This is a genomic window from Pontibacter sp. CAU 1760, assembly GCF_054482735.1.
In genome coordinates this window covers 115,344-173,014 of the sequence record NZ_JBTLRL010000006.1, presented here as the reverse complement: position 1 = coordinate 173,014, position 57,671 = coordinate 115,344, and the positions used below count along the sequence as shown (strand labels likewise).

The following is a 57,671-nucleotide window of genomic DNA, read 5'->3' as shown; positions in this document are numbered from 1 at the left end:
GGCATAAAACTCCACATCCTCCACGAAGCTTTTGGCAAGGGTAACGGCTGCCACGGCACGCTCCAGCACTTTGTCCTGGGTGCTGCGCAACTTAAAGTTGATGTGCGAATCGGAGGTGCCGATACCGGTATGGATGCGCGGGTGTTTGGCTGAAGTCAGCGCCTGGGCCGCCACACGGATATCCTCTTCTACTGCCCGTGAAAGCCCACAGACGGTAATTTCTCTTGTCTGGCTGGCGATAGCTTTTACGGCCTCAAAATCACCTGGGCTCGAAACAGGGAAACCAGCCTCAATCACGTCCACCCCCAGTAGTTCGAGCTGCTTTGCAATTACCAGTTTCTCCTCCATGTTTAATTTGCAACCGGGTACTTGCTCGCCATCCCTTAAGGTGGTGTCGAAGATTTGTATTTTTTGAGCCGACATAGTTAATTTGATCTTTATTACAGAAATATATTCAGTACTTAGGGAGCAAATAACAGGTAAATTAGCAGCTACAAAAACTATTTTCAGAAAGCACTGTTATTTCTAATCATCCACAAAACATTCATAACTCACTGTTTAACAGTTAGTTAACCTAAATCAAATTACAATGTCTACCGAAAGCACCGATCCTGTATTTCTACTGGTAAAATCACTAACGAAATCAGAGAAGCGGCATTTCAGGCTTTTCGCCAAGCGGCAGGGCTCTACAGAAGGACTAAAGTTCCTTCAGCTTTTCGACGCCATGGACGGCCAGGCATTGTACGATGATGAAAAAGTGCTTGAAAGCGCCCCGGCCGTAAAGAAAACGCAGCTGGCCAACATGAAGGCGAACCTGTACCGTCAGCTGCTCTCCAGCCTGCGCCTGTATCATGCAGGCCAGAACATCGACATTCAGCTACACGAGCAACTGGATTATGCCCGGGTGCTTTATAACAAGGGGTTTTACCAGCAGAGCCTGAAGATGCTGGAGAAGGTAAAGCTCGGTGCCTACCAGGCTGAGATGCAGCACATCGCTCTGATGGCCATTGATTTTGAGAAGCTGATCGAGTCTCAGTATATCACACGCAGCCTCGAGGGCCGTGCAGAAACCCTCGCGGCTGAGGCCATCAGCACCGCTCAGCACGTCACTCAGATCCATGTGCTCTCCAACGCTGCGCTGCGCATGTATGGCTTATACATAAAAGTGGGGCATTCCCGCAACGAAGAGGATTTTATACATTCCACAGCATTCTTCAAACAAAACATGCCGCAGGTAGACCTGGCAAAAGCCGGTTTCTTCGAGAAGCTTTACTATCACCAGGCGCATGTATGGTACTACTACATCAACCAGGACTTTAAGTCCTGTTATCGCCATGCCCAGAAATGGGTGGACCTGTTTGAGCAGAACGCCGAGATGAAATACAAGCAGGACACGCTCTACATCAAGGGGTTACACAACCTACTGCTCGCCCTCTATAACATGCTTTATTACAGCAAGTTTATTGAGACCTTGCATAAGCTGGAGAAATTTGCCGTTGACGAAAACAGACGTCCGACGCCTAACTCAGAGGTCCTGCTCTTCCTGTTTATCTATACCAACCGTATCAACAGCTACTTTCTCAAAGGGCATTTCACGGAGGGCCTTTCTATAGTGCCAGACCTGCTCGATCACCTGAACCGCTTCCGGTCGCAGATGGATCCGCACCGCATGCTGACTTTCTATTACAAAATAGCGAGTTTGTATTTTGGGAGTGGCGACAATTACAAGGCGATCGAATACCTGAACAAGATCATTCAGTACAAGGATATTAGCCTGCGCGAGGACCTGCAGTGCTTTGCCCGCATCCTGAACCTGATTGCCCACTACGAGGCCGGGGAAGACGAAGTGCTGGAATACCAGATCCGGTCGGTATACCGGTTTTTAGGCAAGATGAACGACCAGCAGCAAATGCAGGTAGAGATTTTCCGGTTCCTGCGCGGGTTAGGGGATGTGGCCCCGCACGAGTTGAAGGATGCCTTTATCAGCTTAAAAGACAAACTCCTGAAGATCTCGCAGGACCCTTATGAGAAACGCCCGTTTCTGTACCTCGATATTATCTCGTGGCTCGAAAGCAAAATCGAGAATGTGCCGGTGCAGGAGATTGTGCGCCGCAAGCACCTGCATATGAAGTAAACTACCCGAGCTTCCCGGTATCGCGTCTGTTCAGGTACGCCAGTACTTCATCTACCGAGGCCAAATCGCCCTGCGCGTGGTACTTTCGGATGCGCTGCATTTCGCCGGCTATCAGCCCGGCTCGGGTATCCTGCACCTCCCCCTGCGAATGGACAACCTGCTCCTTCCAGGGCAAGGCTTTGCCGGGCAGGCTATACAGGTATAAACCGGGGTAATGGAGTTGGGCAGCCGTAACCGCCGCCATGAAGGCGCGTGGCTGCTGGAACGGAGATGCCGTCACGATCAGCCGCCTATACCCTTTTTCCTTCGCATGCCATATCGCAGCCTCTGCCTCGATGCGGGTATGTAGCAGTTCCGGATCCGGGGGAACTGGCGCGACGGGTTCCATCAACTCCTCAGCTACGCCCTGCGCCGTTAGGGCTCTTTTCCAGTTGGCATACCCCGGGTAACCGCTGATCGGCTCGGTGTCCAGGAGCAAGACTTTCTTCAGACAATGCTGGCGGTGCAGGGTATGCACCGCTGCAAAAGCCGAGGCCTGGTTGTCTTCGGTTTGCCCAAACAGGAACAGCGCGTCTGCCGCCTCACCAGGCAATGTGTCGCAAAGGGTTCTAATGATCAGTTCTTCCAGCATAGCTCCCCCTATACGTCTGCCAATGCAAAAGAGGTAAGCCGGCAGGTATACCGCAGGGTGCTGTTCTGAGGGAGTGTGCTGCGTTGCCGCCGTGTTTCACAGCTTGCGTTACAGAATTATAAATACAGCAAATCGGCATATAAAATCTCATTTTCCCCGTATGATACCCTTGATATAACAGGGGCGGAGGCCTAACCAGACTAGTTTTATTTGAATCTGCCTTCCTAAATACATATCTTTAAAAAAAGCGCTTCAATTGGTTCTCCTATTACCTATCGTAGGCCCTTTTCGTAAAGTTTTGCCACTATACTATCGGATTGTTAACAAATCCTTTCTTATATTGCAATTACTTTAATATAACTACCAAATAAAGTTTAGCATTGCAAAAAACTACGCATCACATGGATGGTTCACCCAACAGCACCATACAGGCTTATAACAAGCAGGTAAGTCTCCGGTTTCAGTTATACAACAGTTTGTTCACCGCCCTTCCTTTCCATAGGGTTGAGAAGACCGGCGTTCTGCTGACTATTTTCCTGTTGCATTGCGAAGAAGGCTTCAGTAAAAACCAGAGCCCGGTGGAAATCATCTCTTCCTTTTTCAAGCAGCACACCTCCTACCAAACGGAGCAGGAAGTGATTGACCTGCTGTTCCGGTTTGTGCAATATACTGAGCGCCAGGTCGTGCTTTTTGATGCCTTGGAAGATGCCGCTTACCGCGACATACATGACATGCAGGGACAGGGAACCCTGAAGCACCTGCAAACAGAGGTGCAGCAGGGCAAGAAGTTTGCTGAGCTGGCTAAAAAGCTCGAAGACTTTTCTGTTCGGCTGGTACTGACTGCGCACCCGACACAGTTTTACCCAAGTGAAGTGCTGGGCATCATCAACGACCTCTCGAAGGCGATGATAAACGACAACACGGCACAAATAAACAGTTACCTGCGCCAGTTAGGCAAAACGCCTTTCTTCAAAAACGAGAAGCCTACGCCTTATGACGAGGCTATGAACCTAATCTGGTACCTGGAAAACGTGTTCTACCATGCCGGGGGCAATATCCTGTCGGCGCTAAAGAACCAGTTCCCAAAAGAGGTCAGCAACGACAACCCGATTATCCGCTTTGGTTTCTGGCCAGGCGGCGACCGTGACGGCAACCCTTTTGTGAATGCAGAGATCACCCTGAAAGTAGCTGAGGCCCTGCGCGGTGGCGCTTTGAAGTCTTACTACCTGGATGTGCGCCGGCTGAAGCGCCGCCTGACTTTCAAGGGCGTTTCTAACTTGGTGCTGGCACTGGAGCAGAAACTCTACAACAACCTGTTTGTGCCGAACCACGAACTGGACATCACTAAAGATGAGATCATCCATACCTTAGAGAATATCAGAACCATCCTGATTGAGCAGCATAACAGCCTTTTCCTGAATATGGTGGAAAGCCTGCTGCGAAAGGTCGAATTGTTTGGCCTTCACTTCGCCACACTCGATATCCGCCAGGACAGCTCCGTGCATACCGAGGTGCTGGAAGTGTTGGCCGAGCAGACAGATTTATTGCCTAAGGATTACGCCACCCGCTCTGAAGAGGAGAAGATAAAGTTAATGCTGGAAGTGAGCGGTCGGGCAAACCCGGCAGAGCTGGAAAACGAGTTGCACCGCGACGTGTTGGAGAGTATGGAGGCTATCAAAACCATCCAGCAAACCAACGGCGTGCACGGCTGCCACCGCTATATCATCAGCCATAGCACCAGTGCCCTCGACATCATGCAGGTCTACGGCCTGCACTTACTGAGCGGCTGGCAAAAAGAGTCGTTGAGCGTTGACATTGTGCCGCTCTTCGAAACGATTGACGACCTGAACAACGCAGCCGGTGTGATGGCCGCCCTGTACGAGAACGAGACTTACCGGCAGCACCTGCAGCGCCGCGGAAACGTGCAGACGATCATGCTCGGTTTCTCAGACGGTACCAAAGATGGTGGTTACCTGATGGCTAACTGGGGTATTTACAAAGCCAAAGAAGAGCTAAGCAACATCTCGAAAGAGTATGGTGTGGAAGTGGTGTTCTTCGATGGCCGCGGGGGCCCTCCGGCACGCGGCGGCGGCAGAACGCATCAGTTCTATGCCTCCATGGGGCCTAACATCTCTAACAAGGAAATACAGCTTACCATTCAGGGCCAGACCATCAGCTCTAATTTCGGAACGGTGGATGCTGCACAATATAACATTGAGCAACTGCTGCACGCAGGGGTATGGAACACAGTGTTTGCATCGCAGGAAACGCTGCTGCGCCCTGAAGAGGTAGCGCTGCTGCAGCGCCTGTCAAACGAAAGCTTCGATAAGTATAACCACCTCAAGAACCACCCGGACTTCCTGGAATACCTGATCTACGCCAGTCCGTTGCGTTACTATGGGGAGGCAAACATTGGCAGCCGCCCTTCCAAGCGCAAGCCCGGCAAGCTCAACCTCAACGACCTAAGGGCTGTGCCTTACGTGGGATCGTGGAGCCAACTGAAGCAAAACCTGCCAGGCTACTACGGCGTGGGCACTGCCTTGCAACGCCTGGAGGAAGCCGGGAAATGGGAGGAAATTCAGCAGCTCTACAACCGCTCGCTGTTCTTCAAAACGCTAATGGACAACTGCGAGATGGCCATGACGAAATGCTTCTTCCCGCTCACTGCCTTCCTGGCGAAGCACCCGAAATACGGTGAGCTCTGGAACATGATCTACGAGGAATTCCAGCTGACGAAGAGCTATATCCTGCGTTTGGCAGGCGGCACGGAGCTGATGGAAGACAAACCCGTCAATCTTTTGTCAATTCAGATGCGCCAGCGCATTGAGTTGCCGCTGCTGACCATCCAGCAGTACGCCCTGACCAAGATCCGGGAGATGGAAGAGCAGCAAAAAGAAGGAGACAACAAGAAAACCTACGAGAAAATGGTTATGCGCTGCTCCTTCGGCATAATCAACGCAGAGCGCAACTCTGCCTGATACACCTCAGAAACTTCAGCGGCTAGTCATTTATATATGGCTAGCCGCTTTTTTTTTTGATTTCAACTTTCATCACTCCCCGCAGCCAAAAGTTTATGCCCGTACCTCTCCCCCATCTAACAGATACCCTTTCGGCTAACTGGAGCGCCGTGGAAGTGGCCGTTGTGCGCGGAAAATCCCGTTTGGTGGGTTGCAGGAGTGCACAACCGCTCAAGGTGCTGAACCCTGCTTCGCACAGTCTTTGCTGCCATGTAGTGCTTTCGAACTTTGGGGGCGGCATGGTGGCGGGTGATCAGGTCAACCTGCGGGTCGTGTGTGGCCGCGGCTCCAGGACATTCCTGAGCTCTCAATCCAACTCCAAGATCTTTAAATCTACAGACGGACAGGAGGCGCGCCAAACCGTACTGGGTGTGCTGGAACGGGGAGCGCTGGCGGTTGTATTCCCCGACCCTGTGGTGCTACAGGCCGAAAGCCGCTACCGGCAAATACAGCATTGGGAGCTACAGGAACAGGCCACGCTGCTGGTAGTAGACTGGTTCCATTCTGGCAGGATGGACATGGGAGAGCAATTTGCCTTCAGCTCCTTTTTCTCGGAGGTGTGCGTATCCGCCGCAGGAAAACCTGTTCTGCTCGACCGCTTTGCGTATCGGCCTACGCAGCACATTGCCACTTCCCCCGCAAATTTCAGCCGTTACCAGACCATGTTCTCCGCCTATTTGGTGGGCACTCCCGGCGAGGAAAGGTTTGAACAACTGGGGCAGCGGCTGCTCCAACTCCGTATGCCCGAACGCCATACCCTGGGCCTAGATTTGCAGGCGCATGACGTGGTGCTTTCCGTGGTGCGGGCAAAACCGGCGGTATACCTGCTCCGTGCCATGGCCATGAGCCGCCCGGATTTGCAAGAACTTTCAGAGGCTCTGCTCACCACCTTATCTGATGAGCTGCACCTGGGGTATAACCCCGCTACCCGGAAGTATTAAACAAAGCTCAGGGCAAAGCCTTATCGCCTGTCCTCCCGAACGGAACCCAACGCTTTTTCCCTGGCCTGAAGGATGTACGCGACGATCGTATCCAGGCCATCTCCGTGAAGCGCCCGCGCAAAGACAAAGGGTCCCTCGCCGCGCATTTTCTTCGCATCGCGTTCCATCACGCCAAGGTCTGCCCGCACCAAATCCTTTAAGTCTGTCTTGTTGATCACCAGTAAATCAGACTGCGTGATGCCGGGTCCGCCCTTGCGAGGCACCTTGTCGCCCCCAGACACGTCGATCACATAGACAGAGTAGTCCACCAGTTCGCGGCTAAAGTGGGCAGCCAGGTTGTCGCCACCGCTTTCCACAAACAGGAGATCTATCTTGTAGTTAAACAGGGCCATTAGTTCTTCCAGGGCGTCCATGTTTAGCGATATGTCCTCCCGGATAGCGGCATGGGGGCAACCACCCGTTTCCACCCCTATAATCCGGTCTTCGCTCAGGGCACTGTTCCGGATCAGGAACTCAGCGTCTTCCCGGGTAAAAATATCGTTGGTTACCACCCCCAACTCATACGCATCCCGTAACCGTTCGCAGAGGGCCTTCAGCAAAGCCGTTTTACCGGTTCCCACAGGTCCTCCTATCCCTACCGTAAAAGCCCTTTTTCTAAAGTTCCGGTATACCGGCAGCTTGCGGGTTTCGCGAAGCGAAAAGTCGCCCGGCGACTCATAGGCTTCGTGTGAGTGCCCGTGCAGCAGCAGGGCGAGTTTATCTACAAAGGCCATAACTTTTTATTCAGGTTAAGTGGATTCTAATCGATGTATAAATTTCTGTTGAAGATGTATTCCCCGAGCGATGATCGCGCCCTTTTATAACTAAAAATCAACACCTTGCCCATGGCTGATAAACTAACAGTTTAGCTATGCGCTAGTTCTGAAACAGCTTCGAGTAAATATCCGCATGGAAAACCTGCGTCGTGTCCAGCAGAAAAGCGGAGCGCGTCGCCTCGGTATAAGGCGAGTTCAGGTAATCCGCTGTCAGCCCCTCAAAAACGGTATAGAAGTCGTGTTGCAGTTTATGTCCGCCCATCGGCCCGATAAAGCCCAACCGGATGGCGGCGCTCACCTGGTCGCGCAAGGTCATGTGCAGAAACATCAGTTGCACCTCCGCCAACCCAAAGCCCACGCGCTTCAGGCACAAGGCGTATACCAGCACGAAGTGAGGAGGAATGTTCGCCTCCCGGAACCAAGTCCGGATCTTCCCCACGTTAGCGTCCGGATAAAATGACTCCAAAAGAATAAGCCAGTTTTTGCCTTGTACTGCACTGGCTTTGTGCATCGTCGGCACCAACATCATTGCCTCATACTGCTCAGCCATGGACAGTAACTCAACGCCAAGCTCGGCCTCTGGCAAGTGGTAGCAGGAGTATATGAACGGAAATTCCAGGCTCGCCACCTGCTGCAGGTAGGCGTACAGGTAATTGCGCAAATCAAACTGGCTTCTGATCAGGCCAAACGTAATGCTGCTCTCCAACCCGTACGAGTAAGCAAATGCCCCCGTCGGGATGGCAGAATCCACTAAATGCAACAGACGCGCGAACTGCATGTCAAGGTATACGTTACTGGGTTAACTGGCATTTACGCTATGCTGATGATAGCCACACATCTCACATACAGAAGTATCCTATCCATCGCACTGATGTTAAAACAAGTTGTAAAGCTGCGCCAGGGGGAGTTTTGTGGCCGGCGCGCAAGTCAGGTGCACCCCATCTACTGTCACTTTATACGTTTCCGGGTCCACGGCAATGTTTGGCAGGTAGTCGTTCAGGGCCATGTCCTTCTTGGACACACTGCGGCAGTTCTTCACACCCACTACCCGTTTGCGCAGCCCATAGTATTGCTGCACATGTGCTACTGAGGCCTGCGACACGAAAGCCAGCGACGTAGTGCCGACAGCGCCGCCAAAAGCCCCGAACATGGGCCTCGAAAAGGAGGGCTGCGGGGTCGGGATCGAAGCGTTGGCATCGCCCATCTGCGCCTGCACGATTGCCCCGCCTTTGATGATCATCTCGGGTCGGGAGCCGAAGAACGCAGGCTTCCAGAGCACCAGGTCCGCTAGCTTGCCTACCTCCACCGACCCGATCTCCTCGGAAAACCCGTGGGCACGCGCCGGGTTGATGGTGTACTTGGCTACATACCGCCGTACCCTGTAATTATCCGCCCTGCCCGCCGGGCCGTCATCTTCAGGCAGCAAGCCGCGCTGCTCCTTCATTTTATGCGCTGTTTGCCAGGTGCGTGTAATCACCTCTCCCACCCGGCCCATGGCCTGTGAGTCTGAGGAAAGGATGGAAAGCGCCCCCAGGTCGTGCAGGATGTCTTCTGCCGCAATCGTTTCACCCCGTATCCGGCTCTCGGCAAAAGCCACGTCCTCGGGTATGTTCTTGTCGAGGTGGTGGCAAACCATCAGCATGTCCAGGTGTTCGTCAATGGTGTTCACCGTGTAGGGGCGTGTAGGGTTCGTGGAGGAAGGAATCACGTTTGGCTCTCCGCAAATTTTAATGATGTCGGGCGCGTGGCCTCCGCCGGCCCCTTCGGTATGGTAGGCATGGATGGTCCTACCCTTAAAGGCCGCCGTGGACGTTTCCACGAAGCCACTCTCATTCAACGTGTCGGTATGGATGCATACCTGCACGTCGTACTGTTCGGCTATGCGCAGGCAGTTGTCGATGGCTGCCGGCGTGGTGCCCCAGTCTTCGTGCAGCTTAAAACCCAGTGCGCCGGCCTCCACCTGTTCCAGCAACCCCTCGGGTTTAGCGGAATTGCCTTTTCCCAGAAAGCCGAAATTCAGGGGGTAAGCCTCTGTTGCCTGCAGCATCATTTGGATAAAAAACGCCCCCGGTGTGCAAGTAGTGGCATTGGTTCCGGCCGCAGGCCCGGTGCCTCCCCCCACCATCGTTGTCACGCCTGAGGCCAGCGCCTCATTAATCTGTTGTGGGCAGATAAAGTGTATGTGGCAGTCGATAGCCCCGGCCGTGAGCAGAAGCCCCTCCCCTGCCACAACCTCTGTGGTAACCCCCACCACCATGCCAGGCGAAACACCGGGCATGATGTGGGGGTTGCCTCCCTTACCGATACCGCTGATGCGCCCCTCCTTGATCCCGATGTCCGCCTTGTAGATGCCGGTATAGTCAATGACCAGCGCATTGGTGATGATCATATCCAAGGCATCGGACTGCGAGACGCCTGCGGCCTGCCCCATGCCGTCGCGCAGCACCTTGCCGCCCCCAAACTTGCACTCCTCGCCATACACACAAAAGTCCTTCTCCACTTCCACAAAAAGGCTGGTATCGCCCAACCGGACTTGGTCGCCCACAGTGGGGCCATACATGTCAGCATAGGCACGGCGTTCTAATTTCAGGCTCATAGAGGTATGGTTAGCGTGTTGGGGTGATCGTCTCGTCCGTAATCTATTTCAATAAGGGTTGATGATCAACTCATCAGGAATCCGGCAGCCCTGGCTTTCTCCAGTGCAGCTGCTTTACGCTCGTCGGTCAGCTCGCCATCTGTCAGGTTGTTGCCACCATATACCCTCCGCTCCCCGGCCAGGGCTACCAGCTGTACCCTCTTGCGCTCACCGGGCTCAAAGCGCACTGCAGTGCCAGCGGGTATGTTCAGCCGGAAACCGAATGCCTTCTCCCGGTCAAACTTTAGTTGAGCGTTTGTATCAAAGAACGGATAGTGAGACCCCACCTGCACCGGCCGGTCACCCATGTTCGTCACATCCAGGTCAACGGTGGTGCGCCCTTCATTGAGCATGATGTCGCCCTGGGCCAACACAAAACTGCCAGGGTCGGCCGCCATTGTATTATCGTGCGCTACTTCCCGCCGCTCGTACATCAGCCCGGAGCCATACAAGGCCAATTCCGGGAAACCCAGTTCGCGACAAATCGGCTGATGCACCGTGACCAGCTTGGTACCGTCCGAAAACGTGCCCTCTACCTGCACCTCCTGGATCATGTCCGCTACACCCGGCATCACATCGTTGAGCCCCAGGATTCGCTTGCCCTTGTCCATCAGGGTAGAGACGCTCTCCCCGTCCCGGATAAACTCCAGCAACTGCGTGGCAATCAAGGCGACTGCTTCCGGATAGTTGAGCTGTAACCCGCGCGCATGCCGCTTTTGTGCCACAAACCCGGCATTATGCAGAACAAGTTTGTCGATATCTTTAGGCGAAAGGTGCATAGGCGTTGGTATGGTTTAGGAGTGAGACATCAGGCTATAACGGGTGTGAAAGAAAGTTCTGGAAAATCATCCAGCCTCCATACAGTATACAGAGCAGGGAGGAAACGGCCACTGCCCCCAACCGCATCGACTTGTTGATTTTCATGCGAGGGGTGAAGGGGATGGTGAACAGCCAGGCAGCTATCAACATGCCCAGCATAGAGCCAATACCGAAGACGAGCATATAGGAGATGCCCAGGAACAGGGTGCTGATTTCGCTCATGACCAGAAGCACCAGTGCGCCGCTACCCGCCAGGCCATGCAACAGCCCTACAGTATAGGCTACGCTGTGCTGATAGCGCGGGGAGCCAGCCTTTGCGGCTTTTTTCAGGGTAAACAGCCTGCTCCCGCCCATCACAACCAGCATAAGGCCCACAAAAGCTTCGAAATGATCTGAGGCTAAAAATGTGGCTCTGCTCAGCAGAATAGCAGAACCGATGATGACCAGCGTGGTGGTATGGCCCAGTCCCCAGAAAATGCCATCCTTCACAGCCAGCACCACACTGTCTCGGCGGGTGATAATGTTCCCTACAGCCAATAAGTGGTCAGCCTCAAAGGCATGCCCCATCCCTGCGATCGCAGCAAATAAAATAGGTAAAATTGTTTCCATTCAGCAGGTTCACTTTACCAATTGCATACCTTTTACCAATTATAGTTAACAATAACCCAAAAAACAACATATTCGGTTAATAACTAACAGCCATTCACTACCATCGGCAGCCAATACGCAAAACAGAAAAGTCAGGCTTAAATAGGATTATTAAAAGACATCATCCCCAGGCATTTTCGTGTGCCGGCGCATCCTGGCAGCTATAACATTCGATGTATGAACTCCGGATTTGACCGTTTTTTGCCTTTTGATTGTACAGTTTCTAAAAAAACCTTCAGAATTTGATTTTTGCCAAGCTTAGTGCCTGGCAGCCGGATAAAGGCGCCTATTTTCACAAAAAAGCAGTTTTAAGGGTCTTTCTTTAAATTTTTACCATTTACAAATGCCACTTCTATACAATATCTATAAATATGCTTTTGTTTTTTGCGAAATCGTGTTGTAAATTATGAATTCGTTTACACAAATAAGTAAGTGTTACCCTCATTTTATATTCAATGAATCAAGATAATACCATAAATGCGGGGTTGTACAGATCCGAGTTTGAGCATGATGCATGCGGTGTAGGATGTGTAGTGAACCTGAACGGCAAAAAAGCCCATAGCATTGTGAAAGACGCGCTCACGATGCTGACCAATATGGAGCACCGTGGCGCAACAGGCAGCGACGCCGAAACTGGCGATGGTGCCGGTATTCTGGTGCAGTTGCCTCACGAGTTTTTCAGGAAGCAGTTGAGTGAGTTTGCCATTAAACTTCCACAGGAGGGTTCGTATGGCGTGGGCATGATCTTTTTTCCGTCTGTTTATGAAGTTCGGGACAAGTGCCGGCAGGTACTAAACCGCTGTATCCGCCAACTGGGCTTCGACTTGCTGGGCTACCGGCTGGTGCCTGTTAACGGGCGCGTGCCTGGCCACGAGGCAAAGGCTGTAGAGCCTTATATAGAGCAGGTTTTCGTGCAGCCCTCTAACCTGGACATTAACGACGAGGAGTTGGAGCGCAAGCTTTTTGTGCTGCGCAGCCTGATTACGCATGAAGTAAAGAAAACAGTAAGCGGCGAGAACGGCACCTTCTTTATGGCCAGCTTTTCATCGCGCACCATTATATATAAAGGGCAGCTGAAAACTGACCAGGTAGAGAAGTATTACCACGACCTGCGCCACCCGGACTTTAAGTCGGCCTTGGCGGTGGTGCACTCCCGCTTCTCCACCAACACGTTCCCGAACTGGAAACTGGCGCAGCCCTTCCGATTCATCGCGCATAACGGCGAGATCAACACCATCCGCGGTAACGTGAACAAGATGAAGTCTAAGGAAGCGCTTATGTACTCCCCGTACTTTACGGAAGAGGAAATGAAGTGGCTTCTGCCAATCACTAACCCCGGCAACTCCGACTCGGCCAACCTGGATGCCATGGTGGAGCTGCTGACGCTCTCAGGTCGTCCGTTACCGCACGTAATGATGATGCTGGTGCCGGAGGCATGGCAGGACAACCAGTTTATGGACCCTTACAAGAAAGCATTCTATAAATACCACGCGGCCCTGATGGAGCCCTGGGATGGACCGGCTGCTCTGTTCTTTACCGACGGTACGCAAATAGGCGCTACCCTCGACCGGAACGGCCTGCGCCCGGTGCGCTTCTGCATTACGCAGCAGGGTCGCCTGATCATGGCCTCCGAAGCCGGCGCTTTGCCGGTGAACCCGAAGGACGTGGTGCGTCGCGGCCGACTGCAGCCGGGTAAAATGCTGCTGGCCAACTTGGCCGAAAACAAGATTTACGAAGACGAGGAAATCAAGCGCATGGTATGCGACGACAAGCCGTACTTCGATTGGATTCAGCAGAACCGCATCAAGCTGCACACGCGGCCTGAGCCGGAGTATTGCCTGAAGGAGGTTTCGCCGGAGGCACTGCAGCAGCGCCAGAAGGCTTATGGCTATACCTACGAGGATCTGAAAATGATCATCAAGCCCATGGCGGTTTCGGGTTACGAGCCACTGGGCAGTATGGGTTCTGACGCCCCGCTGGCGGTGCTGTCGCTACAAAGCCAGCACGTGTCCAACTACTTCAAGCAGCACTTTGCCCAGGTAAGCAACCCGCCCATCGACCCGATCCGGGAGCGATTGGTGATGTCGCTGTTCACGCGCCTGGGTGAGTCCTTGAACGTGTTGGACGAAACGCCGGAGCACACCCGCCAGATCCATATCTCGCACCCGGTGCTTAGCCATGGCGATTACAACAAGATCATCAACCTCAGAAGCGAGGGTTTTGACCACGCTGTCATAAAGGCCACCTTCACCACCACCGAAACAGGTGCTTTGGAGAAGGCGCTCGACCAGATTTGCCTGGAGGCAGAAGCTGCCGTACGTGCCGGAAACAAGATCCTGATCATCTCGAACCGCGAGATTTCGGCTACAAATGCAGCCATACCATCCCTGTTAGCCGTTGGGGCAATCCACCACCATCTGGTGAACAAGCGCATCCGCACGAAAACCGGACTGGTAGTGGAGGCTGGAGACGCCTGGGAGACGCATCATTTTGCCACGATCATAGGGTATGGCGCCAGCTGCGTGTACCCCTACATGGTGTATGATACCATCCAGAGCATGCTGGAGCAGGAGAAGCTGGATAACAGCCAACCCTTCAACTACTATGCAGACCATTTTAAAGAGGCTGTTGGCAACGGCCTGCTGAAAATCCTCTCTAAGATGGGCATCAGCACACTGCAGTCTTACCAGAGTGCGCAGATATTTGAGTGTCTCGGCTTTGGCCAGGATGTGATCCAGAAGTGCTTTAAAGGCACGATCAGCCGTTTGGACGGCCTCAACTTTGAGGACCTGGAGAAAGAAGCCTTGATCAAGCACCAGTCCGCTTTCCTGGATAATGATATTATGCTGGAGACCGGTGGTTACTTTCAGTGGAGACGACGCGGCGAGGAGCACCTGCTGCGCCCGGAGGTGATTCACCTAATGCAGAAATCCACGCGCCTGAACGACTTCCGTTTATACCAAGAATACTCTGCGCTGGTGCGCAAGCACCAGGAGTCCACCATCACGCTGCGCAACCTGTTTGAGTTCCGCAAGCGGCAGTCGGTGCCTTTAGAGGAGGTAGAACCCGTTTCTGAGATTCTGAAGCGCTTTGCAACCGGAGCCATGTCATTTGGCTCCCTATCACATGAGGCGCATAGCACGCTGGCTATTGCCATGAACCGCATCGGCGGAAAGAGCAACAGCGGCGAGGGCGGCGAAGACGAGGCCCGTTACATCATTAAGCCAAACGGCGACTCCGAGCGTTCTGCCATCAAGCAGGTGGCCTCCGGCCGCTTCGGGGTAACCAGCCATTACCTGGCTAACGCCGATGAGATACAGATCAAAATTGCGCAGGGTGCCAAGCCGGGTGAAGGCGGGCAGCTGCCAGGCCACAAAGTGGACAAGTGGATTGCCAGGGTACGACACTCTACCCCGGGCGTGGGTCTGATTTCGCCGCCACCGCACCACGACATCTACTCGATTGAGGACCTGAAGCAGCTGATCTACGACCTGAAGAATGCGAACCCGAACGCACGAATCAACGTGAAGTTGGTGGCTGAAGCTGGCGTGGGAACCATTGCCGCCGGTGTGGCCAAGGCGAAGGCCGATGCCATCATGATTGCCGGTGCCGATGGTGGTACGGGTGCCAGCCCGCTTAGCTCTATCCGCCATGCGGGTCTGCCGTGGGAGATTGGCCTGGCCGAAGCACACCAGACACTGGTGAAAAACAACCTCCGCAGCCGCGTGGTGTTGCAAACGGATGGCAAAATCATGACAGGGTATGACCTGGCAGTTGCCACTTTACTCGGAGCCGAGGAGTATGGCGTAGCCACCGCTGCCCTGATTGCTGAAGGCTGTATCATGATGCGTAAGTGCCACATGAACACCTGCCCAGTGGGTATCGCCACCCAAAACCCGGAGTTGCGCCAACTGTTTACCGGCGAGCCGGAGTACGTGGTGAACCTGTTCATGTTCATGGCCGAGGAGTTACGCCAGATCATGGCCTCCCTGGGCTTCCGTACCATCAATGAAATGGTGGGCCAAAGCCAGGTGCTGAAGGTGCGTAACAACCTGACCCACTGGAAGCTTAAAAACCTAAACTTCGACCCGATCCTGCATCAGGAGGTAGTGCCTAACAACGTGGGTATCTATAACCAGATTCACCAGGTGCACGACATTGAGCAGGTGCTGGACAGAAAACTGATAAAAGATTACCAGAAGGGCAAAACCAGTACAGAGTACCGCATCATTAACGTGGACCGTTCTGTAGGCGCTATGCTGAGCTATGAAATATCGACCCAGTATGGCAAAGCAGGCCTTCCGGAGGACAGCTTCACAGCTACCTTCCAAGGGTCGGCTGGCCAGACCTTTGGCGGCTTCCTGGCCCCAGGCCTTACCTTCCGCCTTATTGGCGAAGCCAATGACTACCTGGGCAAAGGCCTGTCGGGCGGTAAGCTGATTTTGCAGCCGTTTGAGGGCACCACCTATGTGGCGCATGAGCACATCATTACCGGAAACGTGGCCTTGTATGGCGCTACCTCCGGCACTGCTTATATCAATGGTATGGCAGGCGAGCGCTTCTGCGTGCGTAACTCCGGCGTTGAGGCAGTAGTGGAAGGCATCGGCGACCACGGCTGCGAATACATGACCGGCGGAAAAGTGCTGGTGCTGGGCAATGTTGGGAAGAACTTCGCTGCCGGTATGAGCGGTGGTATCGCCTACATCTACGACCCTGCCAGCAAGTTCCCGGAACAGTGTAACCTGGACATGGTGGACCTGGAGGAACTGGAGATGGAAGACCTGTCCTGGATAGCGCAGAAACTGAAAGAGCATGTTGCCAACACCGGAAGCGTGCTGGCCAGCCAGCTGCTGGAAGCCTGGGAAACCGAGCAGAAGCACTTCCAGAAAGTAATGCCGCACGACCTGAAGAAGGCCCTGCAAGTAAAAGAACCAGAAATGATAAAAATAGTAGCCTGATGGGAAAAGCAGATGGATTTTTGACCTACGACCGTGAGTTGCCGCAAACCCGCGACCCGAAGGAAAGAATAAACGACTCGAACGAGATTTATACCGTCTTCCCTGAAAAGAAGACGCAGCAGCAGGCATCCCGCTGCATGGACTGCGGAGTGCCTTTCTGCCACAGCGGCTGTCCGCTGGGCAACCTGATCCCGGACTTTAACGATGCCGTGTATGAGGGCGAGTGGGAACGTGCCGCACAGATTCTGTACAGCACCAATAACTTTCCGGAATTCACGGGCCGCATCTGCCCTGCTCCCTGTGAGGCGAGTTGCGTGCTGTCGATCAACAAGCCAGCCGTAACGATTGAGCACATCGAGAAGGCAATTGCGGAGAAGTCTTTTGAACTGGGCCTGGTAAAGCCACAGCCGCCAAAGCGCCGCACCGGCAAAAAAGTTGCCGTGGTGGGCTCCGGCCCTGCTGGGCTGGCCGCTGCCGCCCAGCTAAACCAGGCGGGCCACGAGGTGCACGTGTTCGACAAGGACGATAAAGCCGGCGGGTTACTCCGTTACGGTATTCCCGATTTCAAGCTGGAGAAGTGGACGATAGACCGCCGCCTGGCTGTGCTGAAAGAAGAAGGCATCCGCTTCCATTTAGGTGTGGAGATCGGTAAGGAAACCACTTTGAAAAAGCTGCACCGCAAGTATGACGCGGTGGTCTTGTGCATCGGTTCTACAAAACCTCGTGCGCTCGACATACCGGGCAGCCACCTCAAGGGCATTCATTTTGCGATGGATTACCTGACGCTGCACAACAAGCGCATAGCCGGTGTTGAGATTGCCCCTGAGCAGGACCTGCATGCCAATAACAAGCATGTGTTGGTGATCGGCGGCGGCGACACAGGCTCTGACTGCGTGGGAACGGCTAACCGCCATTTCGCGAAGTCGGTGAGCCAGTTGCAGTATCGTACCATGCCATCCAACGTTCGTGCTCCGCACAACCCGTGGCCAGAGTGGCCAATGACCTACTCCTCCTCTAGCTCGCACGAAGAAGGCTGTGAGCGCAGCTGGGGTTGGCTCACCAAAGAGTTTGTAGGCGACGAGAACGGCCACGTGAAAGGCTTGAAAGTAGTGGAACTTGAGTGGAAGAACAGCCGTGAGTATACCGAGAAAGAAGGAAGCGAGCGCATCCTGCCGTGCGACCTTGGCTTGATCGCCATCGGGTATGAGCGTCCGGCGCACGATGCGTTCATGTCGAACTTCAGCTTTGAGCTGGACAAGCGCGGTAACTTTGCCCTGAAAGATTGGCAGACCAGCGTACCGGGCATCTTTGCAGCCGGCGATGCTTTCCGTGGGCAGTCGCTCGTGGTATGGGCCATTTCGGATGGACGGGAAGCGGCACGCGCTGTAGACATCTACCTGATGGGTGCTTCAGAACTGCCGTCGAAAGAACTCTCTAAACTGGTGCTTAGCTAAGCAGATAATCCTTTATGCGTTAATAGCAGCAAGTTAAAGCTTCCGTTATCGCTTTTAAAACAGCCGCCCTGTCTTCGGATAGGGCGGCTGTTTTGCGTTAAGGCCACCCGATTATACACACATTCTCTGACCCATTGAACTTGCTGGTTTGAGAGAAAAAATTAACCCTTTGCCGTATTTACCTGTTAGTTTTTAATAGCGAGAAACATTAAACCCATCAACTATGGAAACTTACCAGCATCTCAACAAACAATACATTGGCGGGGAATGGACCGAGGGAACAGAAGACCATTCCATCGAAAACCTCAACCCTTTTAACGGCAACCTGCTCAATACCTTTCAGGGAGCAAGCACAGCGGATGTGGACAAAGCCTTTGAAAAAGCCAGGGAAGCCTTCAAGACCTGGAACGTGACATTGCCAACCGAGCGGCAACAGGTCATGCTGAAGGCAGCGAACCTGCTGCAGGAGCGGAAAGAGGAGACTATCAACTGGTTGGTAGAGGAAGTTGGCAGCACCTACCTCAAGGCTGAGATAGAACATTTGCAAACCTACCAGATGTTACTGGAGGCCGCCTCATTGCCCATGCGCATGGATGGCTATACCATTCCTTCCTTTACCCCCGGCAAGCAAAGCCTGGTATACCGCAAAGCCCTGGGAGTGGTGGCGATGATCAGCCCCTGGAACTTTCCGCTTTACCTCTCGATGCGCACCGTGGCGCCTGCCCTCGCCATCGGGAATGCAGTTGTGATGAAGCCCGCCTCCCAATCACCGGTAACAGGCGGGACCTTCATTGCCAAACTGTTTGAGGAAGCGGGTGTACCCAAGGGGGCAATCAATGTGGTGGTTGGTGAATCGAGTATCATCGGTGACCATTTCGTGGCGCACCCGCTCTCGGAACTCATCTCTTTTACAGGCTCTACGCCCGTGGGCAAGGGCATCGGGAAGTTAGGCGGAGAAGGCCTCAAAAAGCTGGCCCTGGAGTTAGGCGGTAATAACCCGCTGGTGATTCTGGAAGATGCAGATGTGGACCGTGCGGTCGACGCGGCCATTTTCGGGCGTTTCATGCACCAGGGCCAGATCTGCATGTCCACGAACCGCATCATCATTCACGAGAAGCTGCATCAGCCGTTCCTGGAGAAATTTGTTGCCAGAGCAAAAAACCTGCCGACCGGCGACCCAGGTGACAAGAACACTGTGGTAGGTCCGCTTATAGATAATGAGGCTGTGAAGCGCGTGCTCGATTTGATAGACCGCGCGGTGCAGCATGGCGCAAAAATGGAAACAGGCGGTCAGGCCGAAGGCAATGTAATACAACCGACGGTGCTATCCGGTGTGACGCAGGATAACCCGATTTTCCAGGAAGAGGTTTTTGGCCCCGTGATTGGCATTACTACTTTCAGGGAGGAGCAGGAGGGTATAAAGCTGGCCAACGCCACCCCCTATGGCCTCAGCAGCGCCATCCATACCCAAGACCTGCAGAAAGGCCTCCGGTTGGCAAAGCAAATCGAAGCAGGTATGGTGCACATCAACGACCAGTCGGTGAACGATGAAATGAACACCCCTTTCGGAGGTGAGAAGAACTCTGGAATCGGCCGTTTTGGCGGCGAGTGGATCCTGGAAGAGCTCACCACCCTCCAGTGGGTCAGTTACCAGGATGAACCGCGCGATTACCCTTTCTAATAACCTCAACACAACCAATCCGCTCACTTACAGCAGCGGATTGGTTGTGTTGATACAGTATTATCTTATTATAAAACCTAAGCCCATTTAATTTATGTTACTTCCAATAGAGGGCTAGGCGGAGGTGGCCATTGTTTGAAAATCGTTAAGGCCAGCAGCAAGTACACAAGGTTACACTATAAGGGCTGTACAGCAGATGACTCAAAAACAACATCCCAACCGATTGCGGAGCGTGTTTTACAAGAAGCCAAAGATCTGCTAAAACACACCGCCCGGAACGTGACTGCCCTAGTCTGTGCCCTGGTGTTTTCAGAGGGTACGCACTTCAACAACTTTATCAATAAACACCTGCAGCTCAGTCCGCTCAAGTTCCGGAAAAATTGAATCCAGTAAATCCATACAATTCCCGCTACCGCCAGCCAATTAGAATTCTGCTTGCCGAAGCCCTCAGTCCCGGAGCCAGATTGATGTCTTGCGTGACAGTTCGCTTGAATTAAGTTAATGCGCTGCTAACCTCATCAGACAACGGCCTTTTCGGAAATGCTATCTTCTATCGGGAGGTTTTCCTGCTTATGGCCAACGATGAAGCGGTTGCCGGTATCATACGTAAAATAGCTCCACAGCCAATTCACTGTCACCACCAGTTTGTTGCGGAAACCCACCACCGAGATCAGGTGAATGAACATCCAGATAAGCCAGGCTAGGAAGCCCTGTGTTTTCACTTCCTTGTTGAACAGCTTCAGGTCTGCCACCGCACGGTTGCGGCCTATGGTGGCCATGGCTCCCTTGTCGTCATAGTCGAAGGCCTGGAGTGGTTGGCCCGTCAGGAGGCGGGTAATATTTTTGCCCAGTAGACGCCCCTGCTGCATCGCGGGCTGGGCCAGCATCGGGTGCCCCTCCGGATAAGCTTCGCTCTTCATGGCAGCCACATCCCCTATCGCAAAAATGTTATCATACCCCGCCACACGGTTCACCTCGTCTACTTGCAGGCGGTTACCGCGCACCACACTCTCAGGCCTGATCCCCGCTACAGGTGCTCCGTACACTCCGGCAGCCCACACCAGCGTGCGGGTAATCAAGGTCTCCCCGGAGTCCAGCGACACGGTATAGCCATCATAGGCTTTCACGCGTCGGTTTAGCCATACCTTCACGCCAAAGTCCTGCAGGTACTTCAGAGCACTTTCAGATGCTTCCGCCGACATTCCCTTCAGCAGCACCGGTCCGCTTTGCACCAGGTGGATGTCCATGTCGCGGAAGTTCAGCTCTTTGTAATCCCTCGGAAAGACATGCCGTTTCAGTTCGCTCAGCGCCCCCGCCAGTTCCACGCCTGTGGGGCCGCCGCCCACAATCACGTAGTCCATCAGGCTGTTCCTCTGCTCCTCGTCAGCCACTTGCAGGGCCTTCTCGAAATTCTGCAAAATGGTATTGCGGAGCGTGAGGGAGTCATTCAGGCATTTCATGGCAATGGCTTTCTCCTCCATCCGCTTATCGCCGAAAAAGTTGGCCGTGGCGCCGGTTGCCAGCACCAGGTAATCGTATTCAATCAACCCGATCGAAGTCTCGACCAGGCGTTGCACCGTGTCGATCCGCTCGACCTGCGCCAAACGGAAAAAAAAGTTTTCCTGTGATTTAAAGATTTTTCGGAACGGATGGATGATGGAGTCTGACTCGACACCGGCAGTGGCTACCTGGTAAAGCAACGGTTGAAAGGTATGGTAGTTCTCGCGGTCTACCAGCACCACCTGCACATCCGCATCCCGTAACGACTTTGCCAGTGCTATCCCCCCAAATCCACCCCCAATGATGAGCACGCGTGGCTTGCCGATGTGCTGTATCCTTGTATGCTGCGTCATGCTTTGTTTGCTTGTTTCACAATTTGCCAGACGCCCCCGCATCCAGCGGAATCTGAAAGCGAGGGCCTGCCCTTCGGATGGTTCTACGGAGGCAGCGGGTTGCTGTTATTGGCTTGCCTGTAGTTCCTCCACAATGCGCTCGCACAGTTCATGGGTTTGCAGGGCATCGGCTGCAGTTATGCCGGGTTTTTTGCCTGTGTTGACAGCAGCAATAAAGTCGGCTACAATTTGCTCGAAGCCCCGTTTGTGCAAGGTTGGTTCCCAGTCGCTGCTCCCTAGTTTTTTCTCATCACTGCCCGTCCGGATAAACACCTCCGACACCTGCAGGGCCATGCGCTTTTCTGTGGCGCTCATCACCTCCAGCCGCTCTTCGGAGGTGCCGCTGTCGCGGTTCATAATGCCAATGGCTGTCCCTGCCTCTGTCTCCCACTGCACCGTCACCTGGTAGAGCAGTCCTTCCGCTACCCTGCCGCTCACGCGAAGGCCTTTTGCAGGGTATGGCAACATAAAGCGCAGTGTGTCCACCACATGTATAAAATCATCAAAGATGAAAGTCCGGATGGGAGCAGGTTGAGCCGCTCGGTTCTTCTGCATCAGCACCAGGTTTGGCTCCGCCACTTCTTTGAGCTTCCGGTAAGCAGGGGCATAGCGCCTGTTAAAGCCCGCCATCAGGATCAGGTTCCGCGACTCAGCCAATTCGGTGAGGTGCCTGGTTGACTCGGCATCAAGGGTAATCGGCTTATCGACGTATACATGGATACCCCTTTGCAGCAGTTGCTCGATCACTGCTGCATGGGCCTCGGTGGCGCTGTGCACAAAAGCCCCCTGTATGCCACTCTCCAGCAACGAGGCCAGCGACGCGTGCAGGTGCGGCAAGCGGCATCGCCTGCTGATCTGCTGCAGCTTCACCTGGTTGCGGGTATACAGGTGTAGTTCCACCTCCTCCAGATTGCTGTAAACCGGCAAATATGCTTTCTGGGCAATGTCGCCTAACCCAATGACTCCTAGTTTTACCATGTGCCCTTCTATTATTTTATAGGTATGAATTGATGCCTTTATACCCTTAACAGGTGCTTGAAGTTAAACATTTAAGCGCAAGGCACACGCTTCAGCTAAACTCCTCGCCTATCTATTCAGGAGGGTATAAAAAAAGCGAACCCAACCATAACAGGTCGGGTTCGCTGGGTTGCCGTAATTCCGGCGTATGAGTCTTAAAACCTATTGCTTAATCAGCACATAGTTTCCGGTCAGGTCGTTGAAGATGATGCGGTAGGTACCGGCAGCCACTTGGATGTTCGGGCTATTGATAGCGCCTTTCCCGTAAATCGCCGTAGCGTCAGCCCCGGCGCCCCAGTTGTAAGTCCAGTTAGGGTCATCTGCCTTACGGAATTTGAATTCCGTATTCTCCGTAAAGGTGTGCACCTTGCTCCAGTAATGTGGGTTGAAAGTTGAGTTCGTCATCGGGACTACGCTGCTCCAACTTGTGAATGGACCAATAAGACCGATCGAATCAAAAGTTTGCGCGCCAACCGCTACGTATGGCAAGGCTGTAAATGTCATGTTGCGCAGGTTCAGGTTAACCGTGTAATAGCCGTCCGCAGGAATCGTGAAGGTACCCGGATCCGGGTCAGCGTCTGTGGCTCGGAAGGCAACACCTGTCGGGGTGCCGTCGCTTCCCCACTGTGGTGCCCACAGGCCGTCTTTCTGCACAAACTTCACTGCGCCGCCCTTCAGGAAACCTGTGTAGGTGAACAGGAATGGATTCGTTTCGCTGCGGAACATGGCCATGCCCCCCGGGTTGCTCCAGCCGTTCAGCGTCGCGTCTCCAACCATGTATACCGTCGCGAACTTCGGTTTGTCAAGCCAAGGCGTATAGCTGGCCTCGATGGTGTTCGAGTACGATGGCGTTTGGTTGTCGCCCAAAGCTGGGAACAACCGAACCTCCACGCTGCTAGCCTGGCCTGGTGTCAGTTCCATACGGTTTAGCAGGGCATTCATCTGGCCATGTGTGATGGAGTGGCTTGTGCTGCTGCCTACCTCAATTTCCTCAGGACTGGTAAAGTTGTTGCCCGCTGCATCAAACTGCAGGATATAGTTGACGGCGTTGCTGTGGCTTACGTTCTCGTCGGACCATTTAAGGTCCATGGGATTCCATGAAAAGGTCACGGCTTCTTCTTCGGCCTGCGCCTCTACCAGCACCACCGATGTGGCAGAGGTAGCCAACGTTGGCGCCTCCCCTATTTTTACAGTTACCCGGTCCTCATCCTTCTCGCACGACATCAGCACGAGGGAGCACAGGCAAAGGGCAAAGATTTTATTTAACCAGATTTTCATATAAATGAATTAGAATGTTAGCAAAGAAAGGCTGGCACGGCACACGCGGGTATGCCATGCCTTTCCCTCTGTTAATAGCCTGTGTTTTGAATCAGATTCGGATTAGCGATCATGTCAGCAGTCGGGATCGGGTAAAGCCTACGCCACTCCTCTACTGCTTTTCCGTTTTTCACACCGCCTTTCCATGGCCACAGATACTGGCTGCCGGTAAACAACCCGAAACGGATCAGGTCGGTACGGCGCTGCGCTTCCCAGCTTAGCTCGCGGGCACGCTCATCCAGAATAAACGGCAGGGTCAGTTCGCCGGCCGTGATGTTACCGACCGGGCTGTTGTAAGCACGCTCGCGGAGCGCGTTTACCAGTTGCAGGGCACGGGTACGATCTCCGTTGCCGCCACGCAGCACAGCCTCAGCATACATCAGGTAAGCATCTGCCAAACGGAACATCGGGTAGTCGGTATCCACGAACACCTTACCCGGATGAGAGCCAACCTGGCCGCTAGCGGTCACGTTTTTGTATTTCGTGATTGGGTAGCCGTTGGAGAACTGGCCTATGTCGTTGATCTCACGTGACTGTCCGTCGGTATGGAACATGGCCCGCTCATCGATCAGGCCTGTTGCCGTTGGGAACAGCTCCACGATCTTAGCAGTTGTGCGCAAACCGGCCCAGCCTCCGTCAATGCCAAAGCTCTCGGCACTCATGGAGCCGCCCACAGGGGCATGCACCAGGTAAGTCGTTCCGCCATACGTCTGCGTTCTCAAGCCGTCAAATGCAATCGGGAAAATAATGCCTTTGGCCTTGTTGTTGTCCGCCAAGAATAGGTTCTCGTAATTTGGTTCCAGCGTGAAGCCGGCGTCAATCACTTTCTGGGAGTAGGTGACGGCATCGTTGTAACGGGCCGTGCCTGTATAAACCTCAGCGTTCAGGTATAGCTTAGCCAGCAGCATCCAGGCAGCGGCCTGGTCGGCGCGGGCATACTCGTTCTGCATCGGATTTATCAACTCGTCCTGGATTGCCAGCAACTCAGCCTCGACGTAGTCGAACAAGTCGGCTCTGGAGATCTGCGCCGGCAGGAAAGAAGTCACAGCGTCTTTCTCCGTCACAAACGGCACATTGCCAAACAGGTCCAGGGCATGGTAATAGCTGAGGGCACGCAGGAAGCGCGCCTCAGCACGGTACTCGCGGGCAAGTTCTGCATTGGTGCCGCTTATGCCACGGTCAGAAAGCTTCGCATCCGTTGTTTCGCGAATAAACTCGTTCGTGAGCGATACCTGGTAATAAATACGGGCGAACATGGCCGTGATAAACTGGTTGTTGGGTGTCCAGTCCATGTCGTGCAGGTCAGGCAGACCCGCATCCCCCCATCCGATCACCGCCTCATCTGTCGGCAATTCCTGCAACTGCCAGTACTGGCGCAGGTAGGAGGAGAATCCTTCATCGCCACCCGTAATGTCGGGGTCGCCGGCAGGGCCTTGCTGGCCTGTCAGGGCATAGCCCGCGTACAGTTTGGCCAGCACCTGCTTGTAGTTACTGAAATCTTTGTAAACCGTGGCCGAGGTCACCTCATAAGGAGGCGTCTGGTCCAGTTCGCTGGTACAAGAAACAGCTGTCAGGCTCAGGAGGCCCGACATCACTATACTTGCTATATATCTCTTATTCATCGTTTGTTGATCTTTTTATTAAAAGTTCAGGTTTGCACCTAAAGAAAGAATTCTAGGTCTTGGGTAGAAGTTGTTGTCGATGCCTCCGGTCACTTCTGGGTCCAGACCAGAATAGTTAGAGATCACAAACACGTTCTGTCCGCTGGCTGTCAGGCGCAGGTTCGCCTTATCGTTCAGGATGCGGCCGAAGTTATACCCAAGGTTGATGTTATCCATGCGCAGGAAAGATGCGTTCTCGATAAAGTAATCAGAGTACAAACGGTTCGGGTCGTTCCTGCCGATAAAGCCAAACTCGGTGATTGAACTCGGGATTGTCAGCAGGTAGCCTTCCCAGTCGAGGTTGTCGTAGAAGGTGTTGGCCTTGATGTTATTGTACACATAGTTGCCCAGGGCACCACGCAGCACAAAGCCAAGGCTCCAGTTGTTATAAGACAGCTGCGAGGTGAAACCAAGGTACACGTTTGGCTCCGGGTTCTTGTAGCGGTACAAATCCTGATCCGTAATCTCGCCATCGCCGTTCAGGTCAGCATACAGCCCTTCAATTGGTCGGCCGTTGTCGTCATACACCTGCTTATACACATAGTAGGCGAAGGTCGGGTAATCCACGGTGTGCACCTGGATGGTGTTACCCACGCCGCCACCGATACCACCCACCAGTATACCCACTGCGTCTTTGTCCTCTACTTTGCTCAGGCTCGTGATTTTGTTGCGGTTATACGTCGCGTTAAAACCAAGGTCCCAGGTAATGGCGTCGGTGCTGATGGCATTGTAGTTCAACACGGCCTCTAGACCTTCGTTCTCGATGCTGCCGACGTTGGTAAACAGTCGGTTTGTCAGGTTAGAGCCAGCCGGAACCGGCACAACGGCCAACAGGTCCTTGGTTTTCTTGAAGTAGTAATCCAGGCTACCCGAGAACTTGTTGTTCAGGAAACCGAAGTCGATACCTGCGTTGTAAGTCTGCGTTTCTTCCCACTTAATGGTGGCATCATACCCCTGCGGCCGCAGTGTTCTGTAGAACTCGTTGCCTAACTGGTAGCTGCCCTCCGTGTTACTTGGCACATAGCGGGCCAGGTACGGGTAGAAGCTACCGATGTCCTGCTGGCCGGTTATACCGTAACCCACGCGCAGTTTCAGGTCCGTAATAGCGGTCACATCTTGCAGTAAAGGCTCTTCCACAATTCTCCAAGCGAAGGCCAGTGCCGGGAACGTGCCCCAGCGGTTGTCTGGGTTGAAACGGGACGAACCATCACGGCGCACAGTAGCCGTTAACAGGTAACGATCCTTAAAGGCATAGTTCAAGCGGCCGAAAACCGACAACAGCACGTTGTTCGACTCAAATGGGTTTGGAGCACGCGAAATCGTGTCGCCTTCCACGTTCAGGGTTGGGAAAGCGGGCACCTTGTTCGTGAACTTCTGGTAAGAGTAACCGGCCGTTAAATCCACGCGGCTATCAATGGTAGGGTATTCTTTGGCATAGTTCAGGTAGAAGTCCAGCAGGTTGTTCGACTTGCTCTGCTCATACCTGCTTAAGCTGCCGCCCTGCGTATAAACGGAGGCAAGCGTAGCCGGAAGCGTCACATGGCCTTCGCTCTCTGACACATCGTAGCCCAGGTTCAGGTTGGCACGAAGCGCCGGCATGAAGTGGAACTTATAGTCAAGCTGCAGGTTACCGATGCTGCGCTTTACCTCGCTTTGGTTGTCTGTCTGCTCCAGCACGCTCAGCGGGTTGCGTGGCGCCAGCGGGTTAATGCTGCCGTTGCTGTTCACCCACTCAAAGTAGCCCCCGTAAGGGTTGTCAGCGTAAGGCGACTGCGTCGGGTCGAAGGCAACAGCCGAGCCGATAACGCCTTCGTTGGCAAAGCGGCTTTCGGAGCCGATGCCTTTCACATTCACGTTCACTTTCAGGTGGTCGTCGAAAAACGTTGGGTTTAGGCTGATGGCTCCTGTGGCGCGCTGCAACTCAGAGGTTAACAGGATGCCTTCCTGGTTCAGGTAACCAACCGACACACGATATGGAATGCTTTTTACAGACCCGGTCACGCTCAGGTTATGGTCGTGGCTGATGGCGTCCCGGAAGATCAGGTCTTGCCAGTCGGTGTTCACATTGCCCAGCAGCGCCGCGTTTTCCGGCGTAGCAAAGCGGTTCACAGCGTCGCGGTACTCATCGCCGCGCAGCACGTCTACCTGGTTCTGCAACTGCGAAACAGACGCCAGCGAGCTCAGGCTCACCTTCATCTTCTCACCGGCCTTGCCTTTTTTCGTCGTGATGATGATCACACCATTGGATGCCCTGGAACCGTAGATGGCGGTGGCAGAGGCATCCTTCAGCACGTTGAAAGACTCAATATCGTTGGGGTTGATGAGCGAAAGCGGGTTCGGGGATCCTGCCACGCTGCCGTTGTCCACCGGAACGCCATCGATTACGATTAATGGATCGTTGCTGGCGTTCAGGGAAGAGCCGCCACGGATTCGGATGCGGCTTCCGGAACCTGGTGCACCACCGTTCGAGGAGATTTGCACACCGGCCACTTTACCGGAGATAAGCTGCTCTGGCGTGGTGATGTTACCTTTCTGGAAATCATCCTCTGACACGGCCGTGACAGAACCTGTGAGGTCGCTTTTCTTCTGGGTGCCATACCCCACAATCACGACTTCCTGCAGGGCCTTGGTATCCTCTCCCAGCGTCACTTTCAGGGTGCGCTGGTTGCCCACCTGCACTTCCTTGTTGCTGTAGCCGATGTATGAGAACACCAACACCGCGCCGGTCTCGGGCACGGCAAGGCTAAACTGGCCATTTGCGTCGGTGGCTGTGCCGCGTGTGGTTCCGCGCAGTACTACCGTTACACCCGGCAGCGCCACACCAGAATTGTCCGTCACGGTACCGGTAACCGTCACATCCTGCTGGCGGCTGCTTTTCTCAATTGGCTTGGTGGTCGGGGTTACGGCTGCTGCCACTGGCTTGTACACAATGTACACGCCGTTTGCTTTGCGGTAATCCAGGCCTGCCGGCACTAAAACGCGGGTCAGCAGCGCATCCGCATCCTGCTCCTGGCTCAGCGAGGCAGGCACGCGCAGTTGCACGTTCTTGGCAACATCGGCCTTGTAAGAGAACTGAATACCGAATCTGTTTCTGATCTCTGTCAGTACCTGCTGCAGCGACTTGTTGGTATAACCATTCTCTTTTGCGCTGAAATTCGCGGCAAGCTCTAAGTTTACGCCAGCTCCACTTGCATTCTGGGCATTGCCAGGTAAACTGAGGCAGCATAAAGCAGTGGAAAGGCTAAACGCCCGTATCCTACTGGTGTATTTTTTTTGCATAAATCGGGTTATATATTTGAAAGTCCTATAGTTATTGTGTTATCCTTTTTCAGTACAGACACGCCCAGCGTTTCCGAAATCGTGTCCAGTATGTTTTGCACGCCCCTGTCGTCGAGGGTAGCGGTGATTTGCTGGGTTGCCAATTCCTCTTGTTGTATGATCACTTTATAGCCGTACACTTCCTCCAGCATCTGGGCGATGGTGCTTAGCGCGGTATTGTCGAAGATTACTTTGTTATCCTTCCAGGAGGTATAAAGCTCCGTCCGGACCTGCTTGCGCACCACGTGCTTCCCGTCAGCCGTCACTTCCACCAGATCGCCGGGTGCCAGCACGATTTGCTTTGCAGCGGCATTGGCCTGGTATGTAAGCCGCACTTTACCAGAAGCCAGCACCACCCGGTTACCGGAGGGCCTGCTCACCACATCAAACTCGGTCCCCAACACCTCTACCTCGCTGCCATTGGTGGTCTGCACCACGAACTTCTGGTCGTTTTGCTGGTGCCTGACCGAGAAATAGGCTTCCCCCTGCAATTGCACCAGCCGGGGAGCATTGCCGTCCCAGCCCTCCTCAAAGCGGATGGAGGAATTGGCATGCAAGGTCACTACGGAGCTATCCGGTAATGTGATACTACGCTTTTGACCGTAAGCTGTCGTATACGCTACTGTCTGTTTCTGAAATCGGTTGAACAGGAAAAAGCTAAAGAGCAGCAGTATCCCCAAAGAAGCAGCCACCTGCAGTTTAGTGCTGTGCAGACTAAAAAAAGAAAGCGTACGCCCTTTCGTGCCTGAGGCCTGCCGTGGTTTCACTTCCCTCATCTCACCTTGCAAACGCTGCCAGATAGCCGCCACTGCCGCATCCCCCTCTTCCTGATGCCCATCAGCAGCCAGCATTTGCACCAATTCGCGCGCTTCGTGCAGGGTGGTGGCTTTGTGGGGGTTTTTCAGCAGCCAGTTCTGCCAATACGCTTCGCTCTCGGCAGTAGGGGCTACTACCCAGTCAACGAATCTTTCATCTGTGGCAAAATCTGCTACGTTGGCAAGCTGGTACTTCATGTGCAATGTCCTGTTCGTATTTTAGTCTGAATTGCAGCGCTTTCGCGCCTGTACCTGTAATAGAAGGTGAAGTCGAATTTTATCCCTCTTAAATCCGGAAATTTTTAAAAAATATGCGCCGCGGCTTATTGCACAGCTATTATACAGGAACAAGTCGCTACACCCTTTGTTACAGGCAAGGGCTCAAAATTAGCGGGAGTTTGAGAAGGTAGTGTTCAAGAGCTTGTACAGCCTGTTGATGGCCTTATAGGTGAGTTTGTAAGCCGACTCCTGCTCAAGGCCCATGATGGAGGCGATTTCCTCGTATTTCAGGTTGCTATAGTATTTCAGAAAAATAACCTCACGCTGGCGCGGAGGCAACTTAGCAAGCAGGTGCTCCAGTCTGCTCTTGGTCTGCTCCTGGGTTTGTTCCCATATGAGGTCGGTTTCGTACGAAGCCTCGGTTTCGAAGGTATAGTCTTCCGGTAAAGAGGTATAGGTGTTTTGGTGCTTCAGCTTTTTGAGCATTTCGCTGCGCAGCGATTTTAAGAGATAGTTTTTGATGTTAGCGGGGGTAGCAACATTTTCACGGCTGCGCCAAAGCGTCAGGAATACCTGCTGTATACTGTCTTCGACGGCATCGCGATCCCGAAAGATTTTAATCCCGTAGCGCAGAAGAATTGGAGCAAACCCTTGATAGACCCGCGCGAAGTCAGTCTCGTCGCCACGCTTAAAGCCCTCCCACCAATCCTGTTCACTTCTATCCATAATGGAGTTAAGATTACCTTTGCTGCAACTTTTAAAAGCCGACAGGATACCAACCAATCAAAAACGTAGTTACCCAAACACTCGCTAAGCGTCTATGTTTATCCTATAAACGACCCGTTGAAAACCAGAAAGTAAACAAGCCAACGCTATAGAATACAAATTTCATAAAATTGTAGCACTGAAACAAATATTTCCTCGTGCATGAGTAACTAATCACTTCACCCACAACCGAGTTTCTGCTTCCGGTTGCTCTACAGCATTTGCCACATGAGGCATGAAAAAAGGCAACAGTAACTTTATGCGAAGTTACTGTTGCCTCGATTTATTTTGCCGTTCTAGAATGGCAGAAATTCGTGTCATTATCAGCTCATGGCATCGAAGGCCCTGGCTCAAACCACTTTATGCTGTGGTACCTTCAAGCAGTATGGCTGTATGGGTATAAATTTTCCTTACTTTAGTATAGCAAGTATTTAATTAGAAAGTACAAATAGTATACTAATGAACATAATAATCAAACTATGGAATTATCTGAAAGCATATATTTGCCTTGGTTGCTCAACATTAATGTTTACTTTCCAAGTATTACAGTGCTATAGGGGGCCAGTGTCAGGTTGTTGCCGCTAGTCTTGTGGTCCTTGTTCTTAAAAAGGACTTTGGTAAACCCACTGTATGTCGCTGGCAGGTTCACGGCTTGTTCCTGATCGCCCAGATTGTGCAGTACCACCAGCGTTTCGGCACCATGGGTGCGGGCAAAGGCACTTACGCTCTGGGCCCCTAGCTTAATTGGTTGCAAGTTGCCGGAGCGAAGCGCCTGACTGGTACTCCGGAGCCTCAGCAGCGACTTGTAGTGGTTGAGCAAGGAGTTCGGGTCCTGCAGCTGCTGGGCCATCGGCACTACGGTCTGGTCGGTGCTGTACTCCGGCTGCACCCATGACGCCCTGCACGCATCCTGGCTTTTCTCTTCCCAGATAAACGGCTCCCGAATGAGCTCATCTGGTTTTTTGCCGCGCATACCGATTTCCTCCCCATAGTATAGATAAGGAGACCCCGGGAGTGTCAGCAATAATGCCGCCGCCACTTTAGCTTTTTCCATGTCGTTGCCCAGCTCGCTCATGATGCGGTTCTGATCGTGGTTGCTCAAAATGGTGGCATCTACAAAGTCCGGGTTAACTTTCTGGTAATAGTCGATGATGTTGGCGTGCTTCAGGGCCAACGAATCTCCCTTCCCTTTCTTCAGCGCCTCCAATATAGCCCAACTCATCTCGAAGTTGAACAATGCGGGCAGGCCCGCCAGGTAAGGCGCCACGATATCGGCCGGAGCCCATACCTCCCCTACCAGGTACACTTCCTCTTTTGCCTTGCGCATTTCGTCCCGGAACTCCACCCAGAACGCATGGTTATCTTTTGGTCTGTCGTCCGGGAAGATATGGCGGGCGGCATCTAACCTGAAACCGTCTACCCCGATATCAGTCAGCCAGTGGCGGCCAATTTTGTACACCTCCTCGCGCAGGGCCGGGTTGTCGAAGTTTAAATCGGGCATACCGCCGTAGAAGTAGCCGTAATACAGGTAATCGTGGTTGGGCACCTTGTGCCAGTGCTGCACATTGTCGGAGTCTCCCCCCGTTACTTTCCCTTCGCCCTTGGTCTGCGGATCGTCTTTGTGCGCCCATACATAGTAATCGCGGTAGGGGCTTTTGGTATCGCTCATCGCGTCTTTAAACCAGGGGTGCTGGTTACTGGAGTGGTTCAGCACCATGTCCATCACCACCTTAATCCCCCGTTTGTGCGCCTCTGCCAGAAACTCCCTGAAGTCAGCCATGGTGCCGTAGTCCGGGTGGATGCCGTAATAGTCCGTGACATCATACTTGTGGTACGACGGGGAGGGATTGATCGGCATCAGCCAGATGGCCTCAATACCCAGGTCCTGCAGGTAATTCAGGCGGGAGGTCATGCCCTTGATGTCGCCAATCCCGTCATTGTCTGAGTCGCAGAATGACTGCACGAAAATCTCATATGTAACGCCGTTCGGCCAGGAGCCGGCCTTTTGGGCCGGAGTGGTTACCGTGGTATTGGCAGGGGCTGTAGTGGCTTGGGCAGTTTGCTCACCGGTGCTGCACCCTGTAGCCAGGGCGAGCAGCGAAGCCATGCCGAGTTGAAGTAGACTATTTTTTTTCATAGAAATAGGTATCTGGTTATTTAGTTTATTTTCAGTTCAAAGAGGTAGCACACAGAGTGGTGGTGCCGTTTTCATCGATGCTGTGCGCATACTCAAACAGTACATCGTTTACGCCAGCCGTCGCTAGTCTGCCACTTATACTATTATCAACTGCACACTGCGTCATGAAGATGTTCAATATGATGTCTACAAATCAAACCCACCCCCTCCGATAAGGATAATTTCCTGTAGATGTATTAAAATGTCGTTCGCATGACCCAACTGGTCTTAATATTCGATCAGCCTTAAGTTTCAGTGCTTTTGTTTAACTGCCATAGACTGCCTCGCCTGTGCTTTTTTCTGACCTCTGTTAAAACCTGAGGCCGTTTTGTCAATCCATATGGTCGTGCTATGGAGTATCTTATTTTGCTTTCTGAAGCCAGATGCTTGCCACTTCCAAGGTATAAGACTTGCCTTTTGCATCCTCCGGTAATCCCTCGCCCACAGTTATCTCCAGTTTTTCAACGTCCTTGAGGTTAAAAGGCGCAGTTTGACCCGGCTTGAACCAGAAAGGATGGAAACCGGGGTATGGGCGGGGCAATAGCATAAAAGCAGCGGGCTTCAGGCTAGTTAACGAAAGCTCGATGTCCCGCATCTCCTCAGTTAATGTAATTGTAGCCGCATGGCCTGCGGCATCCTCGGTAATGAGAGTGATTTTCGCCTGCACCGGACCTGCCTTGGTGGTGCGTGCCCGAATGATCAATTTATCGAAGGAAGCCAATTCGCTCTGGCGGCCTTTCATTTTGTTTGCAACATAGTGTTGCCAGCCCATCACCTCCTGCCCTGCCTTCACTTCGGATGCCAAGCGCAGGCTCAGTTGGCCAGGCTTTTCACTCGCGACCGTTTGGCGCTCGTTGCTGCGCCAGAGGTTAGGGTATACATAGATGTCCTGTTCGTGGGTAGCGTCAAACAGCGGTAGTGCACCCTGCCCGGCTGCCACAAAGGTTTCCCAGGTATCACCGGAAGCCACATAGTCCCAGGCCCACGGATTGCCCTTGTGCCCGCCCGGAAACACCACTGTCGTGCCCGCCTTGGGCTCAACCATGATTCGGTAACGCACCACTCCCGGCGATAATAGGGATGCCGGAAGTTGCGCCTGGTATACATAAGGTTGCACCTGCTGCATTGGCACGGTTTCGTTGCCACCGGACAGGTTTGTGGCCAGCAGTGTCACCTTGGCTGCTGCCTCTGCGCCAACAACCCTGGCAGTAACCGTGGCGGGTTTGCCTGAGGTCACTTCCTGGTAAGGGGTATGGGCCACATATACCTCCTCCTTGCCTGCTGACGGCGCGACAAATTCTGTTAGTTTTATCGTGCCCAAGGCAGCGTCAAAATTCTGTCGGCTGTTTTTGTGGCGGTTGCTTTTTGCGATCAGGTACGTGCCCGGTTTGATACGCACGATGCCGTCTTTAGCAGTGGCCTGATAGCTGTTTCCCTCGTTCATACCTGTTACGGTATAGGCATCACCCAAATCAGGTAAGCTGATTTGCATCGGGTGTTCGTTCCAGGCAATGCGCGAGACAGTCTTATCCGGGGAGGCTTTGGCAAAAGGGTCACGAACAAAAATCGCGTCCGGCATTACCTCCAGGCGCCAGGTGCCATTTCCGAGTTTATCCAGGAAATAGGCGCCCGTGCCATTGTACTTCGCAACAACAGAGGAGCCAACACCGGCAATATGCTCCAGCTTCGAGATATTGGCTGGCTTGGTGCGGGTAGTGCCGGAATAGTAAAACTTCCGGGAAGCATTCATCTCGCTCAGCTGTTCTTTGTAACTCACCCGAAACACATCAAAAACACTGTCTTGAGGATAGGTGCCGTAGCTTTTGCCCCTTGGCAGGGTATGGAACGCCTCGGAGGCGATCATTAAACTTACAGCCTTGGCGGGGGTATAGGCCAGGTTAAGGTAGTGCGTCTGGTACTCGGTGTTGCCGTAGGCGGTAGCCATGGGGTCGTAGGCAAACTGCGTGGCCCACTGAAAGCCCGCTGTCCGGAAACTGCGCGCCATGGCCGGGTACATGATGGGTTGCAGCACATCGCCGGCGTCAAACTCATAAACCATGCGCGCTTTGCTGGCATACTCCGGAATGGTGTCGAACGGAATGCGGTATTGGTCTACGTGCGGCAGGTGATTGCCCTGCAGGGTATGGTTGGCTACCAGGCCGGTGGGGTACCACTGAAAGCTCACGCCGTCGATATTCGCTTTGGCCACGGCATCGGCATAGGTCGGCGACTCACTGATGTTGTAAAAGACAGGTTTGGTCCAGCCGGTGCCGCGCACCACTTGCGCCATGCGGTTTACGAACTCCGTAGCCCGGGCTTTCGGGCCACTGTGCTTGGGCTCGTTGTTGATTTCCATCGCAATAACATCAGGGTCGTTTTGATAGGTGAGCTTGGTGTATGGATTGACGTGCCTGAAAAACTGCGCCAGACAACGCTCTTGGGCCAGGAAAGCTTTCTCCTCGGTAACCGCCTGCTGCTTGTTATAGATACTGGAAAACCCGGCCGTTTTCATGTCCAGTTCCGGATAGCCAGCACCCCAATACGCAATCGGCGTGACCAGTATCTTGATGTTGCGCTCCTTAAGTTTGGAAATCAGATAATCGAACAGGCGCAGGTGCTCGTTGTCGAGGAGGTTGCCCACGGAGTCCGTGATCTCGGTATCCCATACGTGCACCCGGAAAGCATCAATACCCATCCGGGCGAAGTGGTATACATCCTGATCAATGGCTTTTTCCAAGTCTACGTTCAGGGCTTTGTGGGAGCGGAAGCCGTAAGCAAACGGCACGGTGTAGTTTACCCCGAAAAAAGCGGCTTCTTTGTTGTCTTGCTGCCACCGCATTACTCCCTGCTTGTCTACGTATACTCCCTGCCGGGGCATGTGCTGCGCTGGCAGCGAAGAACTAAGGACACTGAAGAGTAAAACGAGTACTAGCTTGCTTAATTGATCTGGCTTGAAATTCATGCTTTCCTGGCTTCAGGCTTTTTTAACAGCTTGCTGCTGCTGCTGTACCTTCAGCGGTATGGTGAATGATAGAATTAAAATATTAGAATTAAAGAGAGCGCCCCCCCTTACCCGTGAGTTATGCCCGCTTTAAGCATTTACTGCGCCAGTTTCACAACTTTCCGGACGCTTTTCTGGTTGCCTTGCGCTACCTGCAGATAGTATAACCCATTGGCCATTTCCTGCCACTGCATGGGTTGTTGCAGCGTCTGCTGGCTCTTTTGGAATTGCTGCGTGCGCAACACACGGCCGGTTACATCCAGCACCTGCACCTGCACCGGGCCACGGTAGCTGCTGTTCAGTTCCAATAGGGTGCTTTGCTGCACAGGGTTCGGGTATACCGATAGCGTGCGGACATCAGCCAACTCTTCCGCGGCATCCAATACCACGCGCTGCCATGGCAGCAGGTTTGGTGTCGGGGCCGGAAGGCGCTCCGTAGTAAAGAGACGGAATTCCCCTGGCTTCAGCACAATATCCTCGCTCACGGCCGTCACAGCCACCTCATCGCCGGTAAAATAATCATACCAGGTGCCGGTGGCCGGGAAGTTGCTGGCAGGCACTTGCCCCTGCACCCCGAAATTACCGATCAGGAACACGTTCATGTTCTGTCCGCGCAAAGTCAGTCGCTTTACCTGTCCGGCATAGTCCAGCTCAAAGTTGCTGGTACTAAAGGCAGGGTGTGTGGTTTTGAGTTTGATCAGCTCGGCATATATCTGGAACAGCTTCTTTCGCTCCGGGTCGGTTTGGTAGTCCCAGCGCACGGGCTTGGCACCTGTACGGCCGTTCTGATCGATGGAGACATCATACCCTAACTCCCCAAACTGCCAGAGCATTTTAGGGCCGGGCACCAACAGGCCAAAGGCAGCTGCCAGCTTGGCACGGTTCAGGGCCGTGGAAAGGCTGCGGGTGTTGTAGCCGCTCTCGGTGCGTCCGTTGTTCAGCACGTCATATATAAGGCGCTCCTCGTCATGGCTCTCCAGGTAACCGATCAGGTGCGGTTGGTCCCAGCCTCTTTTTTTGTAGGATATCCAGGATGGGTCAGCCTCATACCCTTTGGCCAGGGTACGGAAATCGTGGTTGGTATTGCCCCACAGCAGCATGCCATAATTTGCCAGCTCCTTCTCCTCGCGGTTATCCGCAAAATGCTCCAATATCACATAAGCATCGGAGTCGAAAGAACGGATGTGGTCGTAGATGTCTTTCCAGATCTTGACGCGGCTTGGGTCATAACTGCTCCAGCTCTGCACATTCCCGCCTGAGTTGGTCTGCGTAAAACCTTTGGAAAGGTCAAACCGGTAGCCATCGAAGTTATACTCCTCCAGCCAATACTGCGTCACCCGCTTTACGAAATCCTGCGTGGCCGGGCTCTCATGGTTAAAGTCGAAGAACACGCTGAAAGGGTGCGTGGCCTGCTGGTTGAAGAACGGATTGTTGGCCGTCGGTTTGTTCTGATTATAGTCCCAGTACAGGCGCACATAAGGAAACTCGAAATCGGCCTGGTTCAGCACCATGTCCAGGATCACGGCTATACCTGCCTGGTGCGCCGCATCAATAAACGCCTTCAGGTTTTGCTTGGTGCCGTAGGCTTTGTCCGGTGCAAAGTAAAAGATCGGGTTATACCCCCACGAGTCGTTGCCCGAGAATTCCATGATCGGCATTAGCTGAATGGCGTTCACGTTCAGCCTTTTCAAATAAGAAAGCGTGTCGATCAGCGTCTGGTAATTGCGGGTGTCCACGAAGTCGCGGACCAGCAACTCGTAAATTACCAGTTTCTCAGCAGCTGGCGGAGAGAAATCCTTTACTTTCCAGTCGTAAGCCTGCTGGTTGGTCTGCAACACCGACACTATGCCTTTGGCTTTGACAGGGTAAGCTTTCAGGTTCGGGTAATTCGCCGCGGTCAGGTACTTGTCGTTGTTTGGGTCCAGTATCTTCTCGGCATAAGGGTCGGCCACGGCTTCCTCCCCGTTCACCAGGTACTGAAACGCTACCTCCAGCCCTGCCGGCAAGCCTTGCAGTCGCACCCAATAGCGCTTACCGTCCGGGGTGCGGTTCATCAGGGTCGCTTCCGAGGGAATCCAGTTGTTGAATTCGCCAATGGCATAAACAAACTGCTTTTCCGGCGCAAAAAACGACAGCACAACCTCCGTTGGGCTTATATAACTGATGCCGTCTTTTATGCCGGCAGGCAAAGCCAGCACAGCAGGCGTTGGCGCGACCGTGTAATAAAAGGTGTCGCGGGCAATTGCCGCAGCGGCAGTGGCCTCTAGGACAACGGTGTGGCGCTGATTCGGCGTCGCCCCTACATGCAAGGTGTGGGTCAGCGTAGTAGCATTGGTTGCGCGGGCCACCTCGGTGCCATCAACCTTTAGGGTGATGGTAGCCGGCGACGAGGCCGCGGCCTGCACTGGTATGGTAGTGTTGGCTGCCGGGAAAAGCACGCTGCCCGTCGGTTGGTTGAAGGCAGCGGTCAGCCCGTCCGGGTATATTGTCACGAACAGGTCTTCTGTCTGGGCTGAGCCGTTGGCATTTTTCAAAAGAAGCCCGAGCTTGCGGATGGGCGTGCCTGCCGGCACAGCGAAGTACTGTCTCGGCACTAGCTTTATCTCCCAGCGGTTGTTGCCCAGGGAGGTCATCTTGCCAGGCTCGAAAGCTTGTGTCCAGTTGGTTTGCCCCACCGGCTGGTACTGGAAGGCATCTCCGGTCTCGGTTGTGCCCGCCCCGGACCACAGGTATACGCCACTTGTTTTACCTAGCAGCCCGCTCGCCCTAGAGTCTTTGGCTTTTGAAACGTCAAACGTAAGGGTTACCTCCTGGTCCGCTGTCGGGAAAGCAGGTGACGTGGTGACTACCTGCCCGAATACATTGGAGCAGATACAGCATAAGAAGAACAGCAGGAAGAGACTTCCGCCGCGTCGAGTAAAAATAGCCATAAGTAGTTTATTGTGTTTTCAGATGTTCGGTACCCGGCTATGGTGCCAGCTACTGCTTCTCCATACTAATAGGAGCGCAAAAAGGAAAATTCTATCCCTCCTTTTCTCCTTTATTTATACCATTCGCACAACCCGCTTACGAATCTTGAAAAAATACAGCCGCACTAAACAACTGCCCGATGAAGGGTTTGAACCCACTTAGAACGATGAAGCAATCCAAAACCAGTTGCTACGTTGCCTTAAACGCAACAGCGGGATAGACTTTTTACTTATTCCGATCGCATTATGCCCCTATTTAAAATTAAAAATTTAGAGGTGTCCAAACTTGTGCTTAGCTTAGTAGCTTAATTTGTATTTTTGACTTTTAAACGCATTCTGCCAAATAGCATGATTCTACCTTCCTGGTTACTTGGGATGGAGTCTTAATTCAACCTCGTCATGGCGATCCCTAAACCCTCTGCTCCAGTCAAAACCACCCCTTACTCCGCTGCCTTTTACCAGGCCCTGGTGACCAACAGCACCCATTTGATCTCTGTTATCAATAAGGAAGGCGTGTATACCTATGTGGGGGCACCCGTTAAGGCACACCTGGGGTATGAGCAGGAGGAACTGCTGGGGAGGTCGGCCCTGGAGTTTATCCACCCCGACGACTTGCCAAGGGCAGTGGAGGTGCTGCAAATGATAGAGTCTAAGGAGTATATCCAGATGCCCCCTTTCCGGTTTAAGGCAAAGTGCGGCGCGTGGCGCTGGATGCAGAGCAACGTGACAAACATGCTCGGCAATGCGCATGTGCAGGGCATCGTGACGAACTCGAAGGATGTGACAGAGGCTGTTGAGGCAGAAGAGCAGAAAGCAAGGCAACAGGCCTACTACGAGTCCCTTTTTCTCGAACACCCGGAAGCCGTTTTCACTCTTGACAACACCGGTCATTTTCAGCAGACAAACCGCCACATGGAGCAACTGAGTGGCTATACCGAAGCCGAGACATTGGGCCGCCATTACAGTGTGCTGCTGCAAAACGCTGACTTACCGCTGGCAAACAAGGCTTTTCGGAACGTGATAACCGGTGCGGCCCAACAGCTTGAGCTTTCGTTTCTGGACAAAGAGGCGCAGGAGAAAAACCTTTTCCTGACCCTGATCCCGGTGCGCTTAGGCGGTGAAACAGTAGGTGTGCAGGGGATCGCCCAGGATATAACACAAGGCAAAGTTTCGCAGGAGCTACTTTACAAGCAGGCCCTGGAACTACAGAATATCGTGGAGAGCATCCCCGAGCCCTTCGTGGTGCTGGACAATGTATGGCGCATTGAGTACGCCAACACGGCCTATGCCGCTTCTTTGGGGATGAAGATGAGCGCCTTGAACGGCCAGAACATCTGGGATCTGAAACCCGGCTTAAAATACACCGGTTTCTATGCCAAGTGCCAGGAGGTGGCCGCCAGTAAAACCGCCCTGCGCTTCGAGGAAACTTATACGACCAAGGAAGCCACTGAAACGTTCCAGTATAGCATTTTCCCGACCGACAAAGGGCTTGCCGTGCACATCCTGGACAATACCGTTAAAAAAGCCACGCAGCACGAATTCGAGAAGCTTTCCCTGGTAGCCAGCAAATCAACTAACGGCATTGTGATCATGGACAGCCAGTGCCGGATAGAATGGGTGAACGAGGGCTTTAGCCGCCTGACAGGGTATTCGCTGGAGGAGGTGAGGGGACTGGTGCCAAGCATGATCCTGCAGGGCCCGGATTCTGACCCGGAGGTAGGCAAGCGCATCCGCGACAAGTACAGGTCGCAACGGCCATTTTCCGAAGAGATCCTTAATTACCGCAAGAACGGCGAAACGTTCTGGTTCAAGATAGACGTAAACCCAGTGTTTGATGAGCAAGGCGCGCTTGTTAACTACATTGCCATCGAAACCGATATCACAGAAAAGAAGGAGGACGAGAAAAAGCTGACCAAACTGGCCGACGACCTGCTGAAACATAACCGCAACCTGCAGCAGTTTGCTTACGTGGTGTCGCATAACCTGCGGGCCCCGGTGGCCAACGCCATCGGCCTTGCCTCACTGGTCAAGAAGCTGGACAAGCACAGCGATACCTACGACCTTACCATTGACAAACTGCAGGTATCGGTGCAGCAGCTCGACAGCGTGATCAAGGACATCAGCCATATCCTAGCTGTGCGCGATGCCGGTGGGCTGAGTATGCGCAAGCTGGTGAATTTCCGGGAGGTATGCGAGGAGGTGCTCCTCAACTTTGAAGAGCAGTTGCAGGAGTGCCAGACCCACGTAAGCCTGGAGATTGACGGCAGCTTCCAGCTTCTTTCCATCCGGGCCTACCTATACAGTGTGCTTTATAACCTGGTTTCTAACGCCATTAAGTTCAGGAGGCCCGACCGGCCCTTGGCCCTCCGCATCAAAGTGGAGAAGGACAAACGCGGCTTCGTGCTTACCTTCACGGACAATGGCCTTGGAATGGACATGCACGTGGTGGAGCACCAGCTCTTCAAACTCTACAATCGCTTTCACCCGGAGGTGCAGGGCAAAGGGATTGGCCTGTTTCTGGTAAAAACGCAGGTAGAGTCGTTAGGAGGCAAAATTGTGGTGGACAGTGCCCCGCAGGTAGGCACTACTTTTAAAATATTACTGGGGATGAAGCATGTATAGCAAAATAGTGATTGTGGATGATGACGAGGTGAGCACCTTCCTGACGGAGGCAACCTTAGCCGAGGAGAAGTTTGCCGACGCGTATGAGTGCTTTCTGTCCGGTGCAGAGGCCCTGGCCAGCCTTATCCCTATCCTGGAGGGAAAGAGCAGTGCGACAATGCCCGACCTCATCCTGCTGGACTTGAACATGCCCCACGTCAGTGGCTGGGATTTCCTGGACTCGCTGTTGCCCTACGCCAGCAAGCTGCAGCAGGTATGCCGTATTTACATTTTGTCTTCGTCGGTGGATGAGGCAGAAATGGCGCGTGCCCAGGAAAACGAATTGGTCTCCGGGTTTCTGCACAAACCCTTGCTCGACGATAGCATCCAGCTGCTCCGGCAAGCCTGCGATGAAACTGGTTGATTAGGTTTCTGAACGCAGCACCCGAGCGCGCGTATACGTTTGAAACTTCTACTAAACGAAATCACTGAAATGGAGATTATACATGACGAAGAGGACCTGCGCTTTTACGCAATGGTTGGCGGGGATGAAGCAGAATTAACCTACACTTACCCCGAAATTGGGGTGATGGACCTGGACCATACCTTTGTGCCAGAAGACAACAGGGGCAACGGACTAGCCGATGAACTGGTGAAAAACGGCCTGGAGTATGCCAAGTCCAAGAATTACCAGATTGTGCCCTCCTGCCCGGTGGTGGAGGCCTACATCAAGCGCCACCCGGAATACAAGGAACTGGTACAGCCTGAATAAGCAATGCTATTTATAAGAATCAGCAAAAACCGCTGTTCGCCTTACCGGGCTGGCAGCGGTTTTTGCTTTCTGGCTCTTCCCTCCGTTACTCCTTTCCGGCTTCGCCACAAAAGCTGTTTGGCATAGCCGTTGCAATGGCTTACTTTAGCGATGAAAATTGTCTCTAACTATACGGCGGCACTTTCATCGATTTTGTTAAAACAAGCTGCTCTACTCCTCCTATGATTCAGAAATCAACTAAAAAACTGCTTCCCCTCCTGCTGCTTTCTATAGTAGTTATAGCCGGTGGTGCGCACCAGGTGCAGGCGCAGACACAGTTCACACAGCAAGACACGCTGCGCGGCAGCATCACCCCGGAGCGTGCCTGGTGGGACCTCACCTATTACCATCTAAACATCGCTGTAAACCCTGCCGACAGCACCGTGAAAGGGGTAAACACCATCGCTTATAAGGTGCTGGGACCGCAGCAGCGCATGCAAATAGACCTGCAACCACCTATGCGTCTTGAGAAGGTCATGCAGCGCGGCCAACAGTTACAAGTACAGCAAAACGGAAACGCATATTTTGTGCAGTTGCCCCCACAGCGCATAGGCCAACACGACAGCGTACAGGTATACTATGGGGGAAAGCCCCAGGTAAGCCAGAACCCGCCCTGGAGCGGCGGCCTGACGTGGCGAAAAGACAGCAAGGGCAAGCCTTTCGTCGCTACTTCGTGCCAGGGAGACGGAGCAAGCCTTTGGTGGCCCTGCAAAGACCACATGTATGACGAGCCAGACAGCATGAAAATAAGCGTGCGGGTGCCAGAAGGTTTAATGGACGTATCCAACGGGCGACTGCTTGGTACTACCAAACATCCGGACGGGTCCAACACTTTCCATTGGTTCGTGAGCAACCCCATCAACAGCTACGGTGTGAACGTGAACCTGGCTGACTATGTGCATTTCGGCGAAAAATACGCAGGAGAAAAAGGCACGTTGGACTGCGACTATTATGTACTGCCCGAAAACCTGGAGAAAGCCAGAAAACAATTCAAAGACGTGCCGCGCATGCTCCAGGCATTTGAGCATTGGTTTGGCCCTTACCCGTTTTATGAGGACAGTTACAAACTGGTAGAGGTGCCATACCTGGGTATGGAGCACCAAAGCTCGGTGACTTACGGGAACGGGTACCAAAACGGCTACAAGGGCCGCGACCTTAGCAGCACTGGCTGGGGCAAGAAGTTCGATTATATTATCATCCATGAATCGGGCCACGAGTGGTTCGCCAACAACATCACGTACCAGGACATTGCCGACATGTGGATTCACGAGAGCTTCACTACCTATTCCGAAAACCTTTTCCTGGATTATCATTACGGCAAAGAGGCCGCTGCTGACTACGTGATTGGTCAGCGGAAACTGGTGCGCAACGACGAGCCCATTATTGGGCACTACAGCGTAAACCACAGTGGCTCCGGCGACATGTACTTTAAAGGGGCCAACATGCTGCATACCCTACGCCAGCTTGTGCAGGACGATGCAAAATGGCGCAGCATCCTGCGCGGCCTCAACAAGGACTTCTATCACCAGACGGTGACCACTGCCCAGATCGAAAACTACCTGAGCGAGCACATAGGCCGTAACCTTACCCCTGTTTTCGATCAGTACCTGCGCGATGTGCGCATCCCTGAATTAGCGTACTATACCGATGGCAAGCAGTTATACTACCGTTGGGCTAATAGCGTGGCGGATTTTGACATGCCCGTGAAAGTGCGCCTGGACGGCAAGGAAAAATGGCTGGAGCCAACCACCAAATGGCAGCACCTGCCAGGCGTTGGCAAAAAAACCAAGCTGGAAGTAGACCGCAACTTTTACGTGCAGGCTTCACAGCAAGCATCTCGTTAAATCTATACCTCAAACGGCTGCATGCCAAAGGATCATTGGCTTAACTTATGCATGCTTGCGATGAGTGGATTTTATGCTTGAGCGGATGAATAAAGCACTATTTTAAAGGGATTTATACGTAAAGAATGCCTTTCGCCTGGTAATCAGGGGTAGGCACGCGTATAGTGTAAAAGGCTTGTATTATGCTGGTTGCGTTGTAGATTTTGGTTGGTTTAATTCTTTTGTCAGTCAACCCAATAACAGCGAACGTACAGGCACTTGTTTAATTGATAAGAGAGGGGCATCACAAATGGGTGCTTGTGGTTCCCCTCCTTTTACAGCTTCAGACACCTTGCGGTGTGTCGAAAATTTTCCCTTAAAAAGCCCTTCTCGCTACTTCCCTCCCTATCAGGCAACTTTTATATCGGCCTGGGGCAGGACGGTATACCCCATTCATTTCTCGCTAATTTTAATCTTTGTTATGTCACAGGAGGTATCGGCGTGTCTATTTTTATACCATCGGAACTTCTGTAGAAACGCGTGGTTGGATGGGCAAACTGTATGTTGGGCGTTGCCAGAAACTGGGTCAGTACATCCTCCCAGATTTGGTGGGTGCTCTGCCTGCGCCGTACCAGGGCACACAGGTAGCGCAGCGTAAACTGTATACCGTGCTCGTTGGCGGTTGTGTATACTATGGGCTGTAAATCCTCATAGAAGATAAGGTGCCGCTGCGATTGCCGTTTCACCTGTTGCTGCGCCTTCTCGCTGAGCTGTTCTGCATGGCGCTGCACAATCTCTTCCAGTAGTTGCTTGGCATGCCGCCAGTTGCTCTCGAATGTGATGCAGACGGGTATTTCGTGCCATACAAACGGGAAACCGTAGTTGTAATTGGCCAAGGGCACCGTAAACAACCGGGAGTTTGGCACGTGCACTGTCCGGCCGGTGGCCTGATCGGCATCTACCCAGCCCCTGATCTCGTTCAGCGTGAACTGGAACAGCCCAATGTCGATCACATCGCCAGCCACCTCGCCGATCTGTATCCGGTCCCCGATGCGAAGGGGCCGCTTCCAGAGCACGAACAGCCACCCTGCCATGTTCAGGAGAGGCTCGCGCAAAGCCAGCACCAATCCAGCTGACAACAGGCCTAAAAACGTAGCGATCGACTCAAAGCCATTGAACCACACATTGGAGAGCAATAAAATTGCTAAGCCCGTCGCAACGTAGTTTGTGAACCGCCGCCATTGGTACTGCTTCCGAAGATCCTGCTCCCGTTTAAAAATCGCCCACAAGAACAGCTTGGCCAACACGAACAGAACTGTTATTACAAGCAGGGAATAGAGCAGGTCCCCGTAAAATTCGGACGACAAACCCGTGGTGCTCTCCAGCCATTGTTTTAATTTGTGCATCACACTGTTTTAGCCTCTGCTTACGAAAATTCTGCCAATTAATGTTCCGGCTAAAGTGCGGACTCACCAGGGTTTCATTCCGATAAAAGCAATAATCAGCGATTGGAGGTCTATAATTGGTAATTCTGCTATAAAGCATTTAAATTGAGCCCGAATCTGCAGGGAAGAGAATTGTGTGGTTAAAGGGAGGGCTCACTTCGCTTGATTTCCAACAAAATATTACCATTTAAAACCTGTAGCCAGACAGGTACTTTGTGAAGCAGCCATCGAGCAAATATGGCGCTGTGAACATGTAACTTGTTTGCAGCATTAGACAGAATTACGAAACGCAATTATACACTCTAAAATCATTAGCTAATTATTATGGCCGGAATCACGCAACAAGCCCAAAAGGAATACACCGCCGCACCCGCGCGCAACTACGGCGGCCCTTTGGTGATCGTAACCATCCTGTTCTTTATGTGGGGCTTTATCACCTGCATGAACGACATCCTCATTCCAAAGCTTCAGTTGGTCTTTACGCTGAACAACCTGCAGGCAATGCTGATCCAGACGGCATTTTTCGGGGCCTATTTTATCGTTTCGCTGCTTTACTTCGTTTTTTCGATTACCAAAGGCGACCCTATTCAGAAAATAGGGTATAAAAACGGTATTATCATCGGCTTGATAGTAGCTGCCATCGGGTGTGCTCTTTTCTTACCGGCAGCCAGCCTGCTGAGCTACAATTTCTTCCTGTTGGCGCTATTCATCCTGGCTTCGGGCATCACCATCCTTCAGATTGCCGCGAACCCCTATGTGGCCGTGCTCGGCCCTCCGGAGGGAGCTGCCAGCCGCCTGAACATGACGCAGGCCCTGAACTCCCTGGGCACCACGGTAGCGCCTATTATTGGGGGCTACCTGATTTTTGAAGGCGTAAACGCAGCGCAGGGAAACTCCGCAGACTCCGTTAAACTGCCTTACCTTGGGTTGGCTGGTGCGTTGCTGGCCATCGCCGTCCTGATTAAATTAGCAAAGCTCCCGCGCATCCAGAGTGATGGGGACGAATTAGCGGCGCCGGGCGCGGGTGCCCTGAAGTACCGCCACCTGGTGCTGGGTATCGTTTGTATCTTTATGTATGTGGGTGGCGAGGTAGCCATCGGCAGTATGCTCATCAACTTTTTCAGGCTCCCGCACATTGCTGGCCTGGACGAGACAGAGGCAGGACATTACCTGGCCTTTTACTGGGGCGGTGCCATGGTGGGTCGTTTCTTTGGTGCTGTGGCTTTGGCGCAGTTTAACAAAACCAGCAACAAGTACTTGATTATCGGCCTGATTGCCGCAGTGGCTTTTGTGGTGATGTTCTCGGTATACGGACTGACAGAGGCGCTTATTGCCCTCGGCCTGATTGCCCTGAACTTCGTTGTGCTGCTGCTGGGTAAGTTTATACCAAGCCGCACGTTGGGCTTCTTCGCGACTGCCGTTATCGGACTGCTGCTGCTGACTACCTTTGCTGAGGGCTCTGTGGCGATGTGGTCTGTAATAGCCATTGGCTTATTCAACTCCATCATGTTCCCAACTATCTTCACCCTAGCTATTGAAGGATTAGGTATAAATACCAGCCAAGGCTCTTCGCTGCTGGTAATGGCTATTGTAGGGGGCGCCATTATACCGCCGCTGCAAGGCCTGGTAGCCGACGTGACGGGTAACTTACAGCTGTCTTTCCTGGTACCGATGTTATGCTATGCGTATATTATGTACTATGGCTTTTTCGGATCGAAAATAACGCAGAAAACAGCATAGCTTCAGCTTTGAGTATTGCAGAAATGGGTAGTCAGGCATGCGCTGGCTACCCTTTTTCTTTTGCTAGGAACAACTCTTGAATGGAATGGCAAGACATAGGGATTTAACCCTAAAGGTAAGCTGCGGGTTAGCGAAACCAGCGGCGGACTTGTTTGCCCTCAGGGATACCATCACCTAAAGCGCCTAAAAGGAGACTGAAACAGCCTTAAAATAAACAGGTATCAGAAAGCCTTAAATGCTATTTTTGCAATCTATACCTTAGCTCAGGCTTCATGAATCTTCGAATCTTCCTCCTCACTATCACGCTACTAACTGTCATCATGCCTACCAGCAACGCCCAGCAACAGCCCCAAAAACTCATCACCTGGCAACAGATAGCAGACCTGCCAGTGCCACAACCCGATCAAGTGGTGGCATACGGTCCGGATTCGCTGCAGTTCGGCGAGTTACGTTTGCCTTCAGGTCAGGGTCCTTTTCCGGTGGTAGTGGTGGTGCACGGGGGGTGCTGGCTTTCTGCATACGACCGCACGTACATGGCCCACCTGAGCCAGGCGCTCACCACAAATGGCTATGCCACCTGGAACCTCGAGTTCAGGCGCGTGGGCGATGTGGGCGGCGGCTGGCCCGGCACTTTTCTGGATGTGGCACAGGGCACTGACTATGTCCGGGAACTGGCAAAAAACTATCCATTGGATAAAAAAAATGTAGTGGTGCTGGGGCATTCAGCCGGCGGACACCTGGGTTTATGGTTGGCAGCCCGGCACAATCTGCCTCGCACAAGCCCGTTATACATCAAAAAACCACTGAAGCTGAAAGGTGTGGTATCGTTGGCAGGCATAACCGACCTTGCTACCTATAGCCAGCAAGCAGGGAGTTGCAACAGCGCCGTACCGCAGTTAATGGAAGGCATGCCTTCGGAACAGGCTGCCCGATATGCCGATGGTTCCCCTATTCAATTACTTCCGCTTAAGGCCCTAACAAGGCTGATACAAGGCGCCTTAGACCCGATTGTACCTGTCAGTCAGAGCAGTGACTTTGTAGAGAAAGCCAGAAAACATGGGGATGACGCAGCGCTGATAGTATTGCCCAACGCAGGCCACTTCGATCTGGTGGCGCCACAATCGCCTGTACAAGCGCAAGTATTGCAGGAAGTGCGCTTGCTTTTTCAATCGAGGTAATTCCCTCCTCACATTTCTCAGTTTTAAATGGCCCTCCTTACGTGTAGCAGGGCCATTTTAGTTAATATCCCGCCTTTCATTGGTTCTCAAACCAATATACTTAACATAATTAATGCACTTTATATTTTTAGATGTGTAGTATACTATAATTAATTGATCGTACCCAAACAACTCTTAAATATTTTTTTTAAACCTAAAAGGGTATTTAATTAAAAAAATATCAATCAAAACTTTACATTAAATTGATTTTAGCAATAAATTAGAGGTTTAAATAACTATCCGAAAACAAACTAGTGCCGATTATAACTTTCTTGTTTCAACATTTATTTTCCCATGACCAAAGAATTATCTAAAATCCCTTTTCTGCTGCTGTTTCTAGTTGTGTGCTTAACATTTATAGTACCCTCGCTGCCGAGTGCTGAAAGCACTGCCGACATAGATGGCGCAGACACAGCCTGGATGCTGACAGCTACTGCTTTGGTTTTGATCATGACGCCGGGCCTTGCCTTCTTCTATGGCGGTATGGTGCGCAAGAAACATGTGCTGTCCACCATGTTGCAGAGCTTTATCTGTATGGCAATCGTAACCGTTATTTGGATCGTATTTGGTTTCAGCCTGGCTTTCGGCGATTCATTTGGCGGCATCATCGGTAACCCTGCCACCTTCTTTATGATGCGTGGCGTGATCGATGGCGCCCCCTGGCCTTCAGCCCCTACCATTCCGTTGCTGCTTTTTGCCATGTTCCAGCTGAAGTTCGCAATCATAACCCCCGCCCTTATCACAGGGGCATTTGCAGAGCGCATTCGCTTTATCTCCTATACCGTTTTTATCGGCCTTTTTTTCGTGTTCATCTACGCACCGTTGGCGCACGCTACCTGGCACCCGGACGGTTTGCTGCTCAAATTCGGCGTGCTTGACTTCGCAGGGGGAACGGTGGTGCACATGTCAGCGGGGTGGGCGGCCCTGGCTTCTGCCATATACCTGAAACGCCGCCACGATGCCAGCCACCACAAACCAGCGCACATTCCATACGTATTGCTCGGCACAGGGCTTTTGTGGTTTGGCTGGTTTGGGTTTAATGCGGGCTCTGCCATGGGGGCAAACTCACTTGCCGTGGTTGCACTGGCCACTACTACCACAGCCTCTGCCGCTGCGGCGCTTGCCTGGATATTTTTTGATGCCGTGAAAGGCCGCAAGCCCTCTGTGATGGGCACTTGTATAGGCGCTGTTGTTGGGCTGGTGGCTGTAACACCAGCTGCTGGCTTCATAACCATTCCGCATTCCCTGGCCATTGGTGCCATCGCGGCCGTAATCAGCAACCTGGTCGTTGACTGGCGCACCCGCACATCCCTGGACGACACCCTGGATGTTTTCCCTTGCCACGGTGTGGGCGGTATGGTAGGCATGCTACTGACAGGTGTATTCGCCTCGCAGGCCATTAACCCAGCCAACGAAACAGGGAACGGGTTGATCTTCGGAGAAACAAAGCTTTTCCTTGTGCACCTGGCTGCCCTGATCATAGTATCTATTTTTGCATTTTTCGGCTCTTGGGTTCTGCTCAAGATCACAGACATGATCTCCCCGCTTCGGGTGACACAGGGAGAGGAAATCACCGGCCTTGACATTAGCCAACATGATGAGAGCCTGGATGAAACCGAGGAACACACTAGTGCATCAAGTGTTTCACAGAAAGAACTGGCTACCCTGTAAGGCAGTCCGTATAAGAAAGTCCCTTTTTAGTTTATAGTTTAATTCCTTGCCCACACTTGCAGCGTTTAATCGTTAGCAGGTGTGGGTTTTTCTTTGATTAACCTAAGTGCAGTAACAAGCAACTGATAGCTCAATCATAAAAACGTTACTCGTTCTCTACTGAAGCTGCGAACAAAGCTTATAGATAGAATATAGCCGGATTGGCCAAAGCAACGCATCATTCATGAACTTTATCAATGGTTTTGCGCTTTTCGGTTTTAAGCTGCTTAAAGTGGCTTGGGGTAAGGCCAGTTATTTTCTTGAACTGGTTGGAGAGGTGTGCCACGCTGCTATACCCTAGCGTATAGGCAATTTCCTTCAAGCTAAGTTCATTGTAAACAAGCAGTTCTTTCGCCCGTTCGATGCGCTGCAAAATCAGGAATTTCTCGATGGTGAGGCCTTCAAGAGTAGAGAAAAGCTTACTTAGGTAATTATAATCGACACCGATTTTGGTTGAGAGGTAGTCAGACATGTTTGTTGTGAACTCAACCTCCGCTTTTTGGTGAATCAACTCAATGATGGCTACCTTCACCTGCTCAATCAATTTCGTTTTGCGGTCATCTAGCAATTCAAAACCATTGGCCAATAATGTTTCTTGTATGGCATGCATGTGCGGAGTGGTGGGCGCAGCGATTTCCACTTCGCCCAGCTTAACCTGCAGCACCTGTATCCCTAGTTTTGAGATTTCATCAGCAACCACTTTTTTACAGCGGTCGCAAACCATGTTTTTTACATATAACGTGATGCTATCCATTCAGTATAAATAAAAAGGTTATATTCTTGTTATGGCAAAACGAATACTGCAACTAATTGCAGCCCCCATAACAGGGGCTATAACCAGCGTTTTACAGAAAAGTTAATTCTGTTGAAAGCCAATAGTCCTCCAAATTTAGCTAAATTGGCTATTCACTACACTTAATATTATGCCCTTGGACGTGCAACACTTCCTGTACATTTCCTTGGACGAGGAAAATAAATTACTGCATATCAAGTGGCTACGCCCAGTGAGCAGTGAGGAGTACCGGGCGGGTATTCTCTACTCCAAACAACTCGTCTTAGAAAAGCGCATTGAGCGTTGGCTTATTGACTCCCGAAAACTGGATCATATCCTGTTTTCGGACCAGCAATGGATCAAGCGCGAAGTAGCTGTCGGCGTTCGGGAATCTGCTTTACGGAGGCTGGCCCGAGTTTTAAGAGATGATGTATTTAATTATATTTCCTTTGAGAACATGCTTCAGCACATTACCGAGGAACATGGCGCGCCAGTAGAGATCGGACAGTTTTCCTCAGAAGATGCCGCCCTGGACTGGCTATCCATGGATTAGCTCGACTTTAACTCAGTCCTCTATCAGTATTCCCATCTTCCCCTGCCGGTAGTCGCGCATGGCCTGCAAAATCTCTGTTTGGCTGTTCATCACAAACGGCCCCTGCGACACAACGGGTTCTTTGAGCGGCAGGCCTGCCAGCAAAAGCAATTCTGTGGGCTTCCTGGCCGTGAGCGTACAACCCGCCCCATCCAGGTTAAATAGCACAAGTTGGTGCCGTTCTACCGGGCCATACCCTTCCAGGTTTACCTCTCCGCCCAGCACATACAGAAAGGCATTAAAATCTTCGGGTATCGGGAAGCTGTAAGTAGCCTCCGGCTCCATCTGTATGCGCAGGGCCAGAATGGGCGTGGGCGGCTTAATCGGTCCCTGCACATCGTTTAGCTGGCCAGCCACAACTTTTACGGTGATGCGGCCTCCCTCCAAAGCCAAAACCGGTGTATCCTCAGCCTGTAAGGGGATATACTGGGGCTGATTCATCTTATGTGCTTTGGGCAGGTTCACCCAGAGCTGTATGATTTCCTGTACCCCCCCTTGCGCTTCGATGTCGGCGGGAGGCCGCTCGCTGTGCACAATACCGCTGCCCGCCTGCATCCATTGGGTGCCCCCGGCATACACAACGCTGTTGTTGCCCCGCGAGTCACGGTGGTGCACACCGCCTTTATAGATAAACGTTACAGGAGAAAAACCACGGTGCGGGTGCGGTGCGACACCAGAGTGGTGCGGGACGATGCCCTTTGGGAGTTCCTGCTCGATGTGGTGCAGTAGCAGAAAGGGATCGATTGTTTCAACCTGCTGTGTCGGGAACGGCTGCCGCACCGGCATTCCTCCCATGTCTACCAACTCTGCATGTAAAAGCCGCTGTACGGTTCGATTTTTCATAGCTCTAAATCAATAGAAAATGTTACTATTGAATATACGAATCGAACAGGATTTGTATTACCCGACTGTACAGGACTACAGGCTTTAAGAGACAATGCCCTGCAGCACGGCAAACTTGATAAGCGCAGCAGTATTACGGGTATTGGTTTTCTCGAGCAGGTTTTGCCGGTGCGTCTCGATGGTGCGCTTGCTGGTAAAGAGTTTCTCGGATATCTCGACGTTGGTATAGCCCTCTGATATAAGTTGGAGCACCTCCTTTTCGCGGCCCGAGAGGTCTTTTGGCAGTAATTTTAGTTCAGGTAGAGTAGCCAGGGCAGCAGTAGCGCGGCTATTTTTGTAAAGGAGGTCCATGGTAAGGGATGGGCTGATGTATGGCACTCCGGATACAACCAATTGCAGGGCCACAACTAATTCCTGTTTTCCTGTGTTTTTAAGAAGGTAACCATCTGCCCCAGCCTGCATCATACGCTGCATGTAGTGGTGCCCGTCAAACATGGTCAGGATAAGCACTTTCACATGCGGGTATTGCTCCTTCACGGCTTTTAGAGTTTCGAAGCCGTCCATTTCAGGCATATGGATATCCAGCAAAACCACATCGGTGCTAACACTTTGCATAAGCGTTAATAACTCCACACCATTAGCGGCCTGTCCGGCAATTAGTATCTCCTCGCTGCCGGCAAACAACGCTATAACACCTTCTCTAAATAATTTGTGATCATCCGTAAGGATTGTTCTGACCATACTACCTGATTGATAATTAAGTTTGCAGTAATAGATTCGGGTTGATGCCCGGATGCACCTAAACACTTTTTTATATGCGTTTGAAAATCAACTTCTAAGAGGGTTTAATAGAAACCCGCTTTAAAAGTCAATGCGTTAGGGGAGCATACATCAAATAAAGATAAATGTTAATATTAGCTAATATTAAGCCTGCTTGGCACAATCCGTAAAAACCGGAAGCTTTTAAGTATTTGTAGCAGATTTCAACGGAGCATTTGCTCCCATGGCTTACTAAAACAGTTTTCCTGTCCTTTGAGGATCCGCAATGACAGCAAAAATAAAGCGCAGCAACCTTTCGAGTTGCTGCGCTTTGTTTTACTAGGCGGTATAGACTAATAATTCGGGTCTCGGTTCGAATATCCTCCCCTGTCAGAATTAGCGCCATACCTCTCCCGGTAATTCCGCTGTGCGTGATCTTCTCTATCCCTGTCATTATCCTCCCTGTTATGCTGAGGGGTATAATGATGCCCTTCCCGGCCATAACCAAAAGCGCTGTTGCCGTGGTTTGACTGATGTTGCCCCTCGTGCACGTTAAAACCTCCACTCAGGCGGCCGCTACCATAGCCTTGTTGCTGCTGCGCGTAACGTTCGCGCTGCATGTCGCTGCCTCTGTCGTAGTATTCGTCTCTGTTGGAAAAACTCGGGTAGCCATACCCCTGTCGGATATCGTCCAGGGTATGCCTGTCGCCTCTGATATTCTGGTAATACCGGCGCTCCATGGCATCGTCCCGTTGCCGGTAGTTTTCAGCGCGGCGGTTACCCGCGTCGATTTCATAGCTGGAGTCTTCATAGAATTTATCTTCTCTGTCGCGAGGGTGGCTGCTGTGGTAATGGCGCTCGAACTGCTGCTTCAGTTCGTGTGGCCCCCGTCGTTCATGTCGGTCCGGATGGTTATACCCTTCCGGGTCATGCTGGTGCTCAAAATAGTCTGCTCTCATAGGTTTCAGGCTTATAAATTCAAAAAATGCTTCTTTACACATAAACGCATGACCAAAACCATCGGTTATCCCTCACTCCGTTTACCTAACCTATTTTGAATCCTACCGGAACAGCCGCTACTAGCGACCCCCAAAAAAAGGAGGCCAACACATTACGTGCTGGCCTCCTTTTTTAATAATTATTCTAAGGCGTTGCTTAAACCGAGAATTACCAGCCACTTGCCAGCACATCGGCAATGTGCATGGTTTTGATCGGTTTGTTTTGCTTTTGGATGTATGCCTCCAGATGCATCAGGCAACTGCTGTCCGTCGAGACGATGTACTCTGCCCCTGTAGCGATTGCGTTTTCTACTTTCTGCTCGGCCATCGCCGTAGAGATCGCCTCGAATTTAACGGCAAAGGTGCCGCCAAAGCCACAGCAGGTTTCATTGTCTTCCATTTCCACCATTTCCAGGCCAGCCACGTTGCTGAGCAGCGCACGCGGGCCCTCTTTGATGCCGCACTCCCGCAAGCCGCTGCAGGAATCGTGATAGGTGAAACGGCCGGACAGGGCAGCACCCGGTATGTCTGTTACCCCCAGCACATCGGTCAGGAACTCCGTCAGTTCATACACCTTCTTCTGCATCGAGCGGTACTTCACCAATTTAGAAGATTTCACGAAGATGTCCTGGTAAGCATTGCGCACCATGCCCACACAAGAGGCCGATGGTGCTACGATGTAATTAGAGGTCTCATTCGAAAAATCGTCCAGGAACTTGGTGGCCACCTCCCTTGCTTCGTCAAAAAAGCCCGCATTAAAAGCAGGCTGCCCGCAACAGGTTTGGTTGGGGTTATAATTAACCTCGCAGCCCACTTTCTCCAGCACTTTTACCATGTTCATGCCTGTCTCCGGGAAGAGTTGGTCCACAAAGCACGGTATAAAAATATCTACTATAATTCTTCTAGCCATAATCAGGAAAATACAGTCACCGATTGCGCCAGTGCGGCGGCAAACGCTGCTTTGTTGAGGTTCAAATTTAAACCAATATTTTCGAAGTAAGCGATCAAATTTTCAGTTGCCATGTTGCCCGTCAGCTGGTTCGTAGCCATTGGGCACCCGCCATATCCCCGGATAGCGCCATCAAAGCGGCGGCAACCCGCTTTATACGCAGCATCCACTTTTTCGTGCCAGGTAGTGGGGGTGGTATGGAGGTGCGCCCCGAACTCTATGTCCTTGAACGCTGGAATGAGGTGGCCGAAAAGATAAGTGATGTTCTCAGGGTTAGAGACCCCCACAGTGTCAGACAGCGAGATGATCTTTACACCTAACTTGTGTAGTCGCTCCACAAAGCGGATCACGGTGTCTGCATCCCAGGGGTCGTTGTACGGGTTGCCGAAGCCCATAGAGATATAGGTGACAAGCGTCTTGTGGTGGTTCTGGCAGATCTCCTGGATATGGCCGAGCTGCTCCATGGCCTCAGCAATGCTCTTGTTTGTGTTGCGCTGCTGAAAGGTTTCGGACACCGACAGCGGGAAGCCCAGGTAGCTGATCTGCTCATGCTGGGCGGCGTCCTCGGCACCGCGCACGTTCGCCACAATGGCCAGTAATTTTGAGGTGCTTTTCTCCAGGTTAAGGTTGGCCAGCACCTCGGCGGTATCACTCATCTGGGGTATGGCCTTCGGCGACACAAAGCTGCCGAAGTCAATGGTATCGAAGCCTACCTCCAGCAACTGGTTAATGTAGGCAATCTTCGTTTCTGTCGGGATAAAGGCTTCTATGCCTTGCATGGCATCCCGTGGGCACTCGATTATTTTCATGGTTCCTGTTTAGGGCGGTGGCTGGTAACCAAAGATACAAAATAAGCAGGGTATAGGTTTTAAAATATGAAATGCTGCCTAACTGCTTCTGGATTAAACAGCTCCTTATATTTCTTTAAGGCGCCATGGTTAAGCGCCACCTCCCTAAGTAGCTTACCCTGCCACAGCCATAGCCTGCTAGCCACACTAAATTATAAAATTCTGGTTTACAACACCTTCTCTACCGATCCAATACAGCTTACGTACAAAGAGATATGCTCCTCTCATGCAAGGCTGCTTACTGTAACGCTAAGATCTTAACCCTGCACGTCTATGCCTATAATATATACCCCTGCCCCACAGGCTCAGTTCAACGAACCCGATGCGCAGCGTTATCCACAGCTTTTGCAGCAGCAGCGCGCCTTCTTTGCCACAGGCACAACCCTTGCCGTTAAATTTAGACAGCAGCAACTCGACTTGCTCAAACAGGCCATCCGGAGAAACGTAACCCCCCTGACCGAAGCGCTCTATGCCGACCTGCGCAAACCGGCCTACGAGTCGCTCAGCACGGAGATTGACTTTGTTGAGCAGGAACTGAGCTTGGTGCGGAGGCATCTGGACACCTGGGCTAAACCCAGGCGGGTACAGGAAACGCTGCTAAATTTCCCGGCAACCAGTTTCATTCAGCCCGCTCCATACGGCACCTCCCTTATCATCGGTTCCTGCAGCATGCCCTTCAACCTCCTCTTCACCCCGCTGATTGGCGCCATGGCGGCAGGCAACTGCGTGCTGCTAAAACCCTCTGAAGTGGCTGCCAACGCTGCAAGCGTAATGACCGCGCTGATTCAGGACACCTTTGACGAAGCCTACATCGCCGTGGCCCAGGGTGGTCCCGAACTGGTGCAACAACTGCTCGGGCTGCGTTTCGACCATATCTTTTTTACCGGAAGCAGGCAGGTAGGGCAACTGGTCTTGAAAGCAGCCGCTAACTTCCTTACACCCATTACCCTCGAACTGGGTGGAAAGAGCCCGGTGATTGTCACAGAGGATGCCGATCTGGAACTGGCCGCGCGCCGGATAACCTGGGGAAAGTTCCTGAACGCGGGCCAGACCTGCCTGGCCCCGGATTATGTGCTGGTGCAGGAGCAGGTAAAAGAAGAGCTCCTGCAACTCATAACCCACTGCATAGGCGAATTTTATGGTGAAAACCCGGAACTGAGCCCCGACTACGCCCGCATCATCAGCGATAACCAATACCTCAGGCTTATTAAACTTCTGAAGCAAAACAACATACGGGCAGGCGGCCAGATAAACCGTACCACTCGGTATATCGCCCCAACGCTGCTGGACCATGTTTCGTGGGAGGACCCCGTGATGCAACAGGAGATATTCGGTCCGATCCTTCCTATTTTGCCATACAAATCCCTAAAAGAGGTAATTCAGAAAGTGAATGCGCAGGAAAAGCCCTTGGCTGTGTATTTTTTCTCCTCCAGCAAAAGAAAAAAGCAGGTGGCTTTGCGATGCCTGCATTTCGGGGGATGTTCCCTGAACGATACTTTCTCGCACGCCAACAACCCCTACCTGCCTTTTGGCGGTGTGGGAGCCAGCGGCATGGGCAGCTATCATGGCAAGTATAGCTTCGACGCGTTTTCTTACCGCAAGAGCGTCGTCTCCCGGGGCACCTGGCTCGACTTGCCTTTCCGTTACCCGCCTTACTTAAAGCGCATTCCTATTCTTCAC

41 protein-coding genes (2 of these 41 cut by a window edge) are annotated in these 57,671 nt (G+C 52.5%); 16 read left to right on the top strand and 25 right to left on the bottom strand.

Annotated features, from left to right (window positions below; all coding sequences use genetic code 11):
- Positions 1–423: the start of a 2-isopropylmalate synthase gene (locus tag ACXYMU_RS10525; RefSeq protein WP_458986348.1), read on the bottom strand. It extends 744 nt beyond the left edge of the window; the window shows 423 of its 1,167 coding nt (coding positions 1–423); it begins with the start codon at positions 421–423; its stop codon lies beyond the left edge, outside the window.
- A 166-nt stretch (positions 424–589) separates the two neighbouring features.
- Here ACXYMU_RS10525 and ACXYMU_RS10520 point away from each other — a divergent pair, with 166 nt between their 5' ends.
- Complete coding sequence (locus tag ACXYMU_RS10520; RefSeq protein ID WP_458986347.1) at positions 590–2,134, top strand: hypothetical protein; 1,545 nt, start codon at positions 590–592, stop codon at positions 2,132–2,134.
- Between the two features lies 1 nt (position 2,135).
- Here the strand turns inward: ACXYMU_RS10520 and ACXYMU_RS10515 are convergent, their stop codons facing one another.
- Entirely contained in the window at positions 2,136–2,765 is a 630-nt protein-coding gene (locus tag ACXYMU_RS10515) for a YdcF family protein (protein WP_458986346.1), read from the bottom strand.
- Positions 2,766–3,166: 401 nt separating this feature from the next.
- Between ACXYMU_RS10515 and ACXYMU_RS10510 the strand changes: the two genes are divergently transcribed.
- A complete protein-coding gene (locus ACXYMU_RS10510) occupies positions 3,167–5,743 on the top strand; it encodes a phosphoenolpyruvate carboxylase (protein WP_458986345.1) in 2,577 nt (858 codons plus the stop codon).
- Positions 5,744–5,838: 95 nt separating this feature from the next.
- Positions 5,839–6,723: an urease accessory protein UreD gene (locus ACXYMU_RS10505; protein WP_458986344.1), complete on the top strand. Its 885-nt coding sequence runs from the start codon at positions 5,839–5,841 to the stop codon at positions 6,721–6,723.
- 20 nt (positions 6,724–6,743) lie between these two features.
- Here the strand turns inward: ACXYMU_RS10505 and ureG are convergent, their stop codons facing one another.
- The 5 genes from ureG to ACXYMU_RS10480 all read right to left on the bottom strand — a co-directional run bounded on the left by ureG (position 6,744) and on the right by ACXYMU_RS10480 (position 11,601).
- Complete coding sequence (gene ureG, locus ACXYMU_RS10500; protein WP_458986343.1) at positions 6,744–7,496, bottom strand: urease accessory protein UreG; 753 nt, start codon at positions 7,494–7,496, stop codon at positions 6,744–6,746.
- Positions 7,497–7,638: 142 nt separating this feature from the next.
- Positions 7,639–8,316: an urease accessory protein UreF gene (locus ACXYMU_RS10495; protein ID WP_458986342.1), complete on the bottom strand. Its 678-nt coding sequence runs from the start codon at positions 8,314–8,316 to the stop codon at positions 7,639–7,641.
- 96 nt (positions 8,317–8,412) lie between these two features.
- Positions 8,413–10,134: an urease subunit alpha gene (gene ureC / locus ACXYMU_RS10490; RefSeq protein ID WP_458986341.1), complete on the bottom strand. Its 1,722-nt coding sequence runs from the start codon at positions 10,132–10,134 to the stop codon at positions 8,413–8,415.
- Positions 10,135–10,199: 65 nt separating this feature from the next.
- Positions 10,200–10,952 (bottom strand): urease subunit beta, encoded by a 753-nt coding sequence (gene ureB / locus ACXYMU_RS10485; RefSeq protein WP_458986340.1) that lies wholly within the window; start codon positions 10,950–10,952, stop codon positions 10,200–10,202.
- 34 nt (positions 10,953–10,986) lie between these two features.
- A complete protein-coding gene (locus ACXYMU_RS10480) occupies positions 10,987–11,601 on the bottom strand; it encodes an urease accessory protein (protein ID WP_458986339.1) in 615 nt (204 codons plus the stop codon).
- A gap of 494 nt (positions 11,602–12,095) precedes the next feature.
- Here ACXYMU_RS10480 and gltB point away from each other — a divergent pair, with 494 nt between their 5' ends.
- The 4 genes from gltB (at position 12,096) to ACXYMU_RS10460 (ending at position 20,117) form a co-directional block, all read left to right on the top strand.
- Positions 12,096–16,598 (top strand): glutamate synthase large subunit, encoded by a 4,503-nt coding sequence (gltB, locus tag ACXYMU_RS10475; protein WP_458986338.1) that lies wholly within the window; start codon positions 12,096–12,098, stop codon positions 16,596–16,598.
- Entirely contained in the window at positions 16,598–18,052 is a 1,455-nt protein-coding gene (locus ACXYMU_RS10470) for a glutamate synthase subunit beta (RefSeq protein WP_458986337.1), read from the top strand. Before gltB ends, ACXYMU_RS10470 begins: the two co-directional genes overlap by 1 nt.
- 223 nt (positions 18,053–18,275) lie before the next feature.
- The gene (locus ACXYMU_RS10465) at positions 18,276–19,733 is read left to right on the top strand and encodes an aldehyde dehydrogenase family protein (RefSeq protein ID WP_458986336.1); all 1,458 of its coding nucleotides are present in this window, start codon (positions 18,276–18,278) and stop codon (positions 19,731–19,733) included.
- 135 nt (positions 19,734–19,868) lie between these two features.
- Positions 19,869–20,117, top strand: coding sequence for a helix-turn-helix domain-containing protein (locus tag ACXYMU_RS10460; protein ID WP_458986335.1), 249 nt, complete (start codon positions 19,869–19,871; stop codon positions 20,115–20,117).
- A gap of 134 nt (positions 20,118–20,251) precedes the next feature.
- On the opposite strand, the gene ACXYMU_RS10455 is transcribed toward ACXYMU_RS10460, so the two are convergent.
- From ACXYMU_RS10455 to ACXYMU_RS10405, 11 genes are all read right to left on the bottom strand, one after another.
- Positions 20,252–21,586 (bottom strand): NAD(P)/FAD-dependent oxidoreductase, encoded by a 1,335-nt coding sequence (locus tag ACXYMU_RS10455; protein WP_458986334.1) that lies wholly within the window; start codon positions 21,584–21,586, stop codon positions 20,252–20,254.
- A 105-nt stretch (positions 21,587–21,691) separates the two neighbouring features.
- Entirely contained in the window at positions 21,692–22,603 is a 912-nt protein-coding gene (locus ACXYMU_RS10450) for a Gfo/Idh/MocA family protein (RefSeq protein ID WP_458986333.1), read from the bottom strand.
- A gap of 201 nt (positions 22,604–22,804) precedes the next feature.
- Positions 22,805–23,920, bottom strand: a complete 1,116-nt coding sequence (locus ACXYMU_RS10445; protein ID WP_458986332.1) for a SusE domain-containing protein — start codon at positions 23,918–23,920, stop codon at positions 22,805–22,807.
- Between the two features lie 71 nt (positions 23,921–23,991).
- Entirely contained in the window at positions 23,992–25,581 is a 1,590-nt protein-coding gene (locus tag ACXYMU_RS10440; RefSeq protein WP_458986331.1) for a RagB/SusD family nutrient uptake outer membrane protein, read from the bottom strand.
- Positions 25,582–25,599: 18 nt separating this feature from the next.
- A complete protein-coding gene (locus tag ACXYMU_RS10435) occupies positions 25,600–28,899 on the bottom strand; it encodes a SusC/RagA family TonB-linked outer membrane protein (RefSeq protein ID WP_458986330.1) in 3,300 nt (1,099 codons plus the stop codon).
- Between the two features lie 8 nt (positions 28,900–28,907).
- The gene (locus tag ACXYMU_RS10430) at positions 28,908–29,951 is read right to left on the bottom strand and encodes a FecR family protein (RefSeq protein ID WP_458986329.1); all 1,044 of its coding nucleotides are present in this window, start codon (positions 29,949–29,951) and stop codon (positions 28,908–28,910) included.
- 189 nt (positions 29,952–30,140) lie between these two features.
- Positions 30,141–30,698: an RNA polymerase sigma factor gene (locus ACXYMU_RS10425; protein WP_458986328.1), complete on the bottom strand. Its 558-nt coding sequence runs from the start codon at positions 30,696–30,698 to the stop codon at positions 30,141–30,143.
- A gap of 568 nt (positions 30,699–31,266) precedes the next feature.
- Positions 31,267–32,874: an alpha-amylase family glycosyl hydrolase gene (locus ACXYMU_RS10420; protein WP_458986327.1), complete on the bottom strand. Its 1,608-nt coding sequence runs from the start codon at positions 32,872–32,874 to the stop codon at positions 31,267–31,269.
- A gap of 31 nt (positions 32,875–32,905) precedes the next feature.
- A complete protein-coding gene (locus ACXYMU_RS10415) occupies positions 32,906–33,040 on the bottom strand; it encodes a hypothetical protein (protein ID WP_458986326.1) in 135 nt (44 codons plus the stop codon).
- Positions 33,041–33,274: 234 nt separating this feature from the next.
- The gene (locus ACXYMU_RS10410) at positions 33,275–35,875 is read right to left on the bottom strand and encodes a cellulase family glycosylhydrolase (protein ID WP_458986325.1); all 2,601 of its coding nucleotides are present in this window, start codon (positions 35,873–35,875) and stop codon (positions 33,275–33,277) included.
- Positions 35,876–36,012: 137 nt separating this feature from the next.
- A complete protein-coding gene (locus ACXYMU_RS10405; RefSeq protein ID WP_458986324.1) occupies positions 36,013–38,844 on the bottom strand; it encodes a DUF4961 domain-containing protein in 2,832 nt (943 codons plus the stop codon).
- A gap of 438 nt (positions 38,845–39,282) precedes the next feature.
- Here ACXYMU_RS10405 and ACXYMU_RS10400 point away from each other — a divergent pair, with 438 nt between their 5' ends.
- The 4 genes from ACXYMU_RS10400 (at position 39,283) to ACXYMU_RS10385 (ending at position 44,139) form a co-directional block, all read left to right on the top strand.
- The gene (locus tag ACXYMU_RS10400) at positions 39,283–41,505 is read left to right on the top strand and encodes a PAS domain-containing sensor histidine kinase (RefSeq protein WP_458986323.1); all 2,223 of its coding nucleotides are present in this window, start codon (positions 39,283–39,285) and stop codon (positions 41,503–41,505) included.
- Positions 41,498–41,908, top strand: coding sequence for a response regulator (locus tag ACXYMU_RS10395; protein ID WP_458986322.1), 411 nt, complete (start codon positions 41,498–41,500; stop codon positions 41,906–41,908). The genes ACXYMU_RS10400 and ACXYMU_RS10395 overlap by 8 nt, the downstream gene beginning before the upstream one ends.
- 69 nt (positions 41,909–41,977) lie before the next feature.
- Positions 41,978–42,256 carry a GNAT family N-acetyltransferase gene (locus tag ACXYMU_RS10390; RefSeq protein ID WP_458986321.1) on the top strand — a complete coding sequence of 93 codons (279 nt, stop codon included), beginning with the start codon at positions 41,978–41,980 and terminating at the stop codon, positions 42,254–42,256.
- A 221-nt stretch (positions 42,257–42,477) separates the two neighbouring features.
- Positions 42,478–44,139, top strand: a complete 1,662-nt coding sequence (locus tag ACXYMU_RS10385) for a M1 family metallopeptidase (RefSeq protein ID WP_458986320.1) — start codon at positions 42,478–42,480, stop codon at positions 44,137–44,139.
- A 458-nt stretch (positions 44,140–44,597) separates the two neighbouring features.
- Here the strand turns inward: ACXYMU_RS10385 and ACXYMU_RS10380 are convergent, their stop codons facing one another.
- Positions 44,598–45,524, bottom strand: a complete 927-nt coding sequence (locus ACXYMU_RS10380) for a mechanosensitive ion channel family protein (RefSeq protein WP_458986319.1) — start codon at positions 45,522–45,524, stop codon at positions 44,598–44,600.
- Positions 45,525–45,887: 363 nt separating this feature from the next.
- Here ACXYMU_RS10380 and ACXYMU_RS10375 point away from each other — a divergent pair, with 363 nt between their 5' ends.
- From ACXYMU_RS10375 to ACXYMU_RS10365, 3 genes are all read left to right on the top strand, one after another.
- Positions 45,888–47,303 (top strand): sugar MFS transporter, encoded by a 1,416-nt coding sequence (locus ACXYMU_RS10375; RefSeq protein ID WP_458986318.1) that lies wholly within the window; start codon positions 45,888–45,890, stop codon positions 47,301–47,303.
- A 272-nt stretch (positions 47,304–47,575) separates the two neighbouring features.
- Positions 47,576–48,481, top strand: coding sequence for an alpha/beta hydrolase family protein (locus ACXYMU_RS10370; protein WP_458986317.1), 906 nt, complete (start codon positions 47,576–47,578; stop codon positions 48,479–48,481).
- Positions 48,482–48,814: 333 nt separating this feature from the next.
- Positions 48,815–50,191: an ammonium transporter gene (locus tag ACXYMU_RS10365; RefSeq protein WP_458986316.1), complete on the top strand. Its 1,377-nt coding sequence runs from the start codon at positions 48,815–48,817 to the stop codon at positions 50,189–50,191.
- A 217-nt stretch (positions 50,192–50,408) separates the two neighbouring features.
- Here the strand turns inward: ACXYMU_RS10365 and ACXYMU_RS10360 are convergent, their stop codons facing one another.
- A complete protein-coding gene (locus ACXYMU_RS10360; RefSeq protein WP_458986315.1) occupies positions 50,409–50,984 on the bottom strand; it encodes a helix-turn-helix domain-containing protein in 576 nt (191 codons plus the stop codon).
- 169 nt (positions 50,985–51,153) lie between these two features.
- Between ACXYMU_RS10360 and ACXYMU_RS10355 the strand changes: the two genes are divergently transcribed.
- Positions 51,154–51,555 (top strand): hypothetical protein, encoded by a 402-nt coding sequence (locus tag ACXYMU_RS10355; protein ID WP_458986314.1) that lies wholly within the window; start codon positions 51,154–51,156, stop codon positions 51,553–51,555.
- Between the two features lie 12 nt (positions 51,556–51,567).
- Here ACXYMU_RS10355 and ACXYMU_RS10350 read toward each other — a convergent pair whose 3' ends face one another.
- From ACXYMU_RS10350 to ACXYMU_RS10330, 5 genes are all read right to left on the bottom strand, one after another.
- A complete protein-coding gene (locus ACXYMU_RS10350) occupies positions 51,568–52,437 on the bottom strand; it encodes a pirin family protein (RefSeq protein WP_458986313.1) in 870 nt (289 codons plus the stop codon).
- Positions 52,438–52,521: 84 nt separating this feature from the next.
- Positions 52,522–53,178, bottom strand: a complete 657-nt coding sequence (locus ACXYMU_RS10345; RefSeq protein ID WP_458986312.1) for a response regulator — start codon at positions 53,176–53,178, stop codon at positions 52,522–52,524.
- A gap of 371 nt (positions 53,179–53,549) precedes the next feature.
- Positions 53,550–54,155 carry a hypothetical protein gene (locus tag ACXYMU_RS10340; protein WP_458986311.1) on the bottom strand — a complete coding sequence of 202 codons (606 nt, stop codon included), beginning with the start codon at positions 54,153–54,155 and terminating at the stop codon, positions 53,550–53,552.
- 208 nt (positions 54,156–54,363) lie between these two features.
- A complete protein-coding gene (locus ACXYMU_RS10335) occupies positions 54,364–55,104 on the bottom strand; it encodes a (Fe-S)-binding protein (RefSeq protein ID WP_458986310.1) in 741 nt (246 codons plus the stop codon).
- Positions 55,105–55,106: 2 nt separating this feature from the next.
- Complete coding sequence (locus ACXYMU_RS10330) at positions 55,107–55,952, bottom strand: hydroxymethylglutaryl-CoA lyase (protein ID WP_458986309.1); 846 nt, start codon at positions 55,950–55,952, stop codon at positions 55,107–55,109.
- A gap of 312 nt (positions 55,953–56,264) precedes the next feature.
- On the opposite strand from ACXYMU_RS10330, the gene ACXYMU_RS10325 reads away from it, so the two are divergent.
- Positions 56,265–57,671 carry the 5' portion of an aldehyde dehydrogenase gene (locus ACXYMU_RS10325; RefSeq protein WP_458986308.1) on the top strand. It continues 21 nt past the right edge of the window, so only the first 1,407 of its 1,428 coding nucleotides appear in the window; it begins with the start codon at positions 56,265–56,267; its stop codon lies off the right edge, out of view.

Bases quoted from the DNA above. Each gene is read 5' to 3' on its own strand.
- ACXYMU_RS10520 (WP_458986347.1), top strand. From the start codon at position 590: ATGTCTACCGAAAGCACCGATCCTGTATTTCTACTGGTAAAATCACTA.
- ACXYMU_RS10515 (WP_458986346.1), bottom strand. From the start codon at position 2,765: ATGCTGGAAGAACTGATCATTAGAACCCTTTGCGACACATTGCCTGGT.
- ACXYMU_RS10510 (WP_458986345.1), top strand. From the start codon at position 3,167: ATGGATGGTTCACCCAACAGCACCATACAGGCTTATAACAAGCAGGTA.
- ACXYMU_RS10505 (WP_458986344.1), top strand. From the start codon at position 5,839: ATGCCCGTACCTCTCCCCCATCTAACAGATACCCTTTCGGCTAACTGG.
- ureG (WP_458986343.1), bottom strand. From the start codon at position 7,496: ATGGCCTTTGTAGATAAACTCGCCCTGCTGCTGCACGGGCACTCACAC.
- ACXYMU_RS10495 (WP_458986342.1), bottom strand. From the start codon at position 8,316: ATGCAGTTCGCGCGTCTGTTGCATTTAGTGGATTCTGCCATCCCGACG.
- ureC (WP_458986341.1), bottom strand. From the start codon at position 10,134: ATGAGCCTGAAATTAGAACGCCGTGCCTATGCTGACATGTATGGCCCC.
- ureB (WP_458986340.1), bottom strand. From the start codon at position 10,952: ATGCACCTTTCGCCTAAAGATATCGACAAACTTGTTCTGCATAATGCC.
- ACXYMU_RS10480 (WP_458986339.1), bottom strand. From the start codon at position 11,601: ATGGAAACAATTTTACCTATTTTATTTGCTGCGATCGCAGGGATGGGG.
- gltB (WP_458986338.1), top strand. From the start codon at position 12,096: ATGAATCAAGATAATACCATAAATGCGGGGTTGTACAGATCCGAGTTT.
- ACXYMU_RS10470 (WP_458986337.1), top strand. From the start codon at position 16,598: ATGGGAAAAGCAGATGGATTTTTGACCTACGACCGTGAGTTGCCGCAA.
- ACXYMU_RS10465 (WP_458986336.1), top strand. From the start codon at position 18,276: ATGGAAACTTACCAGCATCTCAACAAACAATACATTGGCGGGGAATGG.
- ACXYMU_RS10455 (WP_458986334.1), bottom strand. From the start codon at position 21,586: ATGACGCAGCATACAAGGATACAGCACATCGGCAAGCCACGCGTGCTC.
- ACXYMU_RS10450 (WP_458986333.1), bottom strand. From the start codon at position 22,603: ATGGTAAAACTAGGAGTCATTGGGTTAGGCGACATTGCCCAGAAAGCA.
- ACXYMU_RS10445 (WP_458986332.1), bottom strand. From the start codon at position 23,920: ATGAAAATCTGGTTAAATAAAATCTTTGCCCTTTGCCTGTGCTCCCTC.
- ACXYMU_RS10440 (WP_458986331.1), bottom strand. From the start codon at position 25,581: ATGAATAAGAGATATATAGCAAGTATAGTGATGTCGGGCCTCCTGAGC.
- ACXYMU_RS10435 (WP_458986330.1), bottom strand. From the start codon at position 28,899: ATGCAAAAAAAATACACCAGTAGGATACGGGCGTTTAGCCTTTCCACT.
- ACXYMU_RS10430 (WP_458986329.1), bottom strand. From the start codon at position 29,951: ATGAAGTACCAGCTTGCCAACGTAGCAGATTTTGCCACAGATGAAAGA.
- ACXYMU_RS10425 (WP_458986328.1), bottom strand. From the start codon at position 30,698: ATGGATAGAAGTGAACAGGATTGGTGGGAGGGCTTTAAGCGTGGCGAC.
- ACXYMU_RS10420 (WP_458986327.1), bottom strand. From the start codon at position 32,874: ATGAAAAAAAATAGTCTACTTCAACTCGGCATGGCTTCGCTGCTCGCC.
- ACXYMU_RS10415 (WP_458986326.1), bottom strand. From the start codon at position 33,040: ATGACGCAGTGTGCAGTTGATAATAGTATAAGTGGCAGACTAGCGACG.
- ACXYMU_RS10410 (WP_458986325.1), bottom strand. From the start codon at position 35,875: ATGAATTTCAAGCCAGATCAATTAAGCAAGCTAGTACTCGTTTTACTC.
- ACXYMU_RS10405 (WP_458986324.1), bottom strand. From the start codon at position 38,844: ATGGCTATTTTTACTCGACGCGGCGGAAGTCTCTTCCTGCTGTTCTTC.
- ACXYMU_RS10400 (WP_458986323.1), top strand. From the start codon at position 39,283: ATGGCGATCCCTAAACCCTCTGCTCCAGTCAAAACCACCCCTTACTCC.
- ACXYMU_RS10395 (WP_458986322.1), top strand. From the start codon at position 41,498: ATGTATAGCAAAATAGTGATTGTGGATGATGACGAGGTGAGCACCTTC.
- ACXYMU_RS10390 (WP_458986321.1), top strand. From the start codon at position 41,978: ATGGAGATTATACATGACGAAGAGGACCTGCGCTTTTACGCAATGGTT.
- ACXYMU_RS10385 (WP_458986320.1), top strand. From the start codon at position 42,478: ATGATTCAGAAATCAACTAAAAAACTGCTTCCCCTCCTGCTGCTTTCT.
- ACXYMU_RS10380 (WP_458986319.1), bottom strand. From the start codon at position 45,524: ATGCACAAATTAAAACAATGGCTGGAGAGCACCACGGGTTTGTCGTCC.
- ACXYMU_RS10375 (WP_458986318.1), top strand. From the start codon at position 45,888: ATGGCCGGAATCACGCAACAAGCCCAAAAGGAATACACCGCCGCACCC.
- ACXYMU_RS10370 (WP_458986317.1), top strand. From the start codon at position 47,576: ATGAATCTTCGAATCTTCCTCCTCACTATCACGCTACTAACTGTCATC.
- ACXYMU_RS10365 (WP_458986316.1), top strand. From the start codon at position 48,815: ATGACCAAAGAATTATCTAAAATCCCTTTTCTGCTGCTGTTTCTAGTT.
- ACXYMU_RS10360 (WP_458986315.1), bottom strand. From the start codon at position 50,984: ATGGATAGCATCACGTTATATGTAAAAAACATGGTTTGCGACCGCTGT.
- ACXYMU_RS10355 (WP_458986314.1), top strand. From the start codon at position 51,154: ATGCCCTTGGACGTGCAACACTTCCTGTACATTTCCTTGGACGAGGAA.
- ACXYMU_RS10350 (WP_458986313.1), bottom strand. From the start codon at position 52,437: ATGAAAAATCGAACCGTACAGCGGCTTTTACATGCAGAGTTGGTAGAC.
- ACXYMU_RS10345 (WP_458986312.1), bottom strand. From the start codon at position 53,178: ATGGTCAGAACAATCCTTACGGATGATCACAAATTATTTAGAGAAGGT.
- ACXYMU_RS10340 (WP_458986311.1), bottom strand. From the start codon at position 54,155: ATGAGAGCAGACTATTTTGAGCACCAGCATGACCCGGAAGGGTATAAC.
- ACXYMU_RS10335 (WP_458986310.1), bottom strand. From the start codon at position 55,104: ATGGCTAGAAGAATTATAGTAGATATTTTTATACCGTGCTTTGTGGAC.
- ACXYMU_RS10330 (WP_458986309.1), bottom strand. From the start codon at position 55,952: ATGAAAATAATCGAGTGCCCACGGGATGCCATGCAAGGCATAGAAGCC.